General features: G+C 72.1%; 55 protein-coding genes and 2 pseudogenes. 34 read left to right on the forward strand and 23 right to left on the reverse strand.

The window, feature by feature from the left end:
• Positions 1–166: 166 nt before the first annotated feature.
• The 4 genes from ACFVYR_RS20130 (at position 167) to ACFVYR_RS20145 (ending at position 4,089) form a co-directional block, all read left to right on the forward strand.
• Complete coding sequence (locus tag ACFVYR_RS20130) at positions 167–790, forward strand: isochorismatase family protein (protein ID WP_384263932.1); 624 nt, start codon at positions 167–169, stop codon at positions 788–790.
• Positions 787–2,733, forward strand: coding sequence for an anthranilate synthase family protein (locus tag ACFVYR_RS20135; RefSeq protein WP_384263934.1), 1,947 nt, complete (start codon positions 787–789; stop codon positions 2,731–2,733). The genes ACFVYR_RS20130 and ACFVYR_RS20135 overlap by 4 nt, the downstream gene beginning before the upstream one ends.
• Before the next feature lie 78 nt (positions 2,734–2,811).
• Positions 2,812–3,507, forward strand: a complete 696-nt coding sequence (gene phzG, locus ACFVYR_RS20140; protein WP_389612171.1) for a phenazine biosynthesis FMN-dependent oxidase PhzG — start codon at positions 2,812–2,814, stop codon at positions 3,505–3,507.
• A gap of 48 nt (positions 3,508–3,555) precedes the next feature.
• On the forward strand, positions 3,556–4,089 hold the full coding sequence (locus ACFVYR_RS20145; protein WP_389612173.1) for a PhzA/PhzB family protein: 534 nt from the start codon (positions 3,556–3,558) through the stop codon (positions 4,087–4,089).
• 118 nt (positions 4,090–4,207) lie between these two features.
• On the opposite strand, the gene wrbA is transcribed toward ACFVYR_RS20145, so the two are convergent.
• Positions 4,208–4,819: an NAD(P)H:quinone oxidoreductase gene (wrbA, locus tag ACFVYR_RS20150; RefSeq protein ID WP_389612175.1), complete on the reverse strand. Its 612-nt coding sequence runs from the start codon at positions 4,817–4,819 to the stop codon at positions 4,208–4,210.
• A 433-nt stretch (positions 4,820–5,252) separates the two neighbouring features.
• Here wrbA and sigJ (ACFVYR_RS20155) point away from each other — a divergent pair, with 433 nt between their 5' ends.
• Positions 5,253–6,188, forward strand: coding sequence for an RNA polymerase sigma factor SigJ (gene sigJ, locus ACFVYR_RS20155; RefSeq protein ID WP_384250790.1), 936 nt, complete (start codon positions 5,253–5,255; stop codon positions 6,186–6,188).
• Between the two features lie 77 nt (positions 6,189–6,265).
• On the opposite strand, the gene ACFVYR_RS20160 is transcribed toward sigJ (ACFVYR_RS20155), so the two are convergent.
• Positions 6,266–6,649 carry a nuclear transport factor 2 family protein gene (locus ACFVYR_RS20160; RefSeq protein ID WP_384250793.1) on the reverse strand — a complete coding sequence of 128 codons (384 nt, stop codon included), beginning with the start codon at positions 6,647–6,649 and terminating at the stop codon, positions 6,266–6,268.
• A gap of 184 nt (positions 6,650–6,833) precedes the next feature.
• Here ACFVYR_RS20160 and sigJ (ACFVYR_RS20165) point away from each other — a divergent pair, with 184 nt between their 5' ends.
• The 4 genes from sigJ (ACFVYR_RS20165) (at position 6,834) to ACFVYR_RS20180 (ending at position 10,954) form a co-directional block, all read left to right on the forward strand.
• A complete protein-coding gene (gene sigJ, locus ACFVYR_RS20165) occupies positions 6,834–7,766 on the forward strand; it encodes an RNA polymerase sigma factor SigJ (RefSeq protein WP_384250795.1) in 933 nt (310 codons plus the stop codon).
• A gap of 121 nt (positions 7,767–7,887) precedes the next feature.
• Positions 7,888–8,361: a carboxymuconolactone decarboxylase family protein gene (locus ACFVYR_RS20170; RefSeq protein ID WP_384250798.1), complete on the forward strand. Its 474-nt coding sequence runs from the start codon at positions 7,888–7,890 to the stop codon at positions 8,359–8,361.
• 812 nt (positions 8,362–9,173) lie between these two features.
• The gene (locus ACFVYR_RS20175) at positions 9,174–9,704 is read left to right on the forward strand and encodes a VOC family protein (protein WP_384250800.1); all 531 of its coding nucleotides are present in this window, start codon (positions 9,174–9,176) and stop codon (positions 9,702–9,704) included.
• 377 nt (positions 9,705–10,081) lie between these two features.
• Positions 10,082–10,954 (forward strand): aminoglycoside phosphotransferase family protein, encoded by an 873-nt coding sequence (locus ACFVYR_RS20180; RefSeq protein ID WP_384251239.1) that lies wholly within the window; start codon positions 10,082–10,084, stop codon positions 10,952–10,954.
• A 537-nt stretch (positions 10,955–11,491) separates the two neighbouring features.
• On the opposite strand, the gene ACFVYR_RS20185 is transcribed toward ACFVYR_RS20180, so the two are convergent.
• Entirely contained in the window at positions 11,492–12,937 is a 1,446-nt protein-coding gene (locus ACFVYR_RS20185) for a multicopper oxidase family protein (protein ID WP_384250803.1), read from the reverse strand.
• 231 nt (positions 12,938–13,168) lie between these two features.
• Between ACFVYR_RS20185 and ACFVYR_RS20190 the strand changes: the two genes are divergently transcribed.
• Positions 13,169–13,666, forward strand: a complete 498-nt coding sequence (locus ACFVYR_RS20190; RefSeq protein WP_384250805.1) for a hypothetical protein — start codon at positions 13,169–13,171, stop codon at positions 13,664–13,666.
• Positions 13,667–14,436: 770 nt separating this feature from the next.
• On the forward strand, positions 14,437–14,982 hold the full coding sequence (locus ACFVYR_RS20195; RefSeq protein ID WP_384251241.1) for a bacterioferritin: 546 nt from the start codon (positions 14,437–14,439) through the stop codon (positions 14,980–14,982).
• A 143-nt stretch (positions 14,983–15,125) separates the two neighbouring features.
• Here the strand turns inward: ACFVYR_RS20195 and ACFVYR_RS20200 are convergent, their stop codons facing one another.
• Both ACFVYR_RS20200 and ACFVYR_RS20205 read right to left on the reverse strand, forming a co-directional pair.
• A complete protein-coding gene (locus ACFVYR_RS20200; protein ID WP_384250808.1) occupies positions 15,126–15,500 on the reverse strand; it encodes a hypothetical protein in 375 nt (124 codons plus the stop codon).
• 67 nt (positions 15,501–15,567) lie between these two features.
• Positions 15,568–15,840: a hypothetical protein gene (locus ACFVYR_RS20205; protein ID WP_384250810.1), complete on the reverse strand. Its 273-nt coding sequence runs from the start codon at positions 15,838–15,840 to the stop codon at positions 15,568–15,570.
• 315 nt (positions 15,841–16,155) lie between these two features.
• Here ACFVYR_RS20205 and ACFVYR_RS20210 point away from each other — a divergent pair, with 315 nt between their 5' ends.
• Positions 16,156–17,334: a PP2C family protein-serine/threonine phosphatase gene (locus ACFVYR_RS20210; protein WP_384250813.1), complete on the forward strand. Its 1,179-nt coding sequence runs from the start codon at positions 16,156–16,158 to the stop codon at positions 17,332–17,334.
• 99 nt (positions 17,335–17,433) lie between these two features.
• Here ACFVYR_RS20210 and ACFVYR_RS20215 read toward each other — a convergent pair whose 3' ends face one another.
• The 4 genes from ACFVYR_RS20215 to ACFVYR_RS20230 form a co-directional block, all read right to left on the reverse strand.
• Positions 17,434–17,649 carry a hypothetical protein gene (locus ACFVYR_RS20215; protein WP_384250815.1) on the reverse strand — a complete coding sequence of 72 codons (216 nt, stop codon included), beginning with the start codon at positions 17,647–17,649 and terminating at the stop codon, positions 17,434–17,436.
• A gap of 73 nt (positions 17,650–17,722) precedes the next feature.
• A complete protein-coding gene (locus ACFVYR_RS20220) occupies positions 17,723–19,000 on the reverse strand; it encodes a cytochrome P450 (protein WP_384250818.1) in 1,278 nt (425 codons plus the stop codon).
• Between the two features lie 109 nt (positions 19,001–19,109).
• The gene (locus ACFVYR_RS20225) at positions 19,110–20,006 is read right to left on the reverse strand and encodes an SDR family oxidoreductase (protein ID WP_384250820.1); all 897 of its coding nucleotides are present in this window, start codon (positions 20,004–20,006) and stop codon (positions 19,110–19,112) included.
• Positions 20,007–20,615: 609 nt separating this feature from the next.
• Positions 20,616–21,242, reverse strand: coding sequence for a hemerythrin domain-containing protein (locus ACFVYR_RS20230; protein WP_384250823.1), 627 nt, complete (start codon positions 21,240–21,242; stop codon positions 20,616–20,618).
• Positions 21,243–21,508: 266 nt separating this feature from the next.
• Between ACFVYR_RS20230 and sigJ (ACFVYR_RS20235) the strand changes: the two genes are divergently transcribed.
• Positions 21,509–22,540, forward strand: coding sequence for an RNA polymerase sigma factor SigJ (gene sigJ, locus ACFVYR_RS20235; RefSeq protein ID WP_384250825.1), 1,032 nt, complete (start codon positions 21,509–21,511; stop codon positions 22,538–22,540).
• A 263-nt stretch (positions 22,541–22,803) separates the two neighbouring features.
• Here the strand turns inward: sigJ (ACFVYR_RS20235) and ACFVYR_RS20240 are convergent, their stop codons facing one another.
• Both ACFVYR_RS20240 and ACFVYR_RS20245 read right to left on the reverse strand, forming a co-directional pair.
• A complete protein-coding gene (locus tag ACFVYR_RS20240) occupies positions 22,804–24,150 on the reverse strand; it encodes a cation:proton antiporter (protein WP_384250828.1) in 1,347 nt (448 codons plus the stop codon).
• 393 nt (positions 24,151–24,543) lie between these two features.
• Complete coding sequence (locus tag ACFVYR_RS20245) at positions 24,544–25,572, reverse strand: GlxA family transcriptional regulator (RefSeq protein WP_384250830.1); 1,029 nt, start codon at positions 25,570–25,572, stop codon at positions 24,544–24,546.
• 95 nt (positions 25,573–25,667) lie between these two features.
• Between ACFVYR_RS20245 and ACFVYR_RS20250 the strand changes: the two genes are divergently transcribed.
• Positions 25,668–26,498: a dienelactone hydrolase family protein gene (locus ACFVYR_RS20250; protein ID WP_384250832.1), complete on the forward strand. Its 831-nt coding sequence runs from the start codon at positions 25,668–25,670 to the stop codon at positions 26,496–26,498.
• A 110-nt stretch (positions 26,499–26,608) separates the two neighbouring features.
• Here the strand turns inward: ACFVYR_RS20250 and ACFVYR_RS20255 are convergent, their stop codons facing one another.
• Both ACFVYR_RS20255 and ACFVYR_RS20260 read right to left on the reverse strand, forming a co-directional pair.
• Entirely contained in the window at positions 26,609–28,120 is a 1,512-nt protein-coding gene (locus tag ACFVYR_RS20255; protein ID WP_384250835.1) for an SDR family oxidoreductase, read from the reverse strand.
• A 115-nt stretch (positions 28,121–28,235) separates the two neighbouring features.
• Positions 28,236–29,216, reverse strand: a complete 981-nt coding sequence (locus ACFVYR_RS20260; RefSeq protein WP_384250837.1) for an MBL fold metallo-hydrolase — start codon at positions 29,214–29,216, stop codon at positions 28,236–28,238.
• Between the two features lie 293 nt (positions 29,217–29,509).
• On the opposite strand from ACFVYR_RS20260, the gene ACFVYR_RS20265 reads away from it, so the two are divergent.
• From ACFVYR_RS20265 to ACFVYR_RS20275, 3 genes are read left to right on the forward strand one after another with little or no spacing between them, the layout of a single operon-like run.
• Positions 29,510–29,719, forward strand: a complete 210-nt coding sequence (locus ACFVYR_RS20265) for a hypothetical protein (protein WP_384250839.1) — start codon at positions 29,510–29,512, stop codon at positions 29,717–29,719.
• Positions 29,706–31,121: an amidase gene (locus tag ACFVYR_RS20270; RefSeq protein ID WP_384250842.1), complete on the forward strand. Its 1,416-nt coding sequence runs from the start codon at positions 29,706–29,708 to the stop codon at positions 31,119–31,121. The genes ACFVYR_RS20265 and ACFVYR_RS20270 overlap by 14 nt, the downstream gene beginning before the upstream one ends.
• A 43-nt stretch (positions 31,122–31,164) precedes the next feature.
• Positions 31,165–31,707, forward strand: coding sequence for a TetR/AcrR family transcriptional regulator (locus tag ACFVYR_RS20275; protein WP_384251244.1), 543 nt, complete (start codon positions 31,165–31,167; stop codon positions 31,705–31,707).
• A gap of 543 nt (positions 31,708–32,250) precedes the next feature.
• On the opposite strand, the pseudogene ACFVYR_RS20280 reads toward ACFVYR_RS20275, so the two are convergent.
• Positions 32,251–32,637: pseudogene (locus ACFVYR_RS20280) on the reverse strand (LuxR C-terminal-related transcriptional regulator); the annotation flags it as partial.
• Positions 32,638–32,665: 28 nt separating this feature from the next.
• Here ACFVYR_RS20280 and ACFVYR_RS20285 point away from each other — a divergent pair.
• Both ACFVYR_RS20285 and ACFVYR_RS20290 read left to right on the forward strand, forming a co-directional pair.
• Positions 32,666–33,418, forward strand: a complete 753-nt coding sequence (locus tag ACFVYR_RS20285) for an MgtC/SapB family protein (protein ID WP_384250844.1) — start codon at positions 32,666–32,668, stop codon at positions 33,416–33,418.
• A 152-nt stretch (positions 33,419–33,570) separates the two neighbouring features.
• Complete coding sequence (locus ACFVYR_RS20290; RefSeq protein WP_384250846.1) at positions 33,571–34,266, forward strand: ribonuclease H; 696 nt, start codon at positions 33,571–33,573, stop codon at positions 34,264–34,266.
• Between the two features lie 110 nt (positions 34,267–34,376).
• Here ACFVYR_RS20290 and ACFVYR_RS20295 read toward each other — a convergent pair whose 3' ends face one another.
• Complete coding sequence (locus ACFVYR_RS20295) at positions 34,377–34,793, reverse strand: hypothetical protein (RefSeq protein ID WP_384250849.1); 417 nt, start codon at positions 34,791–34,793, stop codon at positions 34,377–34,379.
• 62 nt (positions 34,794–34,855) lie between these two features.
• Between ACFVYR_RS20295 and ACFVYR_RS20300 the strand changes: the two genes are divergently transcribed.
• From ACFVYR_RS20300 to ACFVYR_RS20310, 3 genes are all read left to right on the forward strand, one after another.
• A complete protein-coding gene (locus ACFVYR_RS20300; protein ID WP_384250852.1) occupies positions 34,856–35,149 on the forward strand; it encodes a DUF6192 family protein in 294 nt (97 codons plus the stop codon).
• A complete protein-coding gene (locus tag ACFVYR_RS20305) occupies positions 35,073–35,642 on the forward strand; it encodes a DUF6192 family protein (RefSeq protein ID WP_384250854.1) in 570 nt (189 codons plus the stop codon). The genes ACFVYR_RS20300 and ACFVYR_RS20305 overlap by 77 nt, the downstream gene beginning before the upstream one ends.
• A 218-nt stretch (positions 35,643–35,860) precedes the next feature.
• Entirely contained in the window at positions 35,861–36,076 is a 216-nt protein-coding gene (locus ACFVYR_RS20310) for a hypothetical protein (protein ID WP_384250856.1), read from the forward strand.
• 41 nt (positions 36,077–36,117) lie between these two features.
• Here ACFVYR_RS20310 and ACFVYR_RS20315 read toward each other — a convergent pair whose 3' ends face one another.
• Together ACFVYR_RS20315 and ACFVYR_RS20320 are read right to left on the reverse strand one after the other, a co-directional pair.
• Positions 36,118–36,348 carry a nitroreductase/quinone reductase family protein gene (locus tag ACFVYR_RS20315; RefSeq protein WP_384250859.1) on the reverse strand — a complete coding sequence of 77 codons (231 nt, stop codon included), beginning with the start codon at positions 36,346–36,348 and terminating at the stop codon, positions 36,118–36,120.
• A 147-nt stretch (positions 36,349–36,495) separates the two neighbouring features.
• Positions 36,496–37,356 (reverse strand): helix-turn-helix domain-containing protein, encoded by an 861-nt coding sequence (locus tag ACFVYR_RS20320; protein ID WP_384250861.1) that lies wholly within the window; start codon positions 37,354–37,356, stop codon positions 36,496–36,498.
• A 76-nt stretch (positions 37,357–37,432) separates the two neighbouring features.
• On the opposite strand from ACFVYR_RS20320, the gene ACFVYR_RS20325 reads away from it, so the two are divergent.
• Entirely contained in the window at positions 37,433–37,900 is a 468-nt protein-coding gene (locus tag ACFVYR_RS20325; protein ID WP_384250863.1) for a nuclear transport factor 2 family protein, read from the forward strand.
• Between the two features lie 139 nt (positions 37,901–38,039).
• On the opposite strand, the gene ACFVYR_RS20330 is transcribed toward ACFVYR_RS20325, so the two are convergent.
• Entirely contained in the window at positions 38,040–38,240 is a 201-nt protein-coding gene (locus ACFVYR_RS20330; protein ID WP_384250866.1) for a nitroreductase/quinone reductase family protein, read from the reverse strand.
• Between the two features lie 200 nt (positions 38,241–38,440).
• Here ACFVYR_RS20330 and ACFVYR_RS20335 point away from each other — a divergent pair, with 200 nt between their 5' ends.
• The 3 genes from ACFVYR_RS20335 to ACFVYR_RS20345 all read left to right on the forward strand — a co-directional run bounded on the left by ACFVYR_RS20335 (position 38,441) and on the right by ACFVYR_RS20345 (position 40,088).
• Positions 38,441–39,193, forward strand: coding sequence for an alpha/beta fold hydrolase (locus ACFVYR_RS20335; RefSeq protein WP_384250868.1), 753 nt, complete (start codon positions 38,441–38,443; stop codon positions 39,191–39,193).
• Positions 39,190–39,696 (forward strand): hypothetical protein, encoded by a 507-nt coding sequence (locus ACFVYR_RS20340; RefSeq protein ID WP_384250870.1) that lies wholly within the window; start codon positions 39,190–39,192, stop codon positions 39,694–39,696. Before ACFVYR_RS20335 ends, ACFVYR_RS20340 begins: the two co-directional genes overlap by 4 nt.
• A 230-nt stretch (positions 39,697–39,926) precedes the next feature.
• Positions 39,927–40,088, forward strand: a complete 162-nt coding sequence (locus tag ACFVYR_RS20345) for a hypothetical protein (protein WP_384250873.1) — start codon at positions 39,927–39,929, stop codon at positions 40,086–40,088.
• A 236-nt stretch (positions 40,089–40,324) separates the two neighbouring features.
• On the opposite strand, the gene ACFVYR_RS20350 is transcribed toward ACFVYR_RS20345, so the two are convergent.
• The 3 genes from ACFVYR_RS20350 to ACFVYR_RS20360 all read right to left on the reverse strand — a co-directional run bounded on the left by ACFVYR_RS20350 (position 40,325) and on the right by ACFVYR_RS20360 (position 43,324).
• Positions 40,325–40,546: a hypothetical protein gene (locus ACFVYR_RS20350; protein WP_384250876.1), complete on the reverse strand. Its 222-nt coding sequence runs from the start codon at positions 40,544–40,546 to the stop codon at positions 40,325–40,327.
• 332 nt (positions 40,547–40,878) lie between these two features.
• Positions 40,879–41,775 (reverse strand): NAD-dependent protein deacetylase, encoded by an 897-nt coding sequence (locus ACFVYR_RS20355; protein ID WP_384250879.1) that lies wholly within the window; start codon positions 41,773–41,775, stop codon positions 40,879–40,881.
• Positions 41,776–42,028: 253 nt separating this feature from the next.
• Positions 42,029–43,324 (reverse strand): PAS domain S-box protein, encoded by a 1,296-nt coding sequence (locus tag ACFVYR_RS20360; RefSeq protein ID WP_384250881.1) that lies wholly within the window; start codon positions 43,322–43,324, stop codon positions 42,029–42,031.
• Positions 43,325–43,652: 328 nt separating this feature from the next.
• Between ACFVYR_RS20360 and ACFVYR_RS20365 the strand changes: the two genes are divergently transcribed.
• From ACFVYR_RS20365 to ACFVYR_RS20375, 3 genes are read left to right on the forward strand one after another with little or no spacing between them, the layout of a single operon-like run.
• Positions 43,653–45,026, forward strand: coding sequence for an acetyl-CoA carboxylase biotin carboxylase subunit family protein (locus ACFVYR_RS20365; protein ID WP_384250884.1), 1,374 nt, complete (start codon positions 43,653–43,655; stop codon positions 45,024–45,026).
• A complete protein-coding gene (locus ACFVYR_RS20370) occupies positions 45,023–47,038 on the forward strand; it encodes a PEP/pyruvate-binding domain-containing protein (protein WP_384250886.1) in 2,016 nt (671 codons plus the stop codon). Before ACFVYR_RS20365 ends, ACFVYR_RS20370 begins: the two co-directional genes overlap by 4 nt.
• Complete coding sequence (locus tag ACFVYR_RS20375) at positions 47,035–48,399, forward strand: MFS transporter (RefSeq protein ID WP_384250889.1); 1,365 nt, start codon at positions 47,035–47,037, stop codon at positions 48,397–48,399. Before ACFVYR_RS20370 ends, ACFVYR_RS20375 begins: the two co-directional genes overlap by 4 nt.
• A gap of 46 nt (positions 48,400–48,445) precedes the next feature.
• On the opposite strand, the gene ACFVYR_RS20380 is transcribed toward ACFVYR_RS20375, so the two are convergent.
• On the reverse strand, positions 48,446–49,132 hold the full coding sequence (locus ACFVYR_RS20380; RefSeq protein WP_384250891.1) for a hypothetical protein: 687 nt from the start codon (positions 49,130–49,132) through the stop codon (positions 48,446–48,448).
• A gap of 242 nt (positions 49,133–49,374) precedes the next feature.
• On the opposite strand from ACFVYR_RS20380, the gene ACFVYR_RS20385 reads away from it, so the two are divergent.
• The 3 genes from ACFVYR_RS20385 (at position 49,375) to ACFVYR_RS20395 (ending at position 51,464) form a co-directional block, all read left to right on the forward strand.
• Positions 49,375–50,094 (forward strand): DUF998 domain-containing protein, encoded by a 720-nt coding sequence (locus ACFVYR_RS20385; protein ID WP_384250893.1) that lies wholly within the window; start codon positions 49,375–49,377, stop codon positions 50,092–50,094.
• Between the two features lie 55 nt (positions 50,095–50,149).
• A complete protein-coding gene (locus ACFVYR_RS20390; protein ID WP_384250896.1) occupies positions 50,150–51,007 on the forward strand; it encodes a DMT family transporter in 858 nt (285 codons plus the stop codon).
• A 112-nt stretch (positions 51,008–51,119) separates the two neighbouring features.
• Positions 51,120–51,464 carry a hypothetical protein gene (locus tag ACFVYR_RS20395; RefSeq protein WP_384250898.1) on the forward strand — a complete coding sequence of 115 codons (345 nt, stop codon included), beginning with the start codon at positions 51,120–51,122 and terminating at the stop codon, positions 51,462–51,464.
• Positions 51,465–51,731: 267 nt separating this feature from the next.
• Here ACFVYR_RS20395 and ACFVYR_RS20400 read toward each other — a convergent pair whose 3' ends face one another.
• The gene (locus ACFVYR_RS20400) at positions 51,732–52,139 is read right to left on the reverse strand and encodes a hypothetical protein (protein ID WP_384250901.1); all 408 of its coding nucleotides are present in this window, start codon (positions 52,137–52,139) and stop codon (positions 51,732–51,734) included.
• A gap of 268 nt (positions 52,140–52,407) precedes the next feature.
• Here ACFVYR_RS20400 and ACFVYR_RS20405 point away from each other — a divergent pair, with 268 nt between their 5' ends.
• Together ACFVYR_RS20405 and ACFVYR_RS20410 are read left to right on the forward strand one after the other, a co-directional pair.
• Positions 52,408–52,734: a nuclear transport factor 2 family protein gene (locus tag ACFVYR_RS20405; protein WP_384250903.1), complete on the forward strand. Its 327-nt coding sequence runs from the start codon at positions 52,408–52,410 to the stop codon at positions 52,732–52,734.
• A 230-nt stretch (positions 52,735–52,964) separates the two neighbouring features.
• A pseudogene (locus ACFVYR_RS20410) lies at positions 52,965–53,474 on the forward strand (hypothetical protein); the annotation flags it as partial.
• Between the last annotated feature and the right edge of the window lie 1,056 nt (positions 53,475–54,530).

Genomic DNA, 54,530 nt, shown 5'->3' on the forward strand with positions numbered 1-54,530 from the left:
CCGACCTCGAGCGCGTGGGCGAGCGCTACACCTCCTGCTGCGACCCCCGCCTCAACCCCACCCAGGCCCTCAGCGTCGTCTCCGCCTGGCCCGCCTGACACCCCTGCCCTTCCCTCCCTCCACGCCTGCGCACCCGCAGCCACGCACCAAGCCGAGGACTGGAACCATGACCGGCATACCCCCCATCAGCCCCTACCCCCTGCCCGCCGAGGGCGACCTGCCCCCGGCCGCCGTGTCCTGGACCGCCGACGCCGACCGGGCGGTCCTCCTTGTCCATGACATGCAGCGCTACTTCCTCAAGCCCTTCCCCGACAGCCTGCGCCAAGACCTCATCGACAACGCCGCCCACCTGCGCGAGCGGTGCGCCGCCCAGGGCATCCCCGTCGCCTACACCGCCCAGCCCGGCGGCATGAGCGACGAACAGCGCGGCCTGCTCAAGGACTTCTGGGGCCCGGGCATGCGCCCCGCCCCCCAGGACCGCCAGGTCACCGACGCCCTCGCCCCCACCGAGCAGGACTGGCTGCTCACCAAATGGCGCTACAGCGCCTTCTTCAAGACCGACCTGCTGGAGCGCATGCGCGCCGCCGGCCGCGACCAGCTCATCCTGTGCGGCATCTACGCCCACGTCGGGGTCCTGGCCACCGCCGTCGACGCCTTCACCCACGACATCCAGCCGTTCTTCGTCGCCGACGCCACCGCCGACTTCTCCCAGGACTACCACCGCTCGGCCCTCACCTACGCCGCCGAGCGCTGCGCCAAGGTCACCACCGTCAAGGGGCTGTTCACATGACACAGACACCACCGACCCCCCACCCCGCCACGGCGGGGGACCTGCTGGAGCAGGCCCTGCACGGCCCCCACCAGCCCTACGCCCTGCTGCACCGGCCCCACACCACCGGCGCCGACGTGGTGGAGGTCCTGACCGGCTCGGTGACCCTGCCCGCCACCCTGGCCGACATCCCGCTGCCCCCCCACCCCGCACCGGGCACCGGCGCCGGCCACGAAGTCCTGGTCGTCATGCCCTACCGCCAACTGGCCGAGCGCGGCTACGCCTGCGCCGACGACGGCACCCCGCTGGTCGCGATGACCGTCACCGGCCAGCAGCAACTCCCGCTGCCCCAGGCCCTGGCCCGCATCCCCAACGTGCCCACCCCGCTGGCCGGCGGCGACTTCGACGTGGACGACGCCGCCTACGAGGACGTGGTGCGCCGCATCACCAAGGAAATGATCGGCACGGGCGAGGGCGCCAACTTCGTCATCAAGCGCACCTTCGTCGCCGACATCACCGACTACGGCCCCGCCAGCGCCCCCGCCCTCTTCCGCCGGCTGCTGGAACGCGAGAGCGGCGCCCACTGGACCTTCCTCATCCACACCGGCAGCCGCATCCTGGTCGGCGCCTCCCCCGAACGCCACGTCAGCCTCGAGGCCGGCACCGCCGTGATGAACCCCATCAGCGGCACCTACCGCTACCCGGCGGCCGGCTCCACCCTGGAAGGCGTGCTGCAGTTCCTCGACGACCGCAAGGAGACCGACGAGCTGTACATGGTCGTCGACGAGGAACTGAAGATGATGGCCCGCATCTGCCCGGACGGCGGCCAGGTCGTGGGCCCCTACCTCAAGGAAATGGCCCGCCTCGCCCACACCGAGTACTTCATCCAGGGACGCACCGACCGCGACGTGCGCGACATCCTGCGCGAGACGATGTTCGCCCCCACCGTCACCGGCAGCCCCCTGGAGAGCGCCTGCCGCATCATCCACCAGTACGAACCCGGCGGCCGCGGCTACTACAGCGGCGCCGCCGCCCTCATCGGCCGCGACGCCCACGGCGAGCGGGTGATGGACTCCGCCATCCTCATCCGCACCGCCGACATCACCGCCCAGGGACGCCTGTCCATCGGCGTCGGCGCCACCATCGTGCGCCACTCCGACCCGGCCTCCGAAGCCGCCGAGACCCGCGCCAAGGCGGCCGGCCTGGTCGCCGCCCTGGGCGGCGGCACCAGCCGGCGCTTCGCCGACCACCCCAGCGTGCGCCGCGCCCTGGAACAGCGCAACGACCCCATCGCCGGCTTCTGGCTCGCCGACACCGCCGCCCGCACCGCCGCCCTGCCCGACCTGGCAGGACGCTCGGTCCTGGTCATCGACGCTGAGGACACCTTCACCTCGATGATCGACCAGCAGCTGCGCTCCCTGGGCCTGCGGGTCACCGTCCGCCGCTACGACGAGGACTACACCTTCGAGGGCCACGACCTCATCGTCATGGGCCCCGGCCCCGGCGACCCCCAGGAAGTCGCCCACCCCAAGATGCGCCACCTGCACACCGCCGTGGCCACCCTGCTGCGCGAACAGCGGCCGTTCTTGGCGGTGTGCCTGAGCCACCAGACCCTGGGACTGCAGCTGGGACTGCCCCTGCGCCGCAGGGAGATCCCCAACCAGGGCGTCCAGAAGCAGATCGACCTGTTCGGCGCCACCGAACACGTCGGCTACTACAACACCTTCGCCCTGCTCAGCCACCACGACGAGTTCACCGTCCACGGCGTGCCCGGCCTGGTCGACGGCGCACCGGTCCAGGTCAGCCGGGACCCGGCCACCGGCGAGGTCCACGCCCTGCGCGGGCCCGGCTTCGCCTCCCTGCAGTTCCACGCCGAATCCGTCCTCACCCGCGAAGGCCCCCGCATCGTGGGCGAGGCCCTGGCCTACCTGCTGGCCCCGGCCCGCACCCCCGACCCGGCCTGAGCCCCGGCCACCCCCGAAGCGCCGGGCCGGCGCCCTCCCCCGAGCGCCGGCCCGGCCCCACCACCAAAGGACTCGCGCATGTCTGATGTGACCAGCCCCCGCCCTGCCGCGCCGGCCAACGGCCTTGCCGCGGAGCGGCGTTCGGAGACGTTGACGGGCACCCTGGAGGTGGCCTTCCCCGAGTTCCGTACCCCGCCCGCCGAACCCCTGGGACTGCTGGCCTCCTGGCTGCAGGAGGCCACCGACCGCCAGGTCCGCGAGCCCCGCGCCCTGGCCCTTGCCACCGCCGACGCCCAGGGCCGGCCCTCCTCACGGATCGTGGCCGTCAACTCCCTGGACGCCACCGGCCTGGTCTTCATCACCCACACCGGCAGCCAGAAGGGCCGCGAACTGGCTGCCAACCCCTACGCCTCCGGCGTCCTGTACTGGCGCGAGACCAGCCAGCAGATCACCCTGGCCGGCCCCGTCACCCAACTGCCCCGCACCCAGGCCGAGGCCCTGTGGGCCGCCCGCCCCCCGTTCACCCACCCCATGTCCACCGTGGCCCGCCAGAGCGAACCCCTGCACGACCTCGACCACGCCGAACACCTGCGCGCCGCCGCCCTCGAACTGGCCGCCCCCGGGCGCCCGCTGCCCTGCCCCCAGGCATTCGCCGCCTACCGCCTGGCCCCGGCCAGCGTGGAGTTCTGGGCCAACGGCACCGACCGCCTCCACGAACGCCTGCGCTACGACCGCACCACCACCGGCTGGACCACCACCCGCCTCCAGCCCTGACCCCCGCCGTATCGCTGCCGCCCCTGTACCGCCTCGCCCGGAGACACCATGACCTCAACACCCCCCACCACCGACACCACCACTGCCGACGCCGCCGACGCCGCCGCCGGCGGTCCGGTGTTCACCAACCACCTGGCCCTGCGGGCCCGCAACCGGCGGGCCGTGGAGCAGTACATGCAGACCGGACCCGAGGCCCGCCTGAGCCGCTACACCCTCTACACCGACGACGGCACCGCCGCCCTGTTCAACACCGACATCGGCCGCCCCATCGTCGTCCAGGGCCGCGACAAGCTCCAGCGCCACGGCGAACTCTCCCTGAAGGTCCTGCCCGACTGGCAGTGGTCCAACGTGCACCTCTACGAGACCCAGGACCCCGCGATCATCTGGGTCGAATGCGACGGCGAGGGCACCATCCGCTTCCCCGGCTATCCCGAGGGCCGCTACCGCAACCACTTCATCCACGGCTTCACCCTCCACGACGGACAGATCGCCGCCAGCCGCGAATACACCAACCCCATCGAGCACATGCGCGCCCTGAGCATCGAGACCCCCCACATCAAACGGGACTGGATCCCCTCCTGAACCCTCCCTGAACCCTCCGCCGGACTCCCCAAGGATCCCGGCAGCGGTGAGGGGCCGCCGGCCAACTGGCCGGCGGCCCCTCACGGTTGGGCTGTGTCCCCGTTGTGGGGCGGGGTGTTCAGGTGGTGGTGCGGCCGGCTTTGAGGGCGGCGGCGGTGTCGGTGACGCGGCGGGCCTGGTGGCGGGCGGCCTGGAGGGCGATGTCGCCGGGGGCGCCGTCGCCGGCGACGTGGGAGGTGCCATACGGGTTGCCGGACTGGAACTGGATGGGGTCGGTGTAGCCGGGGGGCACGATGATGCCGCCCCAGTGGTAGAAGGTGTTGGACAGGGCCAGGATGGTGGATTCCTGGCCGCCGTGGGCGGTGTTGCTGGCGGTGAAGGCGGAGAAGACCTTGCCGGCGATTTTCCCGGCGAACCACAGGGGGCCGGTGGTGTCGATGAAGGCGCGCAGCTGGCTGGCGGGGTTCCCGAAGCGGCTGGGGGTGCCGAAGAGGACGGCGTCGGCCCATTCCATGTCGTCGTGGGTGGCCTCGGCGACGTCCGCGGTGGCCGCGCGGTGCTCCACCCAGGCGGGGTTGGTCTGGATGGCGGCTTCGGGGGCGGTCTCGGCGACCTTGCGCAGCCGCACGTTCGCCCCGGCCTTCTCCGCGCCCTCGGCCACCGCCTGGGCCAAAGTGTGCACGTTGCCAGTGGCGCTGTAATAGATGATCGCAACGTTCACAGGTTCCACAACTGTTTCCTTTTCTGTGCGTGTTCTATCGGGTCGTGCCGCGGGATGCGGCCGCTCGCGCGCGAGGGCCCCACATCCCGGTGGGGATAAGCCGGTGGGCAGGAGGAAAACCGCGCGGCCCTGCCGCGGCGGGCCGGACGGGCCCTGCCGCAGCCCGGATCACGGGAGGCCGCCGGCTGGTGATCCGCGGATCGCTATGAGGTGCACGGGAATTCTCCTGACGGGTGACGGACGGCTTCACACGGTTCGAAGCCGGGGTGGGAGAGCGCCGATTCCCGCTCCGGGCGACCGGGGGATGGGCCCCGGAAGGAATTCGATCTCCACCCGTACGACGACACAGCCCGTTGTAATGTGAGGTGACGAGCGCCACCTTCAGTGCGATGCCTCATCGAACTGGTGAAGCCAGGGCGCGGCCAAGGGAGTTGGCGACACCATGAGCATGCACCCCGAGCCGGAGGACAGCCGGCTCGAACCCGGCCTGAGCGCGGTTCTCAGCGAACGGCGCCAGCTGATCAACCTCGCGTACCGCTTCCTGGGCTCCCTGGCCGATGCCGAGGACGTCGTGCAGGAGACGTACGCCCGCTGGTATGCCATGTCCGAGCAGCGCAGGGACGCCGTCGCGGCGCCCGGCGGCTGGCTGACGACGGTCGCCAGCCGCATCTGCCTGGACCTGCTCGGCTCGGCCCGGGCCCGGCGCGAGCGCTATGTCGGCGAGTGGATCCCCGAGCCGCTGCCCGACCGGATGGAATGGCTCAGCGGCCCCACGGGAGCGGCCGCCGACCCGGCCGACCGCATCACCCTGGACGAGTCGGTCAACATGGCCTTCCTCGTCGTCCTGGACTCCATGACCCCGGCCGAGCGCGTGGCGTTCATCCTGCACGACGTCTTTCACTACTCCTTCGCCGAAGTCGCCGAGATCGTCGGCCGCAGCCCGGCCGCCAGCCGCCAGCTGGCCTCCTCCGCCCGCCGCCGCATCCGCACCGCCCAGCAGGCCCCGGCCACCGCCACCGCCCGACGCGCCGATGTGGTACGGGACTTCAAGCAGGCCTGGGAGGCCAAGGACATCGACGCCCTGATCGGCCTGCTGGACCCCGACGCCACGACGATCGCCGACGGCGGCGGCCTGGTCAGCGCCCAGCTGCAGCCCGTCACCGGCGGCGAGCAGATCGCCCGCGTCTTCGCCGACGTCGCCGGGCGGGCCCCGGACCTGACGATCCTGGAACGCACCGTCAACGGCCAGCCCGGCCTGGTGGCCCAGCAGGACGGCGTCACCGTCTCGGTGCTGGCCTTCGACGTGGCGGGGGAGCGGATCACGCACATCTGGGCCGTGCGCAACCCCGAGAAGCTGCGCTTTTGGACGGCCGGCTGACCCCGGGCGCATTCCGGCCACCGCACACCCCCCGGGCACCCTGTCGGCACCCCGCCGGGGCCGGGGCCGGGCCGGGGTCAGCCGCGGGGCGGCCCGCCGAGCGGGACCTTGTAGCTCTCCAGGTGGCTGATCGCCTCCCCGGCGAAGGTGAACACGTCGCAGAAGAGGAACTCCGCCTTCTGGCCGCCCGGCAGGGCCAGCACGGCGCGGCCGGTGGCGACCACCGTGTCCCCCTCCTCGATCAGCCGGTCGACGGTGATCTCCGGCCGCTGCACGACGCCCTTGGCGGCCGCGCCGTCCTTGTTCTGCACGATGCCCCGCAGGGCCTCCCTGCCCTGCACCCGCGTCTGGCCCAGGCTCTCCCACACGACGTCGTCGGTCACCAGGGACAGGACCAGTTCGTGGTCACCGCTGAGGACCCCTTCGCGGTACCGCTCCACGGTGGCTTTGTGTTTGCTCATGTCACATGACTAGGGGATACGCCTAGGAAGGCGCTGGAATCCCGACAGAAGCGGACGCACCCTCCCGGCGCAGTCCGGGCACAGCGCCACGAAGCGGTCGGTGCGGCCTGACATTTGGGGGTGCTGTCTCGTCGGAGGGGGGACGGCAGTTTCGGCCACGGGGAGCAGAGGGAGCACGCGGGCGATGAGGACGCAGACCGAGCCGGAAGACGATCAGCTTGAGGCGGGCCTGAGCGCGGTCCTGAGCGAGCGGCGTCAGCTGATCAACCTCGCGTACCGCTTCCTGGGCTCCCTGGCCGATGCCGAGGACGTCGTGCAGGAGGCCTACGCCCGCTGGTATGCCATGAGCCGCGCGCAGCGGGCGGCCATCACCTCGCCCGGCGGCTGGCTGACGACGGTCGCCAGCCGCATCTGCCTGGACCTGCTCGGCTCGGCCCGGGCCCGGCGCGAGCGCTATGTCGGCGAGTGGATCCCCGAGCCGCTGCCCGACCACTCGGAGTGGGCGGGCGGGCGGGCCGGGTCGGCCACCGACCCGGCCGACCGCATCACCCTGGACGAGTCGGTCAACATGGCCTTCCTGGTCGTCCTGGACTCCATGACCCCGGCCGAGCGGGTGGCGTTCATCCTGCACGACGTCTTTCGCTACTCCTTCGCCGAAGTCGCCGAGAGCGTCGGCCGCAGCCCGGCCGCCTGCCGCCAGCTGGCCTCCTCCGCCCGCCGCCGCATCCGCACCGCCCAGCAGGCCCCGGCCACCGCCACCGCCCAGCGTGCCGACCTCGTGCGCAGCTTCAAGCAGGCCTGGGAGGCCAAGGACATCAGCGCCCTCATCAGCCTGCTGGATCCCGAGGCGACCGGGCTGGCCGACGGCGGCGGTCTGGTCAACGCCGCGCCGCCCACCGGCGGCGGCGAGCAGATCGCCCGCTACTTGGTCACCATCACCGGCAAGGTGCCCGGCCTGACGATCCTGGAGCGCACCGTCAACGGCGAGCCCGGCCTGGTCGTCCAGCAGGGCGGGGTGACCGTCTCGGTGCTGGCCTTCGACTTCGCCGGCAGCCGCATCAAGCACCTGTGGGCCGTGCGCAACCCCGAGAAGCTGCGCCCCTGGACGACCGGCTGAGCCGCACCGGCGCGAGGGCCACGAGAGGGATATTGCGAGGCCCAAGGGGGTGCTGTCACATCTTGACGGGCTGTTTCGTCAGAGCTGTGTACGCACCATCAGCACGGCAGAGGAGCCGGACATGGACGCTCGCTTGAACCTCTTCGACAACCCGGTCTCGGCCAAGTTCCTCAAGCGTCTGGCCGCCGCGGGCCAGGTGGCAGCCCAGTCGACGCTGCCGGCGGCGACGCAGGAACTGGTCGGGCTCCGCGCCAGTCAGATCAACGGCTGCGGCTTCTGCGTGGACATGCACACCAAAGAGGCCGCCCACGCCGGGGAGAACCCGGGCCGCCTGCACCTGGTCGCGGCCTGGCGCGAGGCCACGGTCTTCACCGACGCCGAGCGCGCGGCGCTGGAACTGGCCGAGCAGGGCACCCGCATCGCCGATGCGGCCGGCGGCGTCAGCGACGAGGCCTGGGCGAACGCCGCCCGGTACTACGACGAGGAGCAGCTCGCCGCCCTGCTGGCCGTCATCGCCCTCATCAACGCCTTCAACCGCGTGAACGTCCTGGCCCAGCAGCCCGCCGGGGACTACCGCGTGGGCCAGTTCGCCTGAGCAGCTGTCCTCGACCCCCGGCCCTGAGACAGCGGCAGCCGACTGACCTGCTGCGGGGGCGCCGACGGGACGGTCCGGCGGAATGGCCGGGAGCGTGGTGACCCGTTGCCGGCGACGGAGGATAAGCGCGGTCACCGCGATGGCCGCGGTCGCCTTCGGTGTCGCGGTGCCGGCGGCCTCCGCGGCCGGGCATCACCGCACCGGTGATTTCGTCGCATCCTTCACGGAGGCCGGGTGCGGGCTTCGGGCCTTCGAGGCCCGCACCCGGCCGGCCGTGTCCGAGTTCCGCGCCGAACTCGCTCCCGGCGCCGAGGCCGCACTGCAGGCCGTGGCCGACGGTGCCGCTACCCAGGAGGAGCAGGCCGTTGCCCGTGCGTCCGCCGCGAGCGTCGCTGTTCCGGCAGGACGCCGCCCGTTCCGAGGCGACTCGGCGAGCTGCGGACGAGGCCTTCCGGCCCGGGGCCCGCCCCGAGCAGATTACTGTTCAACCTTTTCCCGCCACTGGACGCACACCGGGCCGGCATCCGCCGTCTTGGCGGTCGGCCTGCGGCAACGGGGCGGACGAGTGCGACGTCGGGCCAGGCCGGAGCCCCTCGCACCCGCCAGGCCCGGCGAGTAGCGGGCCCTCCGGGCGCGGATGCGGCACGTGCCGGCCCTCATTGGCCGGCCGACGGGCCACCCGCTCCCCGGCGTACACAACGGCTCGAATTGATTTAGCATTCAACCTCATTGAGCGGCATGCTGGCCACTAGGCCGGCGACCACCCAGGTCACCAGCCCAACACCCCGACCCGTCACGGGAGATGACTCGACATGAGCGAGAGCCTGCCGCTCCGCCTCCACCACCACGCCTGGATCACTGACGACCAGGAAGCCAACCGGCGCTTCTACGAGGAGGTGATCGGCCTGCCCCTGGTCGCCACGTGGACCGAGCGCGAGGTGCTGTTGGGAACCGAGCGCGTCTACAGTCACACCCTCTACGGCCTGGCCGACGGCAGTGCGCTCGCCTTCTTCCAGTTCGCGGACCCCAAGGACCAGGAGGAGTTCAGGACTGGCATCAATTCCACCCCCGTGCGCCACATCGCCTTCAAGGTCGAGGCGGAGGCCCAGGAAGCCATGCGCGAGCGCGTCACCGCGGCCGGCCACGCGGAGACGAACGCCCATGTGGTCGACCACGGGTACTGCGTCTCGCTGTACATCACAGATCCCAACGGGCTGATACTGGAGTTTGCCGTCGACCACCCCGAGGCGGAAAAGATCGGCGCCGAGCGGCGAGCCACAGCACACGAGGACCTCTCCCGCTGGCTCGCCGGCGACCACACCGGCAACAACCGCTGGCGCTGACCACTCGTCCGGCTTCGAACCGGGGCCACCCGCAACCGGATTGGTCGCGGACACCGCCCTTGTCACCGGCAGCAGGTCACCACACTCCCGGCAATACCGCCGAGCCGCCCCGCCGGCCCCCACGCAACAGATCATCCAGCCGTACGCACCTCACGGCCAGAGTCCAAAGACAGACTCTGAGCTTGTGCTTTATCTTTCCGGGGCCACGGAGGGTTGTGGTCTGTCCCGGCGGAGACTAAGTAATTCTCGCCGAAGGTGCGTGACTGCTCTGGTCCGATTCGCTGTGGCGGCTTGTGTCCGTAGCGGGTGGTGCAAAAGCGGTGGACAAAGAGTGTGCAAGCGGCACACTGGGCCGTGTGAAACGACTGCTGGTGGATGTGAACAGCGTCACTGCGCGGTTGGTAGGACGATTCGGTCCCCATGTTGCCGAATGGTGTGCTGACACGCCAGACCTCGTCGAGCGGCTGGCGTCCCAGTGGGGGCTTTCACTTGGTGGGCTCCTGCCGGACGGTGCTTCGTCGGTTGCGTTGCGGTGCCGTTGGCCCGACGGTACGCCTGCGGTGCTGAAGATCAGCCCGGAGAAGTCCCTGATGGCCGAGCAGGCCGACATGCTGGGATGGTTTGCCGCCTCGGGCCGGGTGCCCTCCGTGCTGGCCGCCGATGAGGCAGCAGGGGCAATGGTGTTGGAGGGGATCGTCCCCGGAACGCCGGCGGAGGACATGCCTGCTGCTGCGCTCCCGGCCCAGTGGCCGGAGCTGCTCGCCGCCCTGCACGGGGTGGCGTTGCCTCCGCGGCCGACGCGTGTGCTGCGTGGCCGGTGCGAGGAAGCCTTTGCCCGGGTCGGCAAGCGGCTGTCCGAGCCCGCGGTCAGCGCACGGATGGACGTCACCGTATGGGACAGGGCCATTAAGCGGTGCGAGCTGCTGCTGGAGACGGAAGCGACCACCGTGCTGCTCCACGGTGACCTGCACCTGGGCAACGTCCTCGACGGCGGACAGCGTGGTCTCATGGCCATTGACCCGAAAGCCTGTGTCGGTGATCCGTGCTTCGACGCGGTGGATTACGTCCTGGCCGCAGCCGGGCTGGAGGGCGTCGACACCCGCTGCGCGCGTGTGGCGGCGGCATGCGGACTCGATGGCGACCGGCTCCATGCCTGGAGCCAGGTGATCGCGCCGTTTGCGGCCATCGCCCACCTCAGAGGCAGTGGTGAGAAACAGACGGTCGATGAACTGCTCGCGTTGACCCGGTGAGCACAAGGACGGCTTTCGAACGAACCTCGTCCTTGGGGCGAGTACAGGCTGTCCACCTGTCACGCGGAAGCCTTAGCGAGATCGTGTGCCGTGTCGAATCAGGCATCTGACCAGTACGAAGGCCGTGAAGATGACTCTGCCCCGTTCCGGGCTCGGGCGGGAGGCGTTGGCCCGACTCCCTCTCGTCCGGCCGCTGGCTTTTGATCTCCGCCGCCCCTGGGAGAGGCCGACCCCGTCGGCGCAGTTGACCCCGGCCCGTATCCGCCGGGGGCCAGGAACATCCGCCCGCATGTCCTATGTCCTGTCCGGCCCGTATTCCCCAACCCCGCGGCACCGGCACCGGACGACCACTCGGTGTGAAGAACCGGCGGCGTACACCCCGCTACGACGTCGGCAAGGCGGTCAGACGCTTCGAGGTGCTGAATCGCTCTGCGCGACGCCCGAAGATAAAGCACAAGCTGAGAACCCGCCCCACGGCCAAGGCCCCCGCCGCCGGGGGCTTTCCGGCGGCGGGGGCCTGGTGGCGGGCGGCCCGGTTCAGCTGATCTTCATGGTGGCCATCATGCCCATGGCTGAGTGGTCGAGCATGTGACAGTGATACGGGTAGGAGCCCCGGTAGGTGTCGAAGGTCGCCTGCAGCTTGACCGTCTCGCCCGCCAGGACCATCACCGTGTCCTTGAGCCCCGACTCGCCGGGCGCCGGCGGCTTCCCGCTCCGCTCCAGGACCCGGAACTGCACCAGGTGCATGTGGAAGTTGTGCGGCACCCGGGTGTTGGCGTTGGTGACCGACCAGATCTCACTGGCGCCGAAACGGATGCTGGAGTCCACCCGCGAACCGTCGTAGACCTTGCCGTCCAGGAACGCCTTGGGATGCTCCACGCCCTCCTCCATGCGCATCTCGATGGCGCGCTCGTTGGTGGGCGTGGGCAGCGGCGGCAGCGAGCGCAGCACCGCGGGCACCGAGCTCGGGTCCTCGGCGGTGCGCACCACGTCGAAACGCAGCACCTTGCCGACCTGCTCCGCGGTGCCGTTGAAGATGACGTTGTTCTCCAGCACCACCTGATCGCCCACCGCGTAGCGCGAGAAGTCGATGACGACATCGGCGCGCTCGCCCGGGGTGAGCACGAACGACTTGGTGGTGTGCGGGCGCGGCAGCAGGCCGCCGTCCGAGCCGATCTGGATGATGTCGCTGCCGTCGGAGAGCTGCAGGCCCAAGAAGCGCTGGTTGGCCATGTTGGCAAAGCGCAGCCGGTACTTGCGGGCGGCGACCTGGAAGTAGGGGTAGGGCACGCCGTTGGCCAGCAGCGTGGTGCGCTGCAGGTCGTCCATGACGTAGATGAGCTGGCCTGCCGTGTCGAAGTTCGCGTCGCGGATGCCTATCTCCACGTCGTACTCGCCCTTGGGCAGCGGCAGCTGGTCCTCGATGCTGTCGCTCAGCAGGTAGCTGCCGTGCATGCCGCGGTAGACGTTCTCCGCCTCCCGGTGGTGGGCGTGGTCGTGGTACCAGAGCGAGGCGTGCGGCTGCTTGTTGGGATAGGTGTAAAGACGCTCGCCGCCCGGGGCGAGGGTGTCCATCGGGTCGCCGTCGTTGGTCTGGCTCACCGAGGCGCCGTGCAGGTGCACCGAGGTCGCCACGTCCAGCGCGTTGCGCTGGCGCACGATCACGGTGCGGCCGGTGCGGGCCTTGATGGTCGCGCCGGGGAAGTTGCCGTTGTAGGTCAGCAGATCGGTCTGGATGCCCGGCAGGATCTCCTTGCGGGCCGGACGCATGGTGACGTCGTAGTGATCGGCCGTCGCGGTGCGGAAGGTGGGTCTGAGCACCGGCATCCTGGGCATGGGCACGGCGAACAGTTCCGGGGTGGCCGCTGTGGACGGGCTGGCCTGGGCGGGGTCCACGGCAAGCAGGGGAGTGAACGACGCCCCGGTGAGCCCTACGCCCGCGGCGGCGAGTCCGGTGCCGAGCAGACGGCGTCGGGTGACCATGGTTGCCCTCCTAAGTACAGTCGAGTGAAAACCTCGGCACCCGCCGGGCGCCCGCCCCTCGCAAAAAGGGGCGCGGCAGCGTCCAGCCGTGCGGTGCCAGCCGCAGTCCACCAGGGGCGGCTCGAGGCTCACTCGGGTCTGCTCCGGGCGGCTTTGCCCCCATTGGCCGGGGCCGCGCACGCCGGAGCACGCCCCCTCAGCCCCCGCCGCCCCGAAAGGAGCCCCCGGCCCATGAACGATCCGGCCTCCGCCGACCCGGCCTTCGCTGCTCCGGTCTTCGCCGGCCCCGAGCAGACCCTCGCCCCGGGGCGGGGCCCGATCAGCGTGGTGTGGTCACTGCCCGGCCAGGGACGCGGCCTGGAGGCCGCCGTGGTGCGCCTGGCCCCCGGCGCGGGCCTGGAGGAACACACCGGGGACGGCTGCGCGCTGCTGCTCACCGTGCTGGCCGGCAGCGGCGAACTCACCCTGCCCGGCGCGGTGCTGGCCCTCGCACCGGGCGCCCTGGCCTGGCTGCCCGCACCCACCCCGCGCGCCCTGCGCGCCGGCGGGCACGGCCTGACCTACACCACCGCCCACCGCCCCCGCCCGCCCCGCGCCGCCGCCCCCGACCCCGGCGGCGAACCGGTCTGCCTGCTGGAGCGGGTCTGCCCGCAGTGCGGCCGCCTGAGCGCCGAACGCGAGGACCGCTACTGCGCCCGCTGCGCGACACCGCTGAGCGCCCCCGGCTGACGGCCCCCGGCCCCGGGCCCCGGGGGCCGCGCGGCTCGTGGCCCGGCGCGCAGCCGGACAGCAGCAGCTGGCCCCCAGCCCTGCAACAGCTGGCGCGGTGCCGCCAGTTGCCCCGGGCCCGCCTGCCCGCCCGCCTGCCTGCCCGCCGGCCTGGCCTGGCCTGGTCCTGGTGGCGGGTGCCGGGGGACGCCGACGATGCCGGCCCGGATGCGACCGTACGGCCGACGCCGCGGCGATCCCCGGCCACCGGGGGACCACATGGACGTTGCCGCACAGTGACGGTGCGCTGCCCGCACCGGCAGAGCACGCCACCGGCGGTGAACCGCACCCTCGCCGCGCTGCGGGCGGTACGCCAACCGGGCCCGGGCAGCGATTCCCCCACTCACCGCGCTGCGTGCAGGCGCTGGTCGACGAGCGGGTCCCCGCCGGGGGTACTGGGGTGGGAGCCCTCGGCCGGGCGCACCGGCCGCGTACCGGCTCACGGACACGCCTTCCGTTCTCTTCCGGGGGCGGTGCCAAGGGGACGGCGCCCAGCCCGCCCCCTCTCGCGGGCGGCCCAGGGGGAGCGCCTCGGCCCGGCCCCGGCCCCGTCGTTCGGCCCGGCCGGTCGGTGGTTACACGGGGTTCGGCCAACGCCACCCGCAAGACCCGCCCGCCCGCGTGCCGGGCCGCCCCCGCAGGAGGAATGTGGCGAAATGGGTACGTTCAAGGTCAGTGGGTCGCCGGACGGTCCGCCCGCTGTCTCGTTCACCGAGGAGAGAGCAGTTGTCATGGCCGAGTTCCTGACCGACATCAAGACCATCCGCGCCCGGGCCCGCCAGCAGATCGAGAAGGGCCCGGTGACCGATGCCTACGGCGCGGACCTGGAGCGCGTCCTGGCCGTGCTCAACGAGGCTCTCGCCACGGAGGTCGTCTGCACGCTGCGCTACCGGCGGCACTACTACACGGCCTCCGGCCTCTACTCCGAGCCGGTGGCCGCGGAGTTCCTGGAGCACGCCCAGGAGGAGCAGGAGCACGCCGACCGGCTGGCGCAGCGGATCGTGCAGCTGGGCGGCGATCCCGACTTCAACCCCGACACGCTCACCGCCAGGTCCCACGCGGAGTACCACGAGGGCACCGACCTGATCGAGATGATCAAGGAGGACCTGGTCGCCGAACGCGTCGCGGTGGCCGCCTACACCGAGATCACCCAGTGGCTGGGGGAGGGCGACCCCACCACCCGCCGGGTCTTCGAGGACCTGCTGGCCCAGGAGGAGGAGCACGCCGACGACCTGCGCGGCCTGCTGGAGCGCATCCCGGGCGACCACCACGCCTGAGAGCCGGTCCTTGAACGCCCGCCTGCGTCCCGGCGCCCGGCACGCGCCCCCCCCGGCGGGAAGCGCCTCCTGGAGCGCCCGCGCCGCGGGCCCGGCCGGAAGAGGGCCGGGCCCGCGGCGTCACCGGTCCCCGCGGTGCCGGGTCACCTGCTCTCCAGGCGCAGGGTCACATCCTTTTCCTGGTCGCCCGAGGCGGAGCCTTCCTCGGCGACGGTGAAGGCCGCCGAGAGCACCTTGACGATCTGGTCGACCGCGACGTAGCCGCCCTGCACCGTGGCGGTCACCGCACCGTCCAGCGGCGGCGGCCCGCCCGGCCCGCCGCCCGCCGGGCGGGCGGTGTCGAACACGCCGCTCCACACGGTCGGCCCGCCGCCGTCCCGCGCGGAGCGCGGGGCCGCACCGTCCTCCCGGTCCGAGGCGAACGCCGCCTTCAGCACGGTGAAGACGCTCTCCGCGTCGTTTGCCGTCCCGCTCAGTTCCACCGTGACCTGCGCCGAGGGTTCTCCCGCACCGCTCACCGTCGTTCCTTTCCATCGCGTCGTACTGCTGGGCCGAGGACCGGGCCGTCCGGGCCCGCCTCCGGGCTCACCCGGAGGGCTCCTCCGGCACCGGTTCCCGGTCGGGGCCGCCCGCGTTCGCACAGCCCTCGGGCGCACCGGAGTCACCGCGCCGGCCGGCGCCGGCCTCGTCCGTGTCGGGCACGTCGTCCCGCTCCCCGCGGCCGCTGTCGCTCTCCCGCGCCGGCTCCCAGCGGTCCTGCCCGCTGTCGGCCTGCTGGTCGGGCGGGTCCCGGGGGACCGGCGTGCTGCCGTCGGCGCCGGGGGACGCCGGTACCTGCTCACTCATTTGCTCACTCATCGATGTCTCCTCTCGACCGTCCGGCTCCGGGAGCGTCCGGCCCTTGCCGGCGGGGCGCACCCGGGGCTGGGGTGCAGGTACCCGCGCAGGGCAGGACAACTCGTACTGATCACCGTGGACCACCCGCGCCCGATCGGCGACACGGACGGGGCGCCCGAACGCACCCCGCACCAACCCGCGCACCAAGCCCCGCGCGACGCCGTGCGCACGCCCCCCCCGCACAGCGTGGCGGGCGGCCCACGGCAGCCGAGCAGATGCGCCAGAGCGGTGTGAGACTGCTCGTGTCACGCCGCCCGTCCGCGGAAGGGAGAAGACGTGCCGCCATCGGAGCCGCCCAGCGGACTGGAGGAGTTCCTCGCGGACCCCGACAACGCCGTACTGGACCTGGCCACCGCGGTCGTGCAGTGCGCGACGGCCCTGGGCGTGCCCCAGGCGGTCATCTACCTCGCCGACCTCCAGCAGCGCCGGCTGGTCCCGCTGAACGAGGAGGGCGCGGGGTTCGCCATGGACGAATCCCTGGCCGGCTGGGCCTACCGCACCCTCTCCCTGCGCGTGGAGGAATCCCCCATCGGAGGCATGACCGCCTGGCTGCCGCTGCTGGACGGCGCCGAACGCCTCGGCGTGGTCGCCGTCCACGCCCCCTACCTGGACGCCACCCTGCTGCGCCGCGGCCGGGCCCTGGCCGCCCTGCTCGCGATGATGATCACCTCCAAGCGCGCGTACAAGGACAACCTCCTCCAGCGCACCCGCGCCGAACCCATGCGCCTGCCCGCGGAGATGCTGCGCGCCTTCCTGCCGCCGCGCACCATCGGCAACACCCACGTGGTCTCGACCGCCGTGCTGGAGCCCGCCTACGAGATCGGCGGCGACGCCTTCGACCACTGCCTCACCCGGACGGACCTGCACGCCACCATCGTCGACGCGATGGGCCACAACCTGCTCTCCGGCCTCACCACGGCCGTCACCCTGGCCGCCTGCCGCAACGGCCGGCGCACCGGCGCGGACCTGCCCGAACTCCTGGACACCGTGGACACGGCACTGGGCCAGTGGCTGCCCGACCAGTTCTGCACGGGCATCCTGACCCGCCTGGACCTCTCCAGCGGGCTGCTGCGCTGGAGCAACTGCGGGCACCCGCCGCCCCTGCTGCTGCGCGACGACCGGCTCGTCGAGGGCGCCCTGGAACGCGAACCCGACCCGCCCCTGGGCTTTCCCGCCGGCCTGCGCGGCGGGGAGCGCCAGGTGCACGAGACGACACTGGAACCCGGCGACCGCGTCCTGCTCTACACCGACGGCCTGACCGAGGCGCGGCTGGCGGACGGCACGGAGTTCGGGCTCGAACGGTTCGCCGACTTCGTCACCCGCGCCTCCAGCGCCGGGGAGGTGGCGGCGGAGACCCTGCGCCGGCTCATCCACTCGATCCTGGACGCGCAGAGCGACCGGCTGCGCGACGACGCCACCATCCTCATGATCGAGTGGCAGCCCTCGCACCGGTGAACCACCGCCCCCGGGCGGGGGTACTTGCCCCGCCCCGCCCGGGCCCCGCCCCGCCCGGGCCCGGCCCCGCCCGGGCGCAGCCCCGCCCGGGCGCAGCCCCTAGCTGTCGTCGCCCCGGTCGTCGCGGTGGATGTCCTCCTGGGCGGTGGGGCTGGGCGTCAGGGTGTCGCCGGCCTCCCCGTCCTTGGCGTGCTCGCGCTTCTCGTCGGGCACGGGTCGCTCCTCGGCCTCCTCCACCTCTTCCAGCACCTCACCGGCCGCGGTCTGGGCGGGGGCGTGCGGGTGGGTGTTGTCCTCGCGGTGGCTGTCCTGCATGGTGATGTCCCTTCCGGTCCAGGTGTCTCGTACGTCTTCCCCGCCCAGGGCCTCTTGCCGCCGTGTCCTGGCCTCAGGCGCCCTGCCTGCCCGCCTCACCCGCCGTATCCGCGGTGTCTGCGGTGTCTGCCGTCGTGATGACGAAACCGCTGCGCGGCCGGGTGGGCACCCGGTGCAGGGGGATGCGCAGGTCCTGCTCCGGTACCCGGTAGTCCAGGCGGGCCAGGCGGGGCAGCAGGGTGCTCAGGACCGCCAGGGTGATGTCCTCGCCGGGGCAGCGGTGGCCCTGGGAGGCCTCGCCGCCGCCCTGCGGCACCAGCTCGTCGCGGCCGGGCTCGCGGCCGGTGAACCGTTCGGGGTCGAACACGTAAGGGTCGGGCCACAGCGCCGGATCGTGGTTCTGCCCGTACAGATCGAGCAGGACCATCGTGCCCTCGGCGATCGGCTCCCCGCGCCAGGCGGTGTCCCGCGGCGCCAGGCCCGCCACGAACGGCGCGAAGGGGTAGAAGCGGCGCACCTCGTGGGCGAAGGCCCGCGCGTAGCCCGCCTCGTCCCGCGCGAGGCGCTCGCGCAGCTGCGGGTGGCGGTGCAGGGCGTGCGCCCCGAAGACGGTGAACCAGGTCACCGCGACCGTGGGACGGATGATGTTGAGGACCTCCACGGCCGCCGTCCGCGCATCGAGCAGCTCACCGTCGGCGTCCCGGTGGGCGGCCACGGTGTGCACGGCGTCCGTGGGTGTCCCGGCCCGGTCCGGCTCGGCGCGGGTCGCCTCGATGAGGCGGGCCAGGGCCTGCTCCTGGCGGGCGCGGGCGCGCCGGGCGCGCACATGACGCGGCCCCGCGGTGGCGAACCCGTCGACCATCGCCACCAAATCCCGCGCCATCTGCCGCGCCCCGTCACCGGGACGGTCCGCCCAGGGGATGCCGGCCCACCGGCACACGGCCCGGGTCAGCACCACGCTCACCTCGTCGAACAACGTGAACCGGGGCAGGCAGGACCACTCCTTGCGGGCCTGCTCCCACTCCTCGCCGACCCGCTCCGCCAGCGCCTGCACGCCCGGCCCGTCCTTGAGCAGGGAGAGGAACAACGCCTTGCGCGCGCGGTGCTGTTCGCCGTCCAGCGTGTGCACCGCACCGTGGCCGAAGAGCGTACTGAGAACGGGGCCGGGCAGCGCGGTGCGGCGCCGCACGTGGTCCTCGTCGTAGAAGAAGGCCACCGCCTCGGGGCCGCGCAGGGCGATGGCGGGCTTGCCCAGCAGCCGGGCGCGCACCGTCTCGCCGCCGGAGCGCCGGCTCCGGTCGGGCAGCCAGGCGTAGCCCTGGACGAGCAGGGGCAGCGTGCTGTCGATCATTGATTTCCTCTCAGAAACACGGGGGCGCGGGCCAGGAGCGGGGCATGGGGGGCGCGGCGCCGGCACGGCCGGACCCGGGGCCCAGGGGGGCCGGCCCCAGGGGGTGGGCTCAGGGCAGGGGCGTGCCGCCCGTGGCGTTCATGATCTCGGCCGTGATGAAACTCGCGTGCTCCGAGGCGAGGAAGACGTAGGCCGGCGCCATCTCCGCCGGCTGCGCGGGCCGGCCCAGCGGCGCCTGCTTGCCGAACTCCGCGGTGTCCGGCAGCGTCGCGGGGATCAGCGGCGTCCACACCGGGCCCGGCGCGACCGCGTTGACGCGGATCCCGTCCTCCACCAGCATCTGCGCGAGCCCCTGGGTGAAGGTCACGATGGCGCCCTTGGTCATGGCGTAGTCCAGCAGGTGCGGGCTGGGCTTGTAGGCCTGCACCGACGCGGAGTTGATGACCGAGCCGCCCCGCGGCATGTGCGGCACCGCCATTTTGCACAGCCAGAACATGCCGTACAGGTTGGTGCGCACCACCCGGTCGAACTGCTCCGTGGAGATGGCGCCGATGCCCTCGGGCTGCGACATCTGGTACGCGGCGTTGTTGACCAGCACATCGATCCGCCCGAACTCGGCCACCGCACGCTCCACGAGCCTGCGGCACTGCTCCTCCTCGCGGATGTCGCACGCCACCGCGACCGCCCGGCGCCCGGCGTCGCGCACCCAGCGGGCGGTCTCCTGCGCCTCACCGGCCTCGGACGGCAGATGGGTGAACAGGATGTCCGCCCCCTCCCGGGCCATGGCGATGGCCACGGCCCGCCCGATCCCCGAGTCGCCCCCGGTGATCAGCGCGGCCCGGCCGGACAGCAGCCCGGAGCCGCGGTAGGAGTCCTCGCCGTGGTCGGGCGGGGGGTCCATGGGCCCGGTCCAGCCCGGCGGTTCCTGCTCCTGCTGGGGGAACTCCGGCCGCGGTCCCCTGCCGGTGGGGTCCTGGGGGCCCTGCTTGCCGGGGGTGTCCTTCATCTGCTGCCGCCTTCCCTGGTGCCTGCGGGCCGGCGCACCGGCCCTGCCGGCCCGGGCGCCTGTCCCTACCTTCCGCAACAGCGCAGCACCTCACCACCGGAGCCCGGCGGGCGAGGCGCACCGCTGCGCGCCGCCCTCGGGTGCCCGGGCACCCGAGGGACAAAACGCACCTCACGGGAGACTTGGGGCCGCCCAGGCATGTCCCACACGATCGGGGGGAGCTGAGGACCATGAAGATCCTCATCGTTCTCGTCGTCATCGCCGTCGCCGCCGCCTGGTACATGAACGGGCGCAAAGGACGCTGAGAGCCTGTCTTTGCACCCGCCTGCTTGCCGTCCGCGCGGCCGAGGAGGCCCCTGCGGGCTTCCGGCCCCGCCCGGTACGGGGACGGAGCGGGCTCAGCCCCGCCCGGTACGGGGGCGGGCTCAGCCCCGGCCGGTACGGCATCCCACCCCCGTGCACCGTGACGATCCGCTCCCGCGAGCCGAGCTCGGCGCGCAGGCTGCTCACATGGGTGCCGACGGTGCGGGCGGGGCCCGGGGCCCGCAGCGGGGCCGCTCGCGGGCCGGCTGCCAGGAGCCGGCCGGTGGTGGGTTCGAAGACCGGTCCTCAGGCGGAGAACAGCTTGCGCTTTTGGTAACCCGACTCCCAGAACAGCTTGTTGAGGACCTTCACCGGTGCGGGCATGCAGTCCAGGAACCGCTTGCGCTCCGCCTCGCCCGTGCCGTCCATGACCCAGGGAATGTAGATGGCCGCGCCCTTGGGGCCCTGCTTCTTGGCCATGGCGCCGCGGAAGGCGTCCCAGTCCTTGGTGGTGCACACGTCCTGGATGAGCGGCAGCGCCGCGTCCTCCTCGTGGTGCATGTGGGAGCCCAGCGACCGGGCCAGGCGCTCCACGCGCTCGGCCAGGTCCGGCGACCGCTGGGACAGGCCCGTGTCGACGGCGCTCAGCACCGCGTCGAGCGAGGCGTGCTCGGCCTCCATCTCGGCCAGCAGCTTCTGGTCGTCGGGGCGTTCGGTGATCTGCCGGGCGACCCGCGGCCACAGCACGGCGTCCTCCACGCTGTGGTGGACGTGCAGCTGGCGCTTGAAATTCTCCCAGCCGGCCCGGACCCGGGGGGCCTCGGCCCGGCCGGCCGCCACGGCGGCCGCGAATTTTTCGAGGTCACGCCGGAACGCATCGTGCGTCGCGTACATGACGGCGAAGTTGATCGGGGCCTGCTGTGCAACTGCCATGGTGTGCCGTTCCTTTCGTCGGCGACCGGCCCCCGCCGGTCGACATGTCGGGCAACTCGCGGCCGTGGCCGGACGGTTCGGATCTCACCGGCCGCACCCCGGCACCCCCGCGGCCGGGGCTGCCCTCGCCGACGGGAGGGCACCGGCAGGGACGGGTGTGACACCGGGCCCCGATCCTGTGAGGTGAAACACACCCGCCGGGCCGATGTCACACTCCCCGCGGCCCTGTCCTCTCAGTGGCGAACGCGTCACACGGGAGGTGGACCATGTCCGACAGCGCGGAAGACGACGTCACCGGCGAGGAGCCGACCGGCGAGGAGTTGACCGGCGAGGCCGCCCCGGCCCAGGGCGCGGCGGCCGGGGGCGCTCAAGGCGACGTCATCGAAGCCTCCACCGAGGTCTTCGTCGGCCACCGGGAACTGCTCTTCTCCATCGTCTACAACCTGCTCGGCTCCGTCGCCGACACCGAGGACGTGCTGCAGGAGACCTGGCTGTCCTGGTCGGGCAGGAAGAGCCGCTCACCGCGCCAGGAGATCGAGAACCCGCGCGCCTACCTGGTACGGATCGCGGTCAACCACGCCCTGGCCCGCAAGGACGCCATCACCCGCAGGCGCGAGACGTACGTCGGTCCCTGGCTGCCCGAACCGCTGATCACCAAGACGGCCGGTGAGCGGGCGCCGGACGGCGCCGAACAGGCCCTGCGCACCGAGTCGGTGTCGATGGCGATGATGGTGGTCCTGGAGACGCTGACCCCGCTGGAGCGGGCGGTGTTCGTGCTGCACGAGGTGTTCGGCTACGCGCACACCGAGATCGCGGGCATCCTGGACCGCAGCCCCGCCGCGGTGCGCCAGCTCGCCCACCGGGCCCGCGCCCACGTCCAGGCGCGCCGCCCCCGCTACGAGACGACCCCGCAGGTCCAGCAGGAGGTCACCGAACGCTTCGTCGCCGCGGCGCTGGGCGGCGACCTGGACGCGCTGATGGAGATGCTCGCGCCGGAGGTCACCATGTGGACCGACGGCGGCGGCAAGGTGCGCACCGCGGGCCTGCGGCCCGTCACCGGCCGCGACAAGGTCTGCCGCATGCTCGCCGGATACGCCGGGCGGGCGCCCAAGGACCTCGACGTCCACTACCGGCACGTCAACGGCGACGCCTCCGCGGTGGTCTTCTCCCAGGAGTCGCCCTACGCCGTCATCGTCATGGACCTGACGCCCGGCGGCGACCAGGTGCGCGGCATCTACGCCGTCACCAACCCCGACAAGCTGGCGCGGGTCCGCTCGGACCCGGACACCGAGGAGTGAGCGCACGCCCCTCAGAGCCTGTCTTTGAACCCCCGTCTGCGCAGCGGTGTTCGGCACGCACGTTCGGCGCACGGAGCCCCAGGACAGGTGGCTCCGCCACATGACCTGGGACTCCGCACACCGATCGCACGCTTCCCCAAGCTCTCGGCTCCGCTCGAGCAGGGGAGGCCCCAATCCGCCGCTGCGCCCGCGCTTCGCGCGGACGACGGGGGTTCAAAGACAGGCTCTCACCCCGGCCGGGCGCGTCATCCCGGCCGGAGCCCTCACCCCGGGCCGGGCGCGGCCTCGGCGTTCTCGGCCGGGCCGCCCGCGGCCGCCGCCGCGCCCGCCTGCGCGTCCGGTGCGCTCTCCGGCGCCCGCTCAGGGCCGGCGCCCCCGGCGGGCGCGCTCATGCCCAGCGCCCGCAGCAGCGGGCCCGCCATGGCGGTGGTCACCAGCGCCATCACCACCATCATCGTGAACATCTGCGCCGAGATCAGGCCCAGTTCGCGGCCGACCTGGAGAATGACCAGTTCGGTCAGGCCTCGGGTGTTCATCAGCGCCCCGAACGCGGTGGCCTCCCGCCAGCCCAGGCCCGCCACCCGGGCGGGCAGCGCCGCCCCGGCGAACTTGCCCGCCACGGCGCACACCACGATCAGCGCGAGGGCCGGCAGCCCGCAGACGCCGAGCGCGCGCACGTCCACCGAGAGGCCGGTGACGACGAAGAAGACCGGCAGGAGCAGCGCCGAGACCTTCTCCAGGGGCACCTCGAGAAGGTGGTGCAGCTCGGCGGCGCGCCGGCGCGGCATGGCCAGGCCGAAGGCGAACGCGCCGAAAATGGCGTGGATCCCGATCCAGGAGGTGACGAAGGCGGAGACGAACACCCCCGAGACGATCAGGACGAGCAGAGTGCTGCGCTCGGCGCGCACCGCACCGCGCAGCAGCCGGGCCAGCAGCGGCCGTACGCCGAAGGCCATCACGATCCCGTACCCCGCCGTCAGGGCGAGGACCAGGAAGAACTCCCCGCTGCCGCCCGTACCGGCCACGGCGGCCACGAGGACCAGGACGCACCAGGCGGCCACGTCACCGATCGCCGCGCAGGCCATGGCCAGGGTGCCGGCCCGGGAGGTGGTCAAGCCGCCGTCGTGGATGATCCGCGCCAGCACCGGGAAGGCGGTGATGGAGAACGCGGTGCCCAGGTAGAGCACGAAGGTTCCCCCGCCGACGCCGGGGCCGGCCCGCGTGGAGTACAGCAGGGCCGCCGCGCCCGCGCCGAGCGCGAACGGCACGGCCATGGCCAGGGCGGCCACCGCGCCGACCGCCCGACCGCGCCCGCGCAGCCGGGTCAGGTCCAGTTCCCAGCCGGCCAGGAACATGAAGAGCACCAGTCCCACCTGGGCGACGGCGCCGAGCAGGGGCCGCGCGTCGGCGGGGAAGACCCGTGCGGGCAGGTCGCCCGGCAGCAGTCCCAGCAGGCTGGGGCCGAGCAGCAGGCCCGCGGCGATCTCGGCGACGACGGGCGGCTGGTGCAGCCGGCGCGCGAGGCGGGCCATGGCGGCCCCCGCGAGCAGGACGATCGCCACATCGATCAGGACTATCGCTTCCAGCGGCAGGGCCTTGCCCGTTGCCATCTCGCCTCCACACAACGCGACGTGCGGCAGCGCCGGCGGGGATCGGGACCCGGTCGGACAGCCACCGCCGTGTACGGCCGGGCCCCCGGGCGGGGGCTCAGAGCCTGCGTCATATCCCCACCCGGCCGGGGGATATGACACAGGCTCTTATCGGACAACGGTCAGGTTTGTTCGGGGGAAGCCTTCCCGCCGGCGGTGACGGGGTGCAGCCGGATGCGCCGGCCCCGCGTGTGCAGCTCGCAGCCGCCCTGGGCCAGGGTGCTGCGCACCCAGTGGCGAGCGGGGGCCGTAGGGCAGCGGCATCACACAGCGCGGGCCGCTGCGGAACACCGCTACCGCCTCACCGTCCCCGCTGTTGCCCTGTGTCCCGCCGTGGAGGGGTGAGGGGGCTGGTCAGGGGTGTTCCGGGTCCTGGGCGGGCCGGCGGAAGGCGGCGCGGTACGCGCTGGGCCTGTGGCCGGTGTGGCGGGCGAAGATTTCGCTGAATCCGCCGGGGTCGCGGTAGCCCACCTCGGCGGCGACGCTCGCGATCGTCCGCTCGGTCGTCTCCAGCAGGTGTTTGGCCCGGCGCACCCGGGCGGTGTGCAGGTAGGCCAGCGGGCTTAGGCCTGTCTCCTGGCCGAAGCGGCGCAGCAGGGTGCGGGTGCTGACGCCGAACTCCCGGGCCAGGGCGGGCAGGTCGTAGCGGGTCTGGAGGTTCTGCTCGAGCCACCGCTTGACGCCGGGGGAGAAGCCGCGGCCCACGGCGGGCAGCAGTTCGGTGTCGACGTAGGCGCTCTGGGTGGAGCGGGCGTCGTCCAGGAGGGTGATGCGCGCGGTGCTGCGGGCGATGCGGGGGCCGTCGTGCTCGCGGATGAGGCGCAGCGCGAAGTCGTACATCGCGCTGAAGGCGGCCGTGGTGGTCACGCCCCCATCGCTGACGACCAGTTCCTGGGGGCGCAGCCGCACCTGCGGGTAGCGGCGCGCGAATTGATCCGCGTACAGCCAGGACGTCGTCGCCTCGCGGGCGTGCAGCAGCCCGGCCTCGGCGAGCAGGAAGGCGCCGACGCAGACCGACACGAGGGCGCCGCCCGCCTGCGCCTGCGCGCGGACGGCGGCCGTCTCCGGCCCCAGGCGCGCGAGCACACCGTCGAAGTCGGGACCGGCACCGGCACCGGCACCGGGGCCGGGACCGGGGGCGGTCTCGAAGCCGGGCACGATGAGCACGTCCGCCGGGCGCAGCGCCGCGACCTCGATGCCCGCGCCGCCCGAGGCGGTCACCCGCCGGCGGGGCGAGACGACCGTCACCCGGTAGGAGGGTCCCGGCCTGCCCTGCGCCGCGGCGACGTGCCCGGCCATGGTCAGCAGGTCGAGGACCCCGTACACCTGTGAGGCGAAGCAGCCGGGGTAGGCCAGCACACTGACCCGCAACGCACTGGACACCCGCACCTCCGGCACTCGGCGGTGGCGGGATCACCGGGAGATGTGGCGATGCCGCCGCTTCTCGGCAGGGGCAGCCTCTCGTCATTCTTTCGCCCATGACAACCAGCCAAGGACAGCGCGACGATCCCCTGGACGACTTCGAGCGGCGGCAGGTCGTTTTCGAGGGCGTCGGCAAGAGCGTGTACGTCACCGGGGACGGCCCGGGTGTCGTCCTGATGCCCGAGATGCCGGGCATCAGCCCGGACGTGGCCCGTTTCGCCCGGTGGCTCCGTGCGGCGGGCTTCCGGGTGTACCTGCCCTCGCTCTTTGGCACCGACGGTGCCTATCCGCTGGCCGGGGCGGGTGCGGAGGTGGTGCGGCGGGCCTGTGTGAGCGCTGAGTTCCGGGCGTTCGCGGGGGGCGGCACGAGCCCGGTGACCGGCTGGCTGCGGGCGCTGGCCCGTGCCGCGCACGCCGAGTGCGGCGGGCCGGGGGTGGGCGCGGTGGGGCTGTGCTTCACCGGCAACTTCGCGCTGTCCATGGCGCTGGAGCCGGCGGTCGTCGCGCCGGTGCTCAACCATCCCTCGCTCCCGCTGGACGACCCCGCCGCTCTGGAGCTCGGGGAGCGGGACGCGGCCGCGGTGGCGGCGCGGGTGCGGCAGGACGGGCTGGAGGTGCTCGCCTACCGTTTCGAGGGCGACCGGTGGTGCACGGGCCGGCGCTTCGCGGCCTACCGGGCGCTGCTGGGCGAGGCGTTCACGGGCCGGGTCCTTCCCGCCGGGGCGGCGAACACGGAGCCTGCGCCCTTCTTCCGCGACGTCGTCGGCTGCGCCCACAGCGTCGTGACGGCGCACTTCGTCGATGCGCAGGGGCACCCCACGGTGCGGGCCCGGGACGAGATCATCGCTTTCCTGGCCGGCCGGCTCCTGGCACCGGAGCCGGCCTGAGAGCCTGTCTTTGAACCGGCCCGGGCACCAGGAGGCGCCCGTGGTGCGGCCGCGTGGCGGCAGGGACAGCGGCTGGGACGCGAAGCCCCCGCCCGGCCCGGGCGGGCGGGTCAGGTGTGCTCGCGGCCGGCGGCTTTGGCGATGTTGCGGGCCATGCCGCCGAAGACGAAGGCGTGGAACGGCGCGACCGACCACCAGTAGGCGTGCCCGAGCAGGCCCCGGGGGTGGAACAGGGCCCGCTGCCGGTAGCGGGTGCGGCCCTGCTCGTCCTGCTCCACGTACATCTCCAGCCAGGCCAGCCCGGGCAGCCGCATCTCGGCGCGCAGGCGCAGGAGCCGGCCCGGTTCGATCTCCTCCACGCGCCAGAAGTCCAGGGTTTCGCCGGCGCGCAGGCGGTGGGCGTCGCGGCGGCCCCGGCGCAGGCCGACGCCTCCCACGAGCCGGTCAAGGCGGCCGCGTACCGCCCAGGCGAGCGGGAAGGAGTACCAGCCGTTGTCGCCGCCGATGCCTTCGACGACCCGCCACAGCTGGGCGGGTGTGGCGTCCACGGTGATCTGGCGGTGGTCGGTGTAGAGGCTGCCGCCGGCCCAGTCGGGGTCGGTGGGCAGCGGGTCGCTGGGGGCTCCGGGCAGGGAGGCGGCGGACCAGCGGGTGGCGACCTGGGCCTCCTGGATCCGCCGCAGGGCCAGGCGCAGCGCCTGGTCGAAGGCGAGCGGGCGGCCCGGGGCGTCGGGGACGTAGCGTGCGATGTCGTGTTCCTGGCAGACGACTTCGTGGCGCAGGGAGAGCACCAGCGGGCGGGCGATGCCGCGGGGCACGGGGGTGATCAGGCCGACCCAGTGGCTGGAGAGGCCCGGGGTCAGCAGGGGGACGGGCAGGATCAGCCGGTGCGGCAGTCCGGCGATGCGGGCGTAGGTGCGCATCATGTCCCGGTACGTCATGACGTCCGGGCCGCCGATGTCGAAGCCGCGGTTGAGGGTGGCGGGCAGGCCGGTGCCGGCGCCGGCCAGGAGGTAGCGCAGCACGTCGCGTACCGCGATGGGCTGGATGCGGGTGCGCACCCAGCTGGGCGTGACCATGAGCGGCAGGCGTTCGGTGAGGTGGCGCAGCATCTCGAAGGAGGCGGAGCCCGAGCCGATGATGACCGCCGCGCGCAGGACGATGCTGGGGACGCCGGAGGCGAGGAAGATGTGGCCCACCTCGGCCCGTGAGCGCAGATGCGGCGAGAGTTCGGACTCGGGCACGCCGGCCGGGGTGAGCCCGCCCAGGTACACGATGCGTCCGACGCCGGCGGCGCGGGCCTGTCCGGCGAAGGTGCGGGCCGCGTGCCGGTCGGTCTCCTCGAAGCCGGGCCCGGAGCTCAGGGCGTGCACCAGGTAGTAGGCCACGTCGATGTCGCGCAGGGCGGCGGCCAGGGAGTGCGGGTCGCCCACGTCGCCCTGGACGACGTCCACCCGGTCGGCCCAGGGGTGATCGCGCAGCTTCTTGGGGGTACGGGCCAGGCACCGCACCCGGTGCCCGGCGGCGAGCAGTTCGGGGACCAGGCGCCCGCCGATGTAGCCGGTGGCCCCGGTCACGAGGATGTGCCGGCCGGGCCGGTGGGTGTCCTGGCTCTCACTCACGTCTGGCTGCCGCCTCGTTCCGGGGTCCGGGGGAGCGGGCCTGCAGGGCGGCCCCGGGGAGCGGCCCGTTCGAGGGGCGCTCCCGCCTGCCCAGTCTCACCCGCTGGGGGCACTCTCACCCGCTGAGCCGCGCTGCGCTTGAGCTGTGCGTGGGCGGCAGGGGGGCCAGCCGGTAGGCGCCGCGGTGGGCGGTGACCCGGCCGGCGGTGGGGGCGGGGAAGTGGGTGCCGAGCAGCAGGGTGTCGGTGCCGGCGAGCGAGGCGAGCAGGGCGCGGCGGGAGGCTTCGGCCTGGCCGGGGTCGATGTCGACGCAGCTTCCCAGGTGGGGGTGGGAGAGCTGGACGGGGTGGTGGATCAGGTCGCCGGTGATCAGCGCGGTGTGGCCGCGGCTGGTCAGCTGCACGGCGAGGTGGCCGGGGGTGTGGCCGGGGGTGGGCAGCAGGCGCAGCCCCGGGGCGATCTCGGCGCCCTGGGCCGGGACGTCGAGGAGGTCGAGGAGCCCGGCGTCCTCGACGGGGTGCACGGAGTCGCGGAACATCTGCCGGCGCGCCTCGTCCATGCTCTGCGCGGCCCAGAAGTCCCGCTCGGTGCGGGAGGTGAGGTAGCGGGCGTGGGGGAAGGTGGGCACCCACGCGCCGTCCGCCGCCCGGCGGGTGTTCCAGCCGACGTGGTCGGTGTGCAGGTGGGTGAGGACGACCAGGTCGATGGTCTCGGGGGGGAATCCGGCGTCGGTCAGGCGCTGGAGGTAGTCGGTGCGCAGGTGGTGCCAGGCGGGGTTGGCGCGGGTCTTGCCGTTGCCGATGCCGGTGTCGACGAGGACGCGCAAGGGCCCCAGGGTGAGCGCGAAGCTGTGGCTGTCCAGGCGCAGGGTGCCCTCGGGGCCGGCGAAGTCGGGGCTGAGCCAGTCCTGTTGCGCGATGACGTCGGCGGTGGCGCCGGGCAGCAGCCAGGGCCCGGTCTGCGGGGGCAGCGGTGTCTCGTCGATGCGGTGAAGGGTGATGTCGCCGACGGTCCAGTGGGGGGCTGCGGCGGACGGCCCGGTGCGCTGCGGGGCGGGTGCCTGGGGGACGGGTGTCTGCGGGGCGGGCGTCTGCATGGCTGGGGTCCTTTGGCCGGGAGGCGGGCGGGCGTGCGGGCGCGGGTGCGGGTGTGCGGGTGCGCGGGCTGAGCGCGAGCCGCGAGCCGCTGGTGCGGGGCGGATCGGTGCCGGTACGAGGAGCCGTACCGGCACCAGCCAACTAAAAGCTAACCGTTTGCGTTAAGTGAACATAGGTCCTACCGTGGCCCTAACGCAAACGCTTAGCTTTTAGCGGCGGTGGACGCCCCTCCTTCCGCCATCCGCCCCCGCACCACCCTCCCCGACAAGCCCCGACAAGCAGAAGAGGCCCCATGCCCGCCGCTGAAGAACTCACGCCACCCGAAGCCGCCCGCTGGGCGGCCCGCGCCGGGCTCCCGCTGCCCGGTGACCGCCACCAGGCGGTGGCCGCCACGGCCGACCACATCCACTCCGTCGTCGCCGTCCTGCGGGAACTGGACTTCGCCGACACCCCGCCCACCCCCCACGACGCCGCAGGGGAGACGCACCATGCAGCCGTATGAGCTGACCCTGACCGCTGCCGCGCAGCAGATACGGGCCCGCCGGCTCTCCCCCGTAGAGCTGGTGGACTCGGTACTGGAGCGGATCGAGCAGAGCGAACCCGTCCTGAACGCCTACGTCACCGTGACGGCGGAGCGGGCCCGCCGTTCGGCGCGCAGGGCCGAGGACGACGCCGCGGCGGACCGGTTCACCGGCCCCCTGCACGGCATCCCCGTGGCGCTGAAGGACCTGATCGACGTCGCGGGGCTGCCCACCACGGCGAGCTCACGGGCCCGCACGGGCCACCGGGCGGACGCCGACAGCACCGTCGCGGCCCGCCTGGCCGCGGCCGGCACCGCCCTGCTGGGCAAGACCCACACCCACGAGTTCGCCTACGGGCTGACCACCCCCCAGACCCGCAACGCCTGGGACCAGGGCCGGGTGGCCGGCGGCTCCAGCGGCGGCTCGGCCGTCGCCGTGGCCGCGGGCGCGGCCCCCTTCGCCCTGGGCACCGACACCGGGGGATCGATCCGGGTGCCCGCCGCGCTGAACGGCATCGTCGGCCTCAAGCCCACCTACGGCCTGATCCCCCGGCACGGCGTGACCTCCCTGTCCTGGTCCCTGGACCACGTCGGCCCCCTGACCCGCACCGTCCAGGACGCGGCGCTGGCCCTGAACGTCCTGGCCGGCCACGACCCCCGCGACCCCGCGAGCCTGGCCGCACCCCCCACCGACTACCGGCCCGCCCCCGACGCCGACCTGAGGGGCCTGCGCGTCGGCGTCCCGCGCACCTACTACTTCGACCACGTCAGCGACCAAGTCGAGACCGCGGTACGCGCCGCCATCACCCACCTGCGGGAGCTGGGCGCCACCCTCGTCGACGTCGACATCCCCATGACCCGCTACGTCCAGGCCACCCAGTGGGGCCTGATGGTCCCCGAAGCCACCGCCTACCACGAACAGACCCTGCGCTCGGCCCCCGAACAGTACGGGCCCGACATCCGGGTCCTGCTGGAAGCCGGTGCGCTGATGCCCGCCGGCGACTACCTGCGCGCCCGCCGGGCCCGCACCCTCATGCGCCGGGCCTGGCTGGACATGCTGCAGGCCGTCGACGTGATCGCCGCGCCCACCGTCCCCGCGACCGCCGTCCCCGCCGGGCAGGAGAGCCTCACCTGGCCCGACGGCACCCGCGAGGCGGTCTCCGACGCCTATGTGCGCCTGTCGGCCCCCGCCGACATCACCGGCCTGCCCGCCCTGTCCCTGCCGGTCGGCCGCGACCGCGCCGGCCTGCCCATCGGCATGCAACTGCTGGGCGGCCCCCTGGCCGAAGCGGCCCTGCTGCGCGTGGGCCACGCCTACGAACAGACCGCCCCCACCCCCGCCCTCGCCCCTGTTCCCGTCCCGGCACCCCGGGCGGGAAGCTGAAAGACGGATCCGTCCTAAAGTGAGGCCCGTGACCCGTAGAACGATGGCGCGCCCGGGCGGCCGCAGCGCCCGCGTCCAGGAAGCAGTCCACACCGCCGTACGCGAGCTCGCCGCGGAGGTGGGCCGCGACGCCCTGACGGTGCCCCAGATCGCCGCCCGCGCCGAGGTCACCCCCTCGACGATCTACCGCCGCTGGGGCGACCTGCAGGCACTCCTGTCGGACGTGGCGGTCGAGCGCCTGCGCCCCGAGACACCGCCGGAGGACCGGGGCGCCCTGGAGGCCGACCTGCGGGCCTGGGCCGAACTGTTCCTGGACGAGATGGCCTCCCCGGCGGGCCGCGCCTACATCCGCGACGCACTCCTCGGCGACCCCGACGGCAGCAACGCGGGCCAGTGCTCCGCCTACGCGGCCGAACAGATCGACGTCATCCTCGCCCGCGCGGCCGGGCGCGGGGAGCGCGGACCCGACACCGAGACGGTCCTCGACCACGTCGTCGCACCGATGATGTACCGCATCCTCTTCCGCCCGGGCGCCCTGGACGCCGCGTACGCGCACCGGCTGGTGAGCGGCGTCCTGGCCACCTGACCCGCCCCGCCGCGCCCCTGGCCACGCGCGCGGTGACCTGCCGCGGCACGCGTGGCCAGTCACCCAACGCCTGTGCCGGCGCCGGGCAACCGTGGTGCGGGCCCCGCAGAAGTCCCCGGTGGGAGGGGCGAGGGCGGGCCCGTGCGCGGCGCCTCCCCGTGAAGAGCACCGCTTCACTCGCTCGGCGCCCCTTGGCTGCCCGCACGCCCGGGGCGGAGCGGGTGCCTGGAATGCATTGAGTAGGCGCGCCTGAGACGTTCTTCGGGAGATCACCGAGCAGGCCAGGCGGCTTCTGGCCGTGTAAGCGTCGGGCGCCGGCCACGTAGTAGGGCTGCCAGGCGGAGACAGGCCTTGTACGCGACGGGGGGTGAGCCAGGACAGTTCGATTGCGGGGTCCGTCCCGCCATGACCGGCACGGTCCGCTCTCCTCGGCCGAGATCACCAGCAACGACCGGCGAGCGCCACCTCGAACTCATGACTTGCCCTCCAGGCGGCAGGCTCAGCCCGCACTTGCCTCCCCCGCGACCGAACCTGACCGATGCTTCAACTCCGGTCACTCCCAGTGGCTGTGACACGGCTTCTGAGCAGCTGTGACAGCTCCACGCGGGAGCGCACGCCCAGTGTGGCGAACACGTTGCGCAGGTGGTGGTCGACGGTGCGGTGGCTGACCGAAAGGCGCGCCGCCACCTCCCGGTTGGTGGCGCCCTCGGCCACCTGCCGGGCGATGCGCTGCTGCTGCGGGGTCAGCGCCGCCAGCGGTCCCGGCCCCGCCCCGCCCGCCACCGCCTCGCCCGCGGCACGCAGTTCACCGCGGGCGCGCTCGGCCCAGATCCGCGCCCCGCACCGCTCGAAGGCGACCAGCGCGTCCCGCAGCGGGCCCCGCGCCTGACGCGTACGCCGCCTGCGGCGCAGCCACTGGCCGTACAGAACCACGCCGCCCCAGTGGAACAATTGGGGCATGTTGTCCACCGGTCAGGCGCTGCAGTCAAGCGCCGCACCCCTTTTCGACACGGGCGCGGGGCAAAGCGCCCGCCAGTTCGCCGAACTCGGCCTGGCCCTCGTGCTGTCGCTGCTGATCGGAGTGGAGCGCGAAGCACGGCAGAAGAGCGCCGGCATGCGTACCCACATGCTGGTCGGCGTGGGCAGCGCCCTGTTCATGGAAGTGTCCATCCACGGCTTCGCCGCCACCGCCCACCTCCAGGGAGCCTCCCTCGACCCCTCACGGGTCGCCGCCCAGATCGTCTCCGGGATCGGCTTCATCGGCGGCGGACTGATCTTCGTCAAACGCGACGCCGTCCAAGGGCTCACCACGGCCGCGACCATCTGGCTGACCTGCGGTATCGGCATGGCCTGCGGCGGCGGCCTGCCACTGCTCGCCGCCGCGGCGACCGTCGTGCACTTCCTCGTCGTACGGGGCCTGCCGCGCCTGACCGACCGCATCCCCCTCAAACCCCGGCCGAGGGCGCTGCAGCTCACCGTCACCTACGACACCGCGCAGGGCCTGCTGGGCCGGGTACTGGAGCTGACGACCACCGCGGGCTTCCGGGTCGACGCGGTACGCGTGACGCGCGAGGAAGCACCGCGGGGCCGGGCGTCGGCGTGCCTCAGACTCCAGGGCGCGGCGGAACCCCACCCCCTCGTGGCGCAGCTCGCCCGGCTCGAGGGGATCAGCGAGGTCGATCTGGGCTCCCCGACGGACACGACCGAATGACCAGAGCCGCCCGCCATGCCCGCCCCCCCCCGCCATGCCCGCCCCTCGCCACGCCCGCCCCACGGCCGCCCCACGCCTCCCGAGCAGGCCGGACGTACGGGGGCGGAGGACGCGCCGCCCCGGTCCGGGACGGCCAATGAAATCATCGAGGAATGTCTGACGTGATCATTGCCGCCTGCGACGGAGCGGCGAAGAAGAACCCCGGGCCCGCGGCCTGGGCCTGGGTGGTCGCCGACGCCGAGGGCCGCCCGCAGCGCTGGGAGGCAGGACCGCTCGGCCACTCCACGAACAACGTGGCCGAACTGACCGCGCTGGCCGAGCTGCTGGAAGCCACCGACCCCGCCGTGCCGATCGAGGTACGCATGGACAGCCAGTACGCCATGAACGCGGTCACCAAGTGGATCGCCTCCTGGAAGCGCAACGGCTGGCTGACCGCGGCGAAGAAGCCGGTCGCCAACAAGGACCTCGTCGTACGCATCGACGCCCTGCTGCACAACCGTGCCGTGACGTTCCGCCACGTGGCCGCCCACCGCGTGGACGGCGATCACCTCAACGCGATCGCCGACGTCGCGGCCAGCGACGCCGCCACGACCCAGCAGCCCGCGGGCACCGCCCACGGCGCACAGGAGATCCCCGCACCGCGCCCGGACCGCGTGAGCGCGTCCCCCGCGCGCCGCACGCCCCACAAGAGCGGCGCCCGCGCGAAGAAGACCTCGACCGGCGCCGTCATCAAGGCCAAGTTCCCCGGCCGCTGCCACTGCCAGAAGCCGTACACCGCCGGGGAGAAGATCGCCAAGAACGCGCACGGCTGGGGCCACGTGGAGTGCCGCGAGAGCGCCGGCGCCTGACGCCCGGCCCGCAGCCGCGGCGAGCACAGCCAGGACGCACGACCGGGCCTGGCCCCTCAGAAGCTGTGTCGGGTCCTGACATGACAAGTCGAGTCGGCTTTCTGTGCAGGTCAGCGGCGGGTAGGCGCGGGCTGTTGTCGTGCGTACGGTGCCGGTATGGCCGGGGAGAAGGCGCCTCGGCTGCGGCTGGTGGCGTCCGTGGACATCGATGTGGGCCCGCGGTTGTGCCGTGGGTGCGGTGAGCCGTTGATGCCGTCGGCGGTGTTCTGTTCGTCTGTCTGCCGCTCACGGCACTGGCGGCGGATGCGGCGCACGCGGGCGAGGACCGAGGCGGTGAAGAATGGCATCGTTGCGAACTGCCCGCAGTGCGGGGTGAGTTGGACGGTGGGCGTCGAACGTCCTGTCTCGGCGGTGTACTGCTCTCCCCGCTGCCGCAAACGGGCCTGGTACAGACGGCGCACGCTGTCGAGCGCGAAGTGAGGTCGCGCGCACGGCACGGGCAGCGTCGCTTCACGCGCCGTGCGCATGCGCTCCGTCCGGCGGCCGGAGGTCGCCGGACGGTGCCAAGTGGCGGGTCGGGGACGCGGCTATGGAGATCGAACCGGTGAGGAAGTTCGGCGGCTCCAGCCCGGCGGGCAAGGACGATCTGTTCAGCGTCAGCGAGGCCATCCGGATGTTCGCCGAGGACATCGGGCTGTCGTATTCGACCGTGCGCGACTACCGGTGGGCGGCTTCCCGCTGGCCCAGGCAGCACCGCCGCTCGGACGTGTCCCACACGGTCCACAAGGTTCTGTGCTCCATCCCCGATGACCAGGAACGGTTCGAGGCGGTGGACAACCCCCCCGCCCCATCCGCGCGGCGGGCCGCCGCGGTGGACGCATGACAGTGCGAAACGGGTGGTGGGCTGGAAGGTCGACTCCCCGGAGAGCGTCCAGGAGAAGGTCGAGGCGATCCATGATCTGGCCTCGGATGACGCGGTCGCGGCCGTGGTGACGACCGACTTTCTGCGCCGTCCGGCGATTGCCTCGAAGGTGATGGCCGACGACACGGCCCGGCACGCCGTGAATGAGGCGCAGTTCGACCGGTTCCGTCAGCAGGCCCAGTACGTGCACCAGGAGGCCGCCCCGCAGCTGCAGCGCATGGAGCACGGCACGCAGTTCATGGACCTGGTCGCGGCCTGCGCCCAGTTCGTCGCGACGGCCGGCCGCATCGTGCCGAATCTGAAGGGCGAGCGCTACGACGACGCCGAACGCGACACCATCGAACGTGGCCTGTCGCGCGTTCGCGCCGCGGCGGACTGGATCGAGAACGCCGTCACCCGAGGCGAGGTCGACCTGGACGAGCAGCTGGGCCAGGCTGCTGAAAGGCTCGGGTGAGTAGGCGATGGGGCGGGGCCTCCCCGCTCACGTTCACGCCGAAGCCGTCCTCAAGGCCTCCAGGAGGCCCGCCCGTCGGGGCTGACGACCACCCAGCTGATGGGCGCCACCGAACGCACCCGCTCCCAGGCCTATACCGGGATCTCGCGCCTGCGGAAGATCGCGGCTGCCCGCGGGCGCGCCTGCGGAAGATCGCGGCTGCCCGCGGTCTGCCGCCGGTGACCTGGGACAAGACGTGGGGATACCGGATGCTGGAGGACGCGCCGGAGGTGTGGATCGGCTACGAGCGGGCGTTCTTCGACATCGTCCGCCACCGCGTGACCAACTTCATCGAGGGCATCCTGATGGCCCATGAGACCCTCATGACCCGCCGGCTCGCCCGCCAGCACCGCCGACCCAAGCCGGTCCCGGCTGCCCTCGCAGTGGCTGTTTGAAGGGGCCCAGCAGCTCTCGCCTGAAAGGTCACCCGGAGACGTCAGTCCTCGCGGTCTCGCTGGAGTTCGACCACGGGAATCAGCCGCTGGGTCCGCCCCTGGTGCTCGGCGAGGAACGGGCGCTGCCGGACAGCCTGCTCCATCCGCCTGTCTCGCTCATGTCCGAACGCCGCGACCGCGGTCGCCGGGAACTCCTCATCGCCCAGCTCGACCTGGACTGCGGGGTTCGCGATCACGTTGTAGTACCAGTCCGGATGGCGAGGCGCCCCCATGTTTGACAGCGGCCAGTTCGAATTCCCCACGTACGGCCAGTTCGAAGCTCACGGACGGTAGTCGGTGGGGCATCACAGCTTGTGCTCCGCGGGGTGGAGGCCACCCTGCGCCTGTGGCGAGCGGTGCGTACTGCGTGGGGTGGGTGGTTAGCGCGTCTCGCCGGTGTCGTGCCCCGCCCATGCGATGTCGTCCACTGCCAGGCCCGTGTTACCGGCCAGTGCCGCGGGAGTCATTCCGGTGAAGGCCATGACCTCGCGGTGGAGATGGGACTGATCGGCGTAACCGCAGTCTGTTGCGACGCGGGCCGCGCTGCCGCCTGCGGTCAAGTGGTGGGCCGCATGGTGGAAGCGGACCAGTGTTCCGGCGCGCTTGGGGGGCAGGCCGATCTGTGACCGGAACCGGGACCAGAGGCGCCTGCGGCTCCAGCCGACTTCGGCTGCCAGATCCTCGACCCTGACCTGGCCGCGGCTGACGACGATCTGGTTCCAGGCCCGGGCCACCTCCGGGTCCACCGGTGGCCCCGTCCCGCGGCGACGGGCAAGGAAGGCATCCGTCAACGCGAAACGGTCCTCCCAGGACTGGGCCCCACTGAGTTGCTCCCGCAGCCGTGCCGCGTCCCGGCCCCACAGCTCGTCGAGGGGAACCACGGTATGGTCCAGCTCCGCCGGGTCGACCCCCAGCACGGTGTGCGTGACCAGCGGGGACAGGTGTACCTCCACGCATGCGACGTTCTCGCCCCGCATACGCACTGCACCGGAGGCGAGCCCGGCGACGAGACCTCCGCGCTGTTGCCGGCCGACGGCGTCGCCCACGATGAGCGGACCTTCGCCGAACTCGATGACCAGGGTGAGGGCCGGGTGCGGGATCACCGGCAGGTCGACGGGACCAGTGCCCCAATCGCGGAACCCGACCAGGCTGATGCCGCCTGTCCGGCCGCGCCACGGTGGCCCCGCGACCTCCCACCTGGCCACAGCCTCACGCTCACGCTCACGCACGGCGGATTGCATCACCCCATGCTACGGGGGAGACCGATCGGAACATTTGTCCAAGACACCCGAACGCGCGGGCGGTGACAGTGGGCTCATGAGCGACATCATCATCCAAAACGCCTTCCAGGCGTTGGCCAGCTATGACCACGACCGGATCTCCGCGGTCCTCACCGAGGACGCCGAGTGGCTGTCACCCCCCGGGAACGCCATCGCCACCGCGCTCGGGGCGACCAACCACATGGTCGGCAGGAAGGCCATCGCGCGCTTCTTCGCCGAGGACTTCCCCCGTGTCTTCGTGCGTGACGTCACCGTCACCTTCCTGGGGCTGCACGCCGATGGCGAACGAGGGGTGGCGGAGTTCACCATGACGGCAACTCTCGCCAACGGACACCACTACAGCAACGACTACTGCTTCGTCTTTGAACTCCGGGACGGGTTGATCCACCGGGTCCGCGAGTACACGGACACAGCCCGCGGGCACCGCATGCTCTTTGGCGAAGCTCCGCAGGAGGTACCCCGAACTGGCCATGCACCGGTCAGCCCCGGCAACCAGCAGGTCTGAGCCGCCGCACCTGCCACGGCGGCCCAGGCGCACCACCAGCAGACCACCCACCATCGACAACCACAACGCTGGGTGACCACTGGCGGCCAGATCTCTCCCCGCCAACTGGCCGCCTGTGGGGAATTCCAACTGGCCACTATCACATGTTGGAAGCGATCACGCACAAACGGTCCTCCAGGCGGAGGAACATCATCGGCGTGGTCCGGCGGGCCCCACTCCTGGCGCCGGTATGCGTCAGGAGCAGCAGACCGTCAGCGTCGAGCTGATCAGCGATCTGTCCCTTGCCGCGCTGGGCCCGGAACTGCTCGATGACATGCTGGTTGAACGCGGCCTGATCCATGACCCGCAGTCAACCACAAGCTCTCCCACTGCCGTTCGGATTCACGACCATCGACGCCCAACCGAACGGCAAAGGGAATCGCTCTCGTGGATCACGTCCTTGAGCTGCGAAAAGAGATGTGACACAGCTTCTCAGCGATGCCGCGCCGACACGGCCCGCGCAGCACCGCTGAGAGGCCCGGCCCGGGGCAGGGTGGAGGAGTGGATCAGACGACAGAGGCCGGAATCTTCACCCGCAGGCTCGGCGCCCCGCCCCGTGCAGGCACCCCCGCCATGGTCCTCGTCCACGGACTGGGCCTCTCGGGACGCTACTTCCTGCCCCTGGCGCGGCGCCTGGCCGCGAACGGCACGACCGTCCTGGTACCCGACCTGCCGGGCAACGCCCGCTCCAGGGCCGCCGCGCGCCGCGCACCGGGCGTGGGACAACTCGCCGACGCCCTGGCGCACTGGCACCAGCGCCTGGCACTGGGCCCGAGCTGCCTGGTGGCCAACTCGGTCGGCTGCCAGGTGAGCGCGGCCCTCGCCGCCCGCCACCCGCGCCTGGTGAGCGGGATGGTCCTGGTCGGCCCGGCGCTCCAACCAAGGACATCCGGCCTGCGCCAGTTCGGCCGGCTCCTGGCGGACGTACCCCGCGAGCCCTTCTCCCTGCTCCCGCTGGCCGCGACGGACTACCTGCTGACCGGCCTCGCGCGCTGCGCCGCGTCCTTCCGCGGCGCCCTGCGCGACGCGGCTGAGTCATTCGAGGGGAACCTCGCCCGCGCCACCGCGCCGACCCTCGTCGTACGGGGAGCGGGTGACACCATCGCCTCCCGGGCCTGGGCCGCGCACGTGGCGCGCCTGGCCGGCGAGGGACGAACGGCCCAGATCCCGGGCGCGGCCCACGCCGCCCACTACAGCGCGCCGGACGCCCTGGCGGCGCTCATCGAAGAGTTCGCGGCGGGAGAGCCCTCATGAAGCCGTCAAGGACGTCCGGTTCCGCGCCGGAGCGGCGCCCTCGCCCGCAGAAGCCCTCGCCCTGGCTGCGCCTGCTGCCCGGTATCTCTCCCAAGCGCCGCGGCTTTGTGCTGGCCTGGTGGGGGTTTGCCCTGACCTTCGCGGGGATGCGCCTGCTGACCTGGCTGATCCACATCGACGTGGCCGGGGTGGGGGACATGCAGGCCGGGGGAGTGCACATCCACCATTACGTGTGGGGCATCCTGCTGCTGGTGGCGGTGGGCGCCCTGGGCCTGGCCGAACGCTCGGCCAGGGCCCGCGCCTGGATGGGACTGGCCTACGGGGTGGGGCTCGCCCTCGTCGTCGACGAGGCCGCACTGCTGATCAGCCTGGAGGACGTGTACTGGGACACCGAGGGCGGCGTCAGTATCGCCCTGGCCATCGCCGTGATCGCCCTGGCGGGAAGCGTCCTGGCGATGACACGCGGGCGGCGCGCCTCGAAAAGGGACCGGGAGGACGGCTGAGGGCTGCGGGCCTGTCGCTCCCTCTGCTCACGTCAGGTCGATGCGTCAATCGATACGCCCGAGCAACTCGCGAAGGGAGACATGCTGCTGACGCACAACACCGGCAGCAGACACCGTGCACGGGCCCTCGTGCCCAGGGAGTACACCCATCTCGCTGTCGACAAGCCGAAGGTCGGCTCGTTCCAGACGTCCTGCAGTACACCGGCGGGCGCGGCACAGCGAAACTCGACGTGGGCGACGGGTACATCCACATCAAGCACCGGTCACCTGGCGGCGAGGGCGAAGAGCAACTCCACCGCAGCAGCGGCCCCTTCCGCGGCACCTTCCAGCTGCCAGGCCCCGGCCTGATCGTGGTGGACTGCCTCGTGCGCTGGCCGGTCACGGTGCGGTGAGGAGCAGCGCGGTTCCCATGCCGCCACAGCGCCCCCCCCCGCGAGACGACGCAGCCCAATGAGCAGCCCCAGAGCCAACCAGTGGAGGTTAGGACAGGCTCTCAGCCGGGCCGGCGAGCCCCGGCCGGATACGGCCGCAGAACCTGCCTTTGCACCCTCGCCGTCCGCGCGGAGTGCGGGCGCGCCCCGGCGCCCGGTGCGCGGGCGGGGGGCCAGAGCCAGGCTCTCAGGCGCCCTCAGGCGTTCTCGCCCTCACGCACCTGCCGCACCGCCTGCTGGGCGGCGTAGAAGTCGGCGTCGGACACGCCCGGGTCGTCCTCGATCCGGTCGAGCCAGTCCTCGATCTCCTCGGCCGTCCACAGGTCGAAACCCTTGGGAATGTCCAGCGTCGTGGTATCCGCGCGCAGCTGCTCGGCGGCAGCGGCCTCCTTGACGCTGCGCGTGCTCACCTCGATCATCGCGGCTCTCCCTTCGCTACGTTGGGGGGAACGGACGGGCGACCTTGCCAGAGGCCGGCCGGGGATGTCCAACCGGCTTCAACCGGCTGCCGCTCCCGCCCGTACACCGCCCCGCCCCGCCCGCCCGCCGCCCGGCGGGTTCAGAGCCTGTCTTTGAACCCCCGCCTGCGCCCCGGCGCCCGGCACGCACGCTCGGCGCACGGAGTCCCAGGACAGGTGGCTCCGCCACATGACCTGGGACTCCGCACACCGATCGCACGCACCGACCGCCGCTGCGCCCGCGCTTCGCGCGGACGACGGGGGTTCAAAGACAGGCTCTCAAAGTCAGGCTCTCAGAGCCCGGCCTGCGCCACGACGTCGCCGAGCGCACGCCCCAGCGGCAGGTCGACGCGCCCACTGGCCCAGCGGTCCCCGCGGGTGGGGCCCTGGTTCACGATCAGCACCGGGATGCGGGCCTGCGCCGCCTGGCGCACGAAGCGCAGCCCGGACATGACGGTCAGGGACGAGCCCAGCACGAGCAGCGTCGCCGCCTCCCCGACCAGACGCCGGCACGCCGCGACCCGCTCGGGCGGCACGTTCTCGCCGAAGAACACGACGTCCGGCTTGAGGACCCCGGTGCCGCAGGCCGCGCACGCCACCACCTGGAAGGCGCGCACCGCCTCCTGGGGCAGCTCCACGTCGCCGTCCGGGTTGACCCGCGCCGCGCGGTGCCGTGCGGCGACGGCCTCGAACCGCGGGTTGGCCTCCCGCAGCCGGCCGTCGAGCTCCGCGCGGTCGGTGACCTGCCCGCAGGCCAGGCAGACCACCCGGCTCAGACTGCCGTGGAGCTCCTGCACCCCGCGCGCTCCCGCGGCCTGCTGCAGCCCGTCGACGTTCTGCGTGATCACGCCGGTGACCAGGCCCGCTGCGGCGAGCGCGGCGACCGCCCGGTGGCCGGTGTTCGGGCGGGCCCGGGCCATGGCCCGCCATCCCAGCTGGCTGCGGGCCCAGTACCGGCGGCGTGCGTGCGCGCTCCCGGTGAACTCCTGGAACGTCATGGGCACGTGATTGCGCCGCAGTGAGCCGTGTTCCCCGCGGTAGTCGGGGATGCCGGATTCCGTCGACAGGCCCGCCCCGCTGAGGACGACGACGCCTCCCGCCCGCACCGCGGCCACGACCGGCGACAGGTCGCGGGAGGCGGGAGGCAGGTCGCCCTCGGGCTCCCAGGTCAACGTCGGCCGCATCCGCATGACCGCCAGCTTAGAGCCTGTCTTTGAGACCCCCGCCGTCCGCGCGAAGCGCGGGCCGGGGGGCGCCGTGCCCTTTCAGAGCCTGTCTTTGAACCCCCGTCTGCGCCTCGACGCCCGGCACGCGCCCTCGGCGCACGGAGCCCCAGGACAGGTGGCTCCGCCACATGACCTCGAACTCCGCACACCGATCGCACGCACCGAACGCCGCTGCGCCCCCGCTTCGCGCGGACGACGGGGGTTCAAAGACAGGCTCTCAGACGGCGCTGAGCGGGTGGGCCGCCGTGGCCGAGCGCGGGGGCCAGGCGCGGGGGGCCAGGATGCCAAGGACGTAGGCCCGGGCGACGAGCGCGGGGCGACTGGCGGCGCCCAGCAGCTGCCGCAGCCGGCTGAGGTGGTAGTCGACCGTCTGCCGCGACAGCTTCAGCGAGGCGGCGATGTCACTGTTGCTGCTGCCCTGCGCCAGGAGGGAGAGGATACGGACCTGCGCGGGGGTCAGCGAGGGATGCGCCTCATGGGCCAGGCCCCGCTGGGTGACCACGGCCCACACATGCCGGGCCCGGGCCGCGCCGGGCCCCACCGTCGTCAGGTTCAGCTGCGCACGGCACTGCAGCCCCTGGGCGTCGACGAGCACCGCGGACGTCTCCACCCGTCTGGTGCGGCGCGCTATCAGCCCCTTCCACCGGCGCTGCAGCCCCTCCAGGCCGGGGGAGGGGGCGAGCAGGGTGTGCGCCCGGCGCCCCACCAGGTCGGGCAGGCTGAGATGGAACAGCTCGGCCGCCGCCGCGCTCGCCTGCACCACCCGCCCACCGGCCGACAGCAGCGCACAGGGCAGCCCGCTGTGATCGCGCAGCGCCTGCAGGCTCTCCTCCGCCTCCTGGCGCTGGACCCTGGCACGCAAGTGGTCGGTGATGTCCACGTAGATCCCGGCGACACAGCTCTGCGCGTTCTCCCGCACGGGAAAACGGTGCCCGACCGCGTGCCCGGCACTGCCGTCCGGACGCCGGTAGCCCACCGTGTGGCGCACCGGCCTGCCCCGGGTCAGGACCTCCTGGTCCAGGGCGCGGAAGCGGACGGCCTCGGCGGGAGCGTCGAAGTCCTCGATGCGCTTGCCGGTGAGCTCGCCCACCGTGGTCCCGTACAGGTGCGCGTAGGCGTGATTGGCCCACAGGTAGCGGCCCTCCCGGTCCCGGATGAACGCGGCGGCCGGCGCCAGATCGACGAGATCGGCGAAGGCGGCGTACCGGCGCGGCACTTCGGGGCTGTCCCCGACCTCCACGGCAAGGCCCCGCGTACGGCTGCGGGCCCGGCCCCCGTCCACAGGCCAGCTCACCTCGAAGGTGCGCCCGTCGAAGCGGGCCTGCCAGTGGCCCTGCTGCGGCGGACGCCCCGCCTCCGCGCACTCCTGGTGCATCCGCTCCAGAAAACGCTGCGCCGTCCCGGTGTCGGCGAACGCGCCGCCGCCCCTCTCCAGCACCTGCCACGGCTGGTCGACCTCCCACCAGAACACCGGAAGCTGCTCGAGCAGCGCCTTGAGACTGGAATCATCCACAGCGGTTTCTCCGTCCGTATACGGCCCGTTGACGCACGGTCACCACGCGATGCGTATCCCGCCCCGATCTCCCGCATGCTCGGTTTCTCGGCCGAAGTGGCACCAGCCCACCAGGAGAACCGGCCCAACACGCCCCGCGACTCAGGCATTTGCCTGAACGCCAGACGCCCGCGCCGCCACGGCACACCCCTGCCGCCTGGTCCCCTTGAGTGTGCGGGTGAACACACCCCGCCACCTACACCCCGGTGCCCCCCCCCGCCGTACCCGGCGCGCGGCACCGGCCCCCACGGGGGACAACCGTCAACTGAACGAATGGAGACGAACTTCAGTGAGCAAGGTGCTGATAGTGCACGCAAAAGGCGGCCCGCCGCTCGGCCACGTCCTGTCCCGGGCGGCCGCGAGAGCACAAGTGCACCTGCTGGCGCTCAGCGCCCTTCCCCCCGCCGTGGCGGACACCGCCCACACCCTGTGCGCCTCGGTGACCACACCCACCCGCGCCGAACGCGGCGACCTGGTGTCCCTGATCGTCTCGCAGGCCCGGGCCGTCGGCGCCGGCGCGGTGCTCACCTTCTCCGAATACGCGGTGGTGGCCGTCGCCCAGGCATGCCAGACCCTGGGCCTGCCCGGCGCGGGCAACGCCGCCGCACTCGCCCGCGACAAACGCCTGATGCGGCACACCTGGCACCGCCACGGCCTGCCCCAGCCCCAGTTCCGCCCCGTCGCCACCCTCGCCGACCTGCACGACGCAGCCGCCCACCTGCCCTTCCCGCTGCTCCTCAAAGCGGCCTGGAGCGCGGGCTCCACCGCACACCAGATCATCCGCACCCCACACGACGTACCCGCAGCCTGGCACCGCTCGCGCGAAGTCATGGCCGAATCCGCCCAGCTGGGCTACGCCGAACTCCATGTCGCCGAAGCCGACGCCGACTTCGTCGTCGAACAGATCGTGACCGGCACCGCCGCCGACTGGTTCGAGGAACCCGGCTGGGGCGACTACGTCAGCGTCGAAGGCGTCGTGGCGGACGGCGTCTTCCACCCCGTCTGCCTCAGCGGCCGGATGCCCACCGTCGAACCCTTCACCGAACGCGCCGGCATCACCCCCGCCCTGCTGCCCCACGCCGCCCAGGAACGGATCGTCGACCTGGCCCGCCGCTCCGTCGACGCCCTGGGCCTGCGCCACTGCGGAACCCACACCGAGATCAAACTCGGCGCGCACGGACAGATGTGGCTCATCGAGACCGCCGCCCGCTTCGGCGGCGCGATGACCGTCCCCCAGGTCGAGGAAGTCTTCGGACTCGACCTCATCGCCATGCTCATCGACCACCTCCTGGGCCGCCCCGTCCACTGGCCCGCACAGGCCCTCACCCCCGCACAGGCCAACGGCGCCGCCGGCTCCCTGGTCGTCCTCGCCGTCGACAGCCAGGGCCGGCCCTGGCCCGACCGCAAGATCTGGGACTTCCCCACCCTCACCGCCACCGTGCCGCTCAGCCCCGGCAGCCGCCTCTCCGTGGTCGCGGAGAGCTCCCTGGACGACGGCAGCCTCATCCCGCTCTACGACCCGGCCGCCGGCGCCAACACCATGGCCGCCCTGTGCCTGCTCTCGGCCACCGACCCGCACACGGTCCTCAGCGACTTCGAAACCCTCATCGACGCCCTGCCCCACACCCTGCCCACCGCCCAGCCCGAGGAGGCCGCCCGATGACCACCCCGCTCCTCACCAACACCCCCCAGCCGGCCACCGACCGCACCGTCATCGGCGAAAACCTCTCCCTGCCCCTGTTCCGCACCCTCTCCGGCGTCCTGGCCGGCCACCCCTACCTCAAAGTCGTCGTCGACCGCACCGAAAACACCTGGCACCTCCTGGACACCACCGCCCACCCCTTCCACGTCAACTACATCGCCACCCGCATCCTGGGCATGCAACTGACCGAACTCGACGCCGACCTCGACACCTTCAACGCCTCCGTCTACACCGACCCCCACCGCCGCTTCCTCCTCGGCGTCCTCTCCCTGCACACCGACCCCGACACCGAAGGCCGCGAACGCACCTTCCTCGTCCTGGAGACCACCGAAGCCGACACCATGCACGGCGAACTCCTTGAAATCTTCTACGAGTTCACCCGCGCCCGCGTCGACAGCCGGCTGCCCCTGCTGCTCAAACCCGCCAACCACAGCCAAGAAGAAGCCCTCGCCACCATCAGCGAACTGCGCGTGCCCCGCATCCTCAGCCACGAACTCTTCGGCTCCCGCACCCGCACCCCCCTCAACCCCGGCGAAGCCACCGGCCGCCTGCGCTACTTCGCCACCCACGAGGAGTACACCGCCGCCGAAGCACAACTCGGCTGGGCCGACATCGTCGCCATGCCCTGCCTGCCCGACGACATCCCCCGCGTCGCCGGCTTCCTCAACACCGCCCCCATCACCCCCCTCTCCCACACCAACGTCCTCGCCACCGGCTGGGGCATCCCCAACGCCATCGTCCTGGACCTGCAACCCCTCCTCACCCAGCACGACCTCAACAACCAATGGGTCCACTACCAGGTACGCGAAGACGGCATCACCCTGCACCGCCTGGATGACGAACCCACCCTGCAACCCCCCTCCTGGCACCAGCAGCGCATACGCCTGCAGCCACCCCTGCTCGAAGACACCCCCGTCCTGGCCCTGCACCGCCTGCGCAGCACCGACCGGGACCGCTACGGCACCAAAGCAGCCAACCTCGGCGAACTCCACCACGTCCTGGACAGCCGCAGCGCCGACCTCACCGCCTACTACGCCCGCCCCCGCCCCCCACGCGACAACCTCTACCACCACCTCGCCCAACGCCTGGGCCTGACCACCCCCACACCCCACGAACTACGCGCCGCCGCAGCCCACTTCACCGCCACCACCACCGGCGCCCCCCAAGGCGTCGCCCTGCCCTTCGCCCTCCAGCAGCACTTCCTCACCTCCAGCCCACCCCTCCAGCAAGCCATCGGCAAACTCAAAATGGCCCTCGAACTCGACGCCGGCGACGTCCTGGACTCGCTCTGCCTGCAACTCCAGCACCTCATCCGCCACACCCCCCTGCCCGACACCGTCACCCGCCAGATCACCCAGGCCTTCCCCACCCCCCACAAACGCCTGGTGGTGCGCTCCTCCTCCAACGCCGAAGACCTCCCCGGCTTCTCCGCGGCCGGCGTCTACGACTCCGTCACCACCGTCCACTCCACCAGCCAACTCCTTGACGCCGTACGCCAGGTATGGGCCTCCCTGCTCTCCCCCCGCAGCGTCCGACTGCGCCACCAGGTCGGCATCTCCCTGGACGACACCTACATGGGCGTGATCATCCAGGAGTACGTCCCCGCCACCCTCGGCGGCGTCCTGGTGACCTGCAACCCCACCCGCCGCGAAGACTTCCGCAACGTCTACCTCAACTGCACACCCGGCTCACCCGAAGACATCGTCGACGGCTCCGTACTGCCCCAGCAATACCTCTACAACACCGTCGAAGGCGGCGGCCGCACCGTCGCCCTGGGCTCCTGGGACAAGCCCCTGCCCGCCACCACCCGCGCCCGCCTGGCCGACCTCTGCCTGACCGGACGACTCCTGCAATCCCACTTCAGCACGGCACCAGGCGGCGGCACAGACGTCGACACGCCCCTGGACATCGAATGGCTCATGACCGAACAGGGCGACTTCCGGCTGGTCCAGATCCGCCCCTACGCCCTGTGACCCCCCGCCCCGGGCGACCGCACCCCGCCCACAAACCGGGCACACCCCACCTGACCCACACCGCACGCCGCATCATCCGGCTCAACTACGGCTTCCAGCTCCTGTTCAACCTGCTGTGGTGGATGCCGGTCTTCTACGCCTACCAGAAAACAGCCGGACTGAGCGACGCCCAGATCTTCGGCATCCAGAGCATCTACTACATCGCCTTCTGCCTCTTCGAAATCCCCACCGGACTCATCGCCGACCGCATCGGCACCCGCAACTGCCTGCGCGCCGGCGCAGTCGTCATGACAGCCGCCAACCTCGCCCCCGTCCTCAGCGCCTCCTACACCGGCTTCCTCCTGCACTTCCTCGCCATCGCCGCAGGCCGCTCCCTGACCTCCGGCGCGGCAAGCGCCTACCTCTACGACGGACTGCGCGAGGAGAACTGCGGCGAGCACTACCTCACAGCGGAAGGCACCGCACGCGCCCTGGGCCTGGCGGCGAAAGTCCTCTGCTGGCCCCTGGTCGGCCCCCTCATGTCACTGGCCCACCCGGCCCCCTACCTGCTCAGCGCCCTCAGCGCGGCAGGCTCCCTGGCCTGCGCCGCCGCACTGCCCCGCCTCACCCCCCACCCAGCCACCCCACCGACAGCAGGCCAGAGCACCACCGCCGCCGGACGCCAGAGCGGCACCTTCCTGCGGGACGCGGGCTCCGCACTGCGCTGCGTCGCCTCCTCACCCTGGCTGGCCCTGCTGATGATGCAGGGCGTGGCACTCTTCACGCTCTCCCGCATCTGCCAGGTCAACCTCTTCCAGCCGATCCTCCTGGACCACGGCATCGCGGAAACCTCACACGGCGGAGTACTGGCCGCCATGACAGTGGCCGAAGCAATCGCCTCGGCCCGCCCCCGATGGCTGACCCGCCGCCTCACCCCCGTCACCTGGGTCACCCTCCTCAGCCTCGCCCTCGCGGCCACCCTGGCGGCCATGACCCTCGGCGGCCCCTGGACCGTCATCGCCCTGCTCTGCCTGTTCGCCGCCGCAACCGGCTTCGCCTACCCCATCCAGCGCAAACTGATCAACGACGCCATCCCCGCCCACGCCCCCCGCGCCACCCTGCTCTCCATCGAAAGCATCGTGGACCGCGCGATCTGCGCCCTGGCCGCCGTCGCCGCGGGCGCCTACCTCTCCGCCGGACACCTCGACACCCTGCTCTGGCACAGCGCCATCGCCACGGCACTCCTGCTCACCGCCTTCCAACTGCTCCTGCACACCGGCGTGATGAAACGCCACAAGGCATCCGCAGCCGCCCGGGGCGACCACACGGGGGAGCGGACGGGGGAGCAGACACAGGAGACCGACGCGACACGGACCGGCTGACCGCGGGCCGGGCACCCGCCGACACGGACACCCGCCCGCCCCTACGTCAACGGCCCCGGCGGCCGAGGAGTTCGATCCACCAAACCGGCAGATACGCGGGCCGGTGAGGCCGGCCGACCTGATACGGCACATACCCCAGCGACCCCGCCACCTCGACCTCCCCGGCCGTCTCCGCCTGATAGACCACCCGGCAGCGCCCCGCCCCGGCCTTGGCGCGCTGCCACAGCACCGCAGCCGGCTTGCGCTCCGCCTCCGTACGAGGAGTAAAGACCCGATCACCGAAGTCCCGCCACGCGAAAGGCACCGACCCCCGCCACGTGGCATCGACCTCCTTCCGCAACCGGGCAGCCCGCTCAGCATCACTCGCACCCCAGGAAGAGGGAACATTGGTGATCAGCCCGACCCGGACATGCCGCTCCCGCAGGGCCCGCAGATACGAAGCCGCCCCCGGCAGATAACCGGTACTGCCGTCGTCCGCGGTGTGCACCAAGGTCTCGCCCAGGTCGAAATACACGACGGGACAACCACGTCCGGCCCCGTCCCGCGCCCCGGAGCGGGCGCCCGGCCCACCCTCCGCACCCGCCGGCGCAGCCGCAACCGCACTCACCGGAGCACAGAGCACCACCGACGCCACCACCACACCGAGCGCAAGCCGCACACCAACGGCCCTGCTGGAGACGGAACTCCTCACGGCGTCGCCACCCTTCTCCCGGCGCACCACGAAGATGCGCACCTGTCCAGTCCATGACACACAGCCGCCGCAAGATACCCCACACAACTCAAGGCACACCCGCACACGCCACCCACCCGGAACACACGCCGCCCACCCGCACACGCCGCCCACCCGCACACGCCGCCCACCCCGAACACGAGCCGACCACCCACACCCAGCAACCGACACCACCCCGACCTCACACGAGTGACTCAGCAGCCCTACTCCCTCACCCCACGCCCAGAACCCGCTATCAAGGTCCAATGACCAGCACAACGACACACGGTCACCCCACCACCCGCCCCCGCCGACCCCGCGGGCACCCCTGGGCAGCAACCGCACCACTGACCGCAGCCGCACTCCTGTACAACGCCTGGCTCCTGGAAACACTCATCCCCACAGGACTCGACGCACGCCACTCCTACGTCAGCGAGCTGTATGCCCAGGACAGCCCACACCGATGGCTCTTCGCCAGCCTCGAACTGATCTGCGCCGCCCTCATCGTCACCGGAGCCCTGGCCGGCGCCGCCGTCACCGCAGCCGACCGAACAGCCCGCACCGGATGGTGGGCCCTGGCCGGACTCGGCCTCTGCTCCGTAGCCGACGTCCTGATGCCCATGACATGCGCACCCTCACTCCAACCCGGATGCCGCGCCGTACACCCCGCCCACACCCTCACCAGCGCCCTGGTGCACTTCTGCCTCTTCGCCTCCATGGCCCTGATCATCCGGTCCGCACAAAAACGCGGCCACCCCCGCCTCCTCACCCACTGGGGACCACCGGTCGCCTGGAGCGCCCTCACCTTCTCGCTGTGCACCGTAGGACCCCTGATCGGACACGGCGGATGGCACGGCATCGCCCAACGCTGCCACCTGCTCATGGTCGGCACCTGGCTGGCGCTGCTCGCCCACAGCGCCCACACGACACACACCGCCCCCCAAACCACCACCGAAACACCGACCCAGCACCACACCCCGGCATAACCGCGCACCACCCACCCGGCCACCACCCCTCCGCCCCCCACCGTGAGAAGCCGCCGTGGACGCAACCATCCTGTCCACCCTCTTCGCCGTACTGACCGCCCAGGCCAACGCCACCGGCACCGTCCTGCAACGAGTGGCCGCCCGCACCCTGCGGACCGAAGACGCCTTCAGCCCACGCCTCATCCGACACCTGCTGCGCAACCCCGCCTGGCTCGCAGGCATCACCGTCATCATCGCCGCAGCCGCACTCCAAGCACTCGCCCTGGCCTACGGCCCACTCTCACTCGTACAACCCCTCCTCGTCCTCGAACTCCCACTCGCCCTGATCATCGCCCAACTCTTCACCCACACCCCCATGCCACCAGGCGGCTGGACCGCCTCCCTCCTCACCACCACAGGCCTGGCCCTCGCCCTGAGCGCGGCAGCACCCACCGAAGGCAACCACCACATCTCCGGCCTCCGCTGGACCACCGCACTCCTGACCACAGGACTCGGCACAGGCATCTGCACCGCAGCCGCCCTGACCCGCCCCCGAGGCAAAGCACGCGCCGCACTCTTCGGCACCGCATCCGCACTCACCTACGCCCTCACCGCCGCACTCATGAACGCCGCCATCGCCACCCTCACCGACTCAGGCATCCACGCCTTCGCCACCACCTGGCAGACCTACGGCTGCCTGGCAGCAGGCGCATGCGCCCTGTTCCTGCTCACCAACGCGATGGAATCCGGCCCACTGATCGCCTCACAACCCGCCCTCACCCTCGGCGAAGCCGCCGCCAGCCTGGCCCTCGGCACAGCCCTCAACGGCGACCGACTGCACACAGGCTGGTCACTCGCACCACAGATCGCGGGCGCGGCCCTGATGATCTGGGGCGTCGTCCTGCTCTCCGCACTACAGCCCAGCGAGGACTGACCGAGCACCACATCTGAGAAACCGTGCGGACCGCCCACCAGGTCACGAGCCGCGCTGCTACCAGGTGCTGGCGACTAACCTGGGTGACTCCTAAACGAGCTGAAAGGTGCAGATGGTGGCTTACACGCCGGCTGAGCGCGCCCTGGCAAGCTCGTTCACCTTCGATGACGGCGCGACCAGGTTCAATGTCATCGACCTGACGGCGGATTACCACCCGGACCGCAGCATCACGTTGACCTACCGGCTCAGCGTCGTGCGTAAGGATCAAGCCGACGAGTGCTGGGTGTTCACACTGCCATGGAGCGACAAATCCTTCGCGGACGTGTTCACCGCGCCTGCCCCCGACCCTGAGCGCCTTCGTCAACTGGTCCAGCTGGTGCGCGGCCTCATGGGCGACTGGTGGGACCTCAAGAGGTCCAACCGGCACTTCGCGAAGATGGGGCACCGGTGTCCCTGAGTGGGGGCGCCGACGGCCGTCTTCATGTGCTCTTCGTCAGCTCCGCGAACCTCAAAACGATGCAGCAGGGCTGACTGCCCCAGGTTCCCGTCCGGCCCGTGTGACACGGTCACGGGTATCTGTACACCTCTCATCTGTTTTCCCAGGTAGAGGCGTTTCGGAAAGAGTCTGTGACTCTGCGCCTCCGTCCAGCGGTTCCAGACCGCGGCGCCGCGCGCAGCATGTCATCGGGCAGGCCGACCTCCTGGAGCATGTGGGCGGCCTCGCTCAGTTCCGGGGCCCGGCCGCCGTCGACGCGGCGATGCCGCACGCCTCCGAGACCGGTCGCCGCGCGGCGACCGGACGGACAGTAGCTGCACCAGGATGTACGCCACTGCTCAGGAGTGGATCCGCGAGCACCGGTGGGCACAGGCCCGCGAGCAGCAGGCCGGTGCAGCTGGGGCCCGTGCCGAAGCAGCGGCCGACGCGGCCGCTGCCGCCGACGTCGACCAGGAGCTGGAGCTTTGTCCTCGAGGACCTGACCCGCGAGCAGGCCGCATCTGGCGGATGCGAGGGTTGAAGGACCACAGCCTCGTCTTCGACCACATCGACCACATCGACCGCTACGGCGAGACGTCCGCGAGGCGGCTGTTCAGCCACCAGCTGGTCGATGAGGCGCAGCGCCTGGCCGGGCATGCACCACCCGCTTCTCGGGCACGCCACCTGGGGGCGGGCATGAGCTCGGCTGCCGCGTCATACCAGCAGTGCCACTGCACCTGGTACTCCTCGCCGACGAGGCCAGCGAGCTGCGCCCGTGCTTCCTCGGCGCCGTGGTCATTGGCGTGGTGGCCGGCCCGTCAGCACCAGCCGCCTGCCACACGCGTTTCGCATGCGGAGAAACGGCGGGCCGGCGTGGTCTCCTGGCGAGGAGAAACGGCTTCCCCACGTCAAGGAGCACACCACCATGACCATCGCTGTCGAACAGCTCTCCGATCCGGCGGTCCGCCGACTGCTCGGCGCAGTCAACGCAGGTGACCGTGACGCTTTCGTCGCGGTCCTGACGGAGGACGCCACGCTGTCCGACGACGGTACGGAGCGCGACCTCGCCGACTGGGTCGATCGGGAGATCTTCTCCTCCCACGGGCACATCGACGTGGTGAGCGAACAGTCCGGTGGCCGGGCCCTGGTTGCTGACTATCGCAACGACACGTGGGGCGAGATGCGCACCGCCTGGCGGTTCACCGTCGCCCCTGACGGCCGCATCAGCCGCGTCGAGACCGGACAGGCCTGAAGCCCGCCGCCCCCGCCATGAGCGCCGACCGCCGACGGCCCACCGCACGGACGGGCCGTCAGCGGCCCGCCGACGACGGATAGGGGGCCGTCCCACACGCCGCGGGCGTTCCAGCTCCCTCGCTCCTCAGCATCGACCGGACAGCTGCGGTCCACTCCACGAAGCCTGCGCCTGACGCCAGCACCCGCAGGGTTGAACTCCATGACCCGGGACGGGAAGACGTAGACGACCCCAACGCACCCACCCCCGAGGCGCTGGCCGCCTACGCCTACGACAAGATCCGCGTCCCGGACACCAAGGTCGAGCTGAAGCCGCAGGGAAAGTCGACGGTGAACCTACCCACCTGGATCTGGTTGGACAAGGCCGTCTTCAAGGACGTTACGGTGCGCGCCGAGCTTCCCCACACCCCGCTGTACGCGGTGACGACCGCGAAGCCGGTAGCCCTGCACCTGGAGCCGGGCACCGAAGATGCGAAGACCTTCCCTGCCTCCGGCGACTGCCCCGTCAACGAGGACGGCTCCATCGGCACCCCGTACACCAAGGGCGCCGCCAAGCAGGACCCGCCGTGTGGCATCACCTACCTCCGCGCCACGGGCGATGCGCCTTACCAGCTGAAGGCCTCTGCCACCTGGGAGATCGGTTGGAAGGGCACCGGTGGCGCGCATGGACAGCTGCCCAACGTAACCTTTGAGACCACCCAGGACATCAACGTCCAAGAGATCCAGTCCATCAACCGCTGAACACACGATTCACTACAGGCGCCCTGATGACGCCGGGCGGATACACCGGGGGATTTGCACCGTGTCACATCGGCCGACCCACTGGCATGTCCTGGACCTGGAGAAGGATCCGACGCCGGGTGATCCGCACCGGGTGCGGTCGCTGGCGAAGAACCTGCATGACTGCGGACCTTCACCTACCGCGAAGACGGACACCTGACCGCCATCACCGACCAGGACAGCGGCCGTCGCACTTTCACGCTGGACCAGGCCGGGTGCGTCACCACCGTCAACGCAGCCAACTGGAGCGAGACCTACGCCTACGACGAAGCAGGCAACCAAACCCACGCCCCCTGGCCCGATCAGCACACAGGAAACCAGGCCCAAGACCCACGCGCCTACCGCGGAACACGCCTGACGAGCGCCGGCAGCACCCGCTACACCTACGACGCAGCCGGACGCGCCGTCCAGCGCCGCAAGCGCCGCCTGTCCCAACCAACGGGTCCGCTACCAGCTCGCGCACGGTGTCCATCCACTCCATCGCCGTCTCCCATCGGCCGTCGGGCAGCACGCCCGTGAAAGGCGCACTGCCCTCCACCCCTTTGGTGGCGCAAGGCAGTGAGAGAGAGGGAGAACGCGACGGATGCGTCCCGGTGGGACGTGGTGCAGAGGCTCTGCCCGGGGGGCGGACTTGCTCCAAGAGGACGCGAAGGGGGCCAGCCTGCGGGGCGGCCTACTCGTAGAACTTGGCGATCAGGGTGGTCCCCCCACCCCGCGCCGCCCCTGCCCGGGACGCCGTTCTCCGTTGATGGCCCGCAGCACCCTCTGGCCGTCCCTCGACAGGTCCTGCTCTCTGCCCCTTCCGCTCGCGCCCTGTTGACCGTCGCTGCTTGCACCGGGCGACGTGCCCAGTGCTGCCGCCGTTTCGAGCGGTTCATGTCAGGTGGATCGCACCGGGGGGCGAGGGCTGAGGCGCAGCGCCCCACCTCTCGTTGCCGAAAGGGCTCGTGCCGAGGACCGGACATCCGCACCTGTTGCCGCCGGCCTCGGTCGAGCGCTAGCCGCCGCGAGGTCAGA

Origin of the sequence: Streptomyces sp. NPDC058284 (genome assembly GCF_042881135.1) — a bacterium.
In the GTDB taxonomy this organism is placed as follows: Bacteria; Actinomycetota; Actinomycetes; order Streptomycetales; family Streptomycetaceae; genus Streptomyces.

What these genes read in the sequence shown, in the direction of transcription:
- ACFVYR_RS20130 (WP_384263932.1), top strand. Translation starts at nt 167, where the DNA reads ATGACCGGCATACCCCCCATCAGCCCCTACCCCCTGCCCGCCGAGGGC.
- ACFVYR_RS20135 (WP_384263934.1), top strand. Translation starts at nt 787, where the DNA reads ATGACACAGACACCACCGACCCCCCACCCCGCCACGGCGGGGGACCTG.
- phzG (WP_389612171.1), top strand. Translation starts at nt 2,812, where the DNA reads ATGTCTGATGTGACCAGCCCCCGCCCTGCCGCGCCGGCCAACGGCCTT.
- ACFVYR_RS20145 (WP_389612173.1), top strand. Translation starts at nt 3,556, where the DNA reads ATGACCTCAACACCCCCCACCACCGACACCACCACTGCCGACGCCGCC.
- sigJ (WP_384250790.1), top strand. Translation starts at nt 5,253, where the DNA reads ATGAGCATGCACCCCGAGCCGGAGGACAGCCGGCTCGAACCCGGCCTG.
- ACFVYR_RS20160 (WP_384250793.1), bottom strand. Translation starts at nt 6,649, where the DNA reads ATGAGCAAACACAAAGCCACCGTGGAGCGGTACCGCGAAGGGGTCCTC.
- sigJ (WP_384250795.1), top strand. Translation starts at nt 6,834, where the DNA reads ATGAGGACGCAGACCGAGCCGGAAGACGATCAGCTTGAGGCGGGCCTG.
- ACFVYR_RS20170 (WP_384250798.1), top strand. Translation starts at nt 7,888, where the DNA reads ATGGACGCTCGCTTGAACCTCTTCGACAACCCGGTCTCGGCCAAGTTC.
- ACFVYR_RS20175 (WP_384250800.1), top strand. Translation starts at nt 9,174, where the DNA reads ATGAGCGAGAGCCTGCCGCTCCGCCTCCACCACCACGCCTGGATCACT.
- ACFVYR_RS20185 (WP_384250803.1), bottom strand. Translation starts at nt 12,937, where the DNA reads ATGGTCACCCGACGCCGTCTGCTCGGCACCGGACTCGCCGCCGCGGGC.
- ACFVYR_RS20190 (WP_384250805.1), top strand. Translation starts at nt 13,169, where the DNA reads ATGAACGATCCGGCCTCCGCCGACCCGGCCTTCGCTGCTCCGGTCTTC.
- ACFVYR_RS20195 (WP_384251241.1), top strand. Translation starts at nt 14,437, where the DNA reads ATGGCCGAGTTCCTGACCGACATCAAGACCATCCGCGCCCGGGCCCGC.
- ACFVYR_RS20205 (WP_384250810.1), bottom strand. Translation starts at nt 15,840, where the DNA reads ATGAGTGAGCAAATGAGTGAGCAGGTACCGGCGTCCCCCGGCGCCGAC.
- ACFVYR_RS20215 (WP_384250815.1), bottom strand. Translation starts at nt 17,649, where the DNA reads ATGCAGGACAGCCACCGCGAGGACAACACCCACCCGCACGCCCCCGCC.
- ACFVYR_RS20220 (WP_384250818.1), bottom strand. Translation starts at nt 19,000, where the DNA reads ATGATCGACAGCACGCTGCCCCTGCTCGTCCAGGGCTACGCCTGGCTG.
- ACFVYR_RS20225 (WP_384250820.1), bottom strand. Translation starts at nt 20,006, where the DNA reads ATGAAGGACACCCCCGGCAAGCAGGGCCCCCAGGACCCCACCGGCAGG.
- ACFVYR_RS20230 (WP_384250823.1), bottom strand. Translation starts at nt 21,242, where the DNA reads ATGGCAGTTGCACAGCAGGCCCCGATCAACTTCGCCGTCATGTACGCG.
- sigJ (WP_384250825.1), top strand. Translation starts at nt 21,509, where the DNA reads ATGTCCGACAGCGCGGAAGACGACGTCACCGGCGAGGAGCCGACCGGC.
- ACFVYR_RS20240 (WP_384250828.1), bottom strand. Translation starts at nt 24,150, where the DNA reads ATGGCAACGGGCAAGGCCCTGCCGCTGGAAGCGATAGTCCTGATCGAT.
- ACFVYR_RS20250 (WP_384250832.1), top strand. Translation starts at nt 25,668, where the DNA reads ATGACAACCAGCCAAGGACAGCGCGACGATCCCCTGGACGACTTCGAG.
- ACFVYR_RS20260 (WP_384250837.1), bottom strand. Translation starts at nt 29,216, where the DNA reads ATGCAGACGCCCGCCCCGCAGACACCCGTCCCCCAGGCACCCGCCCCG.
- ACFVYR_RS20265 (WP_384250839.1), top strand. Translation starts at nt 29,510, where the DNA reads ATGCCCGCCGCTGAAGAACTCACGCCACCCGAAGCCGCCCGCTGGGCG.
- ACFVYR_RS20270 (WP_384250842.1), top strand. Translation starts at nt 29,706, where the DNA reads ATGCAGCCGTATGAGCTGACCCTGACCGCTGCCGCGCAGCAGATACGG.
- ACFVYR_RS20275 (WP_384251244.1), top strand. Translation starts at nt 31,165, where the DNA reads ATGGCGCGCCCGGGCGGCCGCAGCGCCCGCGTCCAGGAAGCAGTCCAC.
- ACFVYR_RS20285 (WP_384250844.1), top strand. Translation starts at nt 32,666, where the DNA reads ATGTTGTCCACCGGTCAGGCGCTGCAGTCAAGCGCCGCACCCCTTTTC.
- ACFVYR_RS20290 (WP_384250846.1), top strand. Translation starts at nt 33,571, where the DNA reads ATGTCTGACGTGATCATTGCCGCCTGCGACGGAGCGGCGAAGAAGAAC.
- ACFVYR_RS20295 (WP_384250849.1), bottom strand. Translation starts at nt 34,793, where the DNA reads ATGCGCACGGCGCGTGAAGCGACGCTGCCCGTGCCGTGCGCGCGACCT.
- ACFVYR_RS20300 (WP_384250852.1), top strand. Translation starts at nt 34,856, where the DNA reads ATGGAGATCGAACCGGTGAGGAAGTTCGGCGGCTCCAGCCCGGCGGGC.
- ACFVYR_RS20305 (WP_384250854.1), top strand. Translation starts at nt 35,073, where the DNA reads ATGACCAGGAACGGTTCGAGGCGGTGGACAACCCCCCCGCCCCATCCG.
- ACFVYR_RS20315 (WP_384250859.1), bottom strand. Translation starts at nt 36,348, where the DNA reads ATGGGGGCGCCTCGCCATCCGGACTGGTACTACAACGTGATCGCGAAC.
- ACFVYR_RS20320 (WP_384250861.1), bottom strand. Translation starts at nt 37,356, where the DNA reads ATGCAATCCGCCGTGCGTGAGCGTGAGCGTGAGGCTGTGGCCAGGTGG.
- ACFVYR_RS20325 (WP_384250863.1), top strand. Translation starts at nt 37,433, where the DNA reads ATGAGCGACATCATCATCCAAAACGCCTTCCAGGCGTTGGCCAGCTAT.
- ACFVYR_RS20330 (WP_384250866.1), bottom strand. Translation starts at nt 38,240, where the DNA reads ATGGATCAGGCCGCGTTCAACCAGCATGTCATCGAGCAGTTCCGGGCC.
- ACFVYR_RS20340 (WP_384250870.1), top strand. Translation starts at nt 39,190, where the DNA reads ATGAAGCCGTCAAGGACGTCCGGTTCCGCGCCGGAGCGGCGCCCTCGC.
- ACFVYR_RS20350 (WP_384250876.1), bottom strand. Translation starts at nt 40,546, where the DNA reads ATGATCGAGGTGAGCACGCGCAGCGTCAAGGAGGCCGCTGCCGCCGAG.
- ACFVYR_RS20355 (WP_384250879.1), bottom strand. Translation starts at nt 41,775, where the DNA reads ATGCGGATGCGGCCGACGTTGACCTGGGAGCCCGAGGGCGACCTGCCT.
- ACFVYR_RS20370 (WP_384250886.1), top strand. Translation starts at nt 45,023, where the DNA reads ATGACCACCCCGCTCCTCACCAACACCCCCCAGCCGGCCACCGACCGC.
- ACFVYR_RS20385 (WP_384250893.1), top strand. Translation starts at nt 49,375, where the DNA reads ATGACCAGCACAACGACACACGGTCACCCCACCACCCGCCCCCGCCGA.
- ACFVYR_RS20395 (WP_384250898.1), top strand. Translation starts at nt 51,120, where the DNA reads ATGGTGGCTTACACGCCGGCTGAGCGCGCCCTGGCAAGCTCGTTCACC.
- ACFVYR_RS20400 (WP_384250901.1), bottom strand. Translation starts at nt 52,139, where the DNA reads ATGCCCGGCCAGGCGCTGCGCCTCATCGACCAGCTGGTGGCTGAACAG.
- ACFVYR_RS20405 (WP_384250903.1), top strand. Translation starts at nt 52,408, where the DNA reads ATGACCATCGCTGTCGAACAGCTCTCCGATCCGGCGGTCCGCCGACTG.